We start from the raw sequence: 57,671 nt of genomic DNA, 5'->3' as shown, positions 1-57,671 counted from the left end.
CGATTAATCGTCAATTGTGTAGGGGGTGACGATCACCCTTTCGTGTGCTTTTCACCAAAGACCTCAAGGCTCCCCGGAGCGACGCCGACAAAGGATGCGTGAGTACCCTTGCGCACACCATGATGACCGCCGCCCGCTCCGTCGACTCCGGCCTCGGCGCCCCGGGCGATCTCGACCGTTACCCGTACGCGGAGGCGCCCGTCGCCGATCGCGTCGGCCCGCCCTCCTGGGAAGGGGTGGAGACGGACCTCGGCCGGGTCGGCCGCCGCAGCGCGGGCAGCCGCGGCCGCGGACTGCACGGCCAACTCGTCCAGCAGCTGGGGCAGATGATCGTCTCCGGCGACCTCGGCGCCGACCGGCCGCTCGTCCCGGAGGAGATCGGGCAGCGCTTCGAGGTGTCCCGCACCGTCGTGCGCGAGTCGCTGCGCGTGCTGGAGGCGAAGGGCCTGGTCAGCGCCCGCCCCAACGTCGGCACCCGGGTCCGCCCGGTCAGCGACTGGAACCTGCTGGACCCCGACATCATCGAGTGGCGCGCCTTCGGCCCCCAGCGTGACGACCAGCGCCGCGAGCTGAACGAGCTGCGCTGGACCATCGAGCCCCTGGCCGCCCGGCTCGCCGCCGGACACGGCCGGGAGGACGTGCAGCAGCGGCTCGCCGACATGGTCGAGATCATGAACCACGCCTATGCCCAGGGTGACGGGATCACCTTCTCCCGCGCCGACACCGAGTTCCACTCCCTGCTCATCCAGCTCGCGGGCAACCGCATGCTGGAGCACCTCTCCGGCATCGTCGGCGCGGCGCTCCACGTCTCCGGCGGGCCTGTCACCGCCTGTGACCGACCAGGTGAGAGCTGCCTCGCGCACCACGCCCGGATCGTCGACGCCCTCGCCGCCGGCGACGCCCACGGCGCCGAGACGGCCATGCGGCAGCTGCTCATGGTCCATCCTGAGGTGGAGCGCGTGGTGCCGGCTCCGCGCGAGCACTGACGCGCGGGCCGTGGCCGGAAGTACGGAGCCGTACGCATCGCGTGTCGCCCGACCCGCGCGGAACCCGGGGATCATGGCGGATCCCCGGGGCCGTGGCGGTGTCCGTGGCGCTAATGGGCTACTCACCACCGTTCTGGGCGATTCGTCGCACCTGGGGTGTGACTCGGGCCACGCGGATTGGGCGTAACACTCCTCGGAGCCGTGCGATGACCTAAGAGGTGACAGCCGAGGAAGGAATACAGCCGCCGCATGAGGCGCTGTGCAGTTCCCCGGTCCAGCCCGCGCCGTCGGCACATTCCCCGTCGACGGTCGTCGGCTCCGGCCCGATCATGGGCCGGGCCGGAAGCCGTTTCCATCGTTCCGAGAGGTTGTTCGTGTCGGCCAGCACATCCCGTACGCTCCCGCCGGAGATCGCCGAGTCCGAGTCTGTGATGGCGCTCATCGAGCGGGGAAAGGCTGATGGGCAGATCGCCGGCGATGACGTGCGTCGGGCCTTCGAGGCTGACCAGATTCCGCCAACCCAGTGGAAGAATGTTCTGCGCAGCCTCAACCAGATCCTCGAGGAAGAGGGTGTGACGCTGATGGTCAGTGCAGCGGAGTCGCCGAAGCGCGCCCGCAAGAGCGTCGCAGCGAAGAGCCCGGCCAAGCGCACCGCCACCAAGACCGTCACCGCCAAGACGACCGTGACGAAGCCCGCCACGGCCGCCGCGGCGGCTCCGGCGGCAGAGAGCGCGGACCCGGCCGACGAGGCCGGAACGCCGGCCAAGAAGGCGGCCGCGAAGAAGACCGCCGTGAAGAAGACGGCGGCGAAGAAGACCGTCGCCAAGAAGACGGCGGCCAAGAAGACCACCGCCAAGAAGGACGCCGACGAGGTCATCGAGGGCGAGGAGCTCCTCGAGGACGTCGCACCCGGCAAGGGTGAGGACGAAGAGGCCGAGGGCGAGAACAAGGGCTTCGTCCTGTCCGACGAGGACGAGGACGACGCTCCGGCGCAGCAGGTCGCCGTCGCCGGCGCCACCGCCGACCCGGTCAAGGACTACCTCAAGCAGATCGGCAAGGTCCCGCTGCTCAACGCCGAGCAGGAGGTCGAGCTCGCCAAGCGCATCGAGGCCGGTCTGTTCGCCGAGGATAAGCTGGCCAACTCCGACAAGCTGGCGCCCAAGCTCAAGCGCGAGCTGGAGATCATCGCCGAGGACGGCCGCCGCGCCAAGAACCACCTCCTGGAGGCCAACCTCCGCCTGGTGGTCTCGCTGGCCAAGCGGTACACCGGCCGCGGCATGCTCTTCCTGGACCTGATCCAGGAGGGCAACCTCGGTCTGATCCGCGCGGTCGAGAAGTTCGACTACACCAAGGGCTACAAGTTCTCCACGTACGCCACCTGGTGGATCCGTCAGGCGATCACCCGCGCCATGGCCGACCAGGCCCGCACCATCCGTATCCCGGTGCACATGGTCGAGGTCATCAACAAGCTCGCGCGTGTGCAGCGCCAGATGCTCCAGGACCTGGGCCGCGAGCCCACCCCGGAGGAGTTGGCCAAGGAGCTCGACATGACCCCGGAGAAGGTCATCGAGGTCCAGAAGTACGGCCGTGAGCCGATCTCCCTCCACACCCCGCTGGGTGAGGACGGCGACAGCGAGTTCGGTGACCTGATCGAGGACTCCGAGGCGGTCGTCCCGGCCGACGCGGTCAGCTTCACGCTCCTCCAGGAGCAGTTGCACTCCGTCCTCGACACGCTCTCCGAGCGTGAGGCCGGCGTGGTCTCCATGCGCTTCGGTCTCACCGACGGCCAGCCGAAGACGCTGGACGAGATCGGCAAGGTCTACGGCGTGACGCGTGAGCGCATCCGCCAGATCGAGTCGAAGACGATGTCGAAGCTGCGCCACCCGTCGCGTTCGCAGGTCCTGCGCGACTACCTCGACTAGTCACCGCCTGCCGTCATCGCCTCGCCCGCGAGGCATGGCGGTGTGCCGCGAGCATACGAAGGGTCCGGTTCCCGAGAGGGGCCGGGCCCTTCGGCGCGTTCGGGGGTGCGAGGGCGGTACGGGTGAACGACCCTGGGTGAACGGACATCACCGGAGTGTCAGGAGGCTCTATGCGTCGCCCCATCGCCCTCGCAGCGGCCGCTGCCCTGGGCCTGCTCCCGGCCGGGGCAGGGCCGCTCGCCCTCGCCACGCCGGCGGCGGCCGACAGCATCGTCGTCGGCGGGCAACCCGCACGGATCGCGGACGCGCCATGGGTCGTGGCGCTCTCCAGCCGTGACCGGTTCGGGGGTACGCGCGCGGGACAGTTCTGCGGGGGAGTCGTGGTGGGACCCACGCGGGTGCTCACGGCGGCCCACTGCGTCGGCAGGGACCTCCTGGGCGCCGAGCCGGGGGAGATCGCCGACCTCAAGGTGATCGCCGGCCGCAGCGCCCTGCGGGGCCAGGGCGGACAGGAGATCCGGATCTCCCGGACCTGGGTCGATCCCGGCTACGACCCCAGGACCAACGCCGGTGACCTCGCCGTGCTGACGCTGGCGACCGCGCTGCCGGCGTCGTACGTGATCAGGACGGCCCGCCCGGGGGACAGGGCCGAGGCCCCGGGAACGCGGGCGGAGGTGTACGGCTGGGGCGACGTCAGCGGCAACGGGACCTATGCCTCCGCCCTGCGCTCGGCGCCCGTCGAGGTGCTGTCGGACGAGGCCTGCGAACGGGCCTATCCCCGCGGGACGTCCGGTGCGGCCTACCGAGGGGACGTCATGCTCTGCGCGGGCGATCCGCGCGGCGGGAAGGACGCCTGCCAGGGCGACAGCGGCGGGCCGCTCGTGGCCGACGGGCGGCTCATCGGCCTGGTGTCGTGGGGCAGTGGCTGTGCGCAGGCGGAGTACCCGGGCGTGTACACCCGCGTCTCGGCGGTGCTGCCGAGCCGCTTCTGACCGACGGTGGCGGTGCGTACGGGAACGATCGCCGAGCGTGCCCGTACGGCCGCCGGGCGCCGGAGCGGAGTCCGGCGGCAGATGAGAACGGGCGGCCACCCCCCTTGTTCGCGGGGGTGGCCGCCCGTCGTCCGGTCAGCGACCGGCCCTTGGCTCGTCGGGGATGCGAGGTGTCAGTGGTCCTCGTCTACTGCCTTGGCCGGCACGTCGGTGAGCCGGTCCGTCTCATCCTGTATTTCCGCGGCGATCTTCTTGAGTTCCGGCTCGAACTTACGCCCGTGGTGCGCGCAGAAGAGCAAGTCACCGCCGCTGACCAGGACGACACGCAGGTACGCCTGGGCGCCGCAGCGGTCGCAGCGGTCAGCGGCCGTCAGGGGGCTCGCGGGGGTCAGAACAGTAGTCACGTCGCCTCTTCTCTAGCTCGACGAGCTGTCGTACCAGGGTCAACATCCAACCAGGCCGAAAACGTTCCCGCTCGTGCCTTTTCCTTGAAACTTTTTCCCAAGGTGGCTGTCTGCTGCCGGTTGGCGGCGAATGAGCCGTATTGCGTCGCTCTACGGATTTCGCGTTGCTTGGGTCGGTTCGTCCTCCCGGCTGGCTTGCCGGTTGTTCATGAGGACGTGCCCGGAGCCTAAATGGTTCATGCCTGGAAGGGAACGTGATGTTCACGTCACCCCATCGAGGGATCGAACACCCATACGACTCTGGACTAGCATGAGGAATCCGGAGGGTGGCGTGACAACGGCTCTACCAGGCATCGGTACCCTCTGACCGGTGACCGAAGCCGGGCCTTACCCCACCGGGCCAGTTTTCAAATTCAGCGAGGAGCGAACCGCGTGACCGCCGAAACGTCCGTGCCGTCCAGTGCGCTGCTGACCGCAGACCGTGACGGTTCCAACTACACCGCGCGGCACCTGCTCGTACTCGAAGGGCTCGAAGCGGTTCGCAAGCGCCCCGGTATGTACATCGGGTCCACCGACAGCCGCGGGCTGATGCACTGCCTCTGGGAGATCATCGACAACTCCGTCGACGAGGCCCTCGGCGGATACTGCGACCACATCGACGTCATCCTCCACGACGACGGCTCCGTCGAGGTGCGCGACAACGGCCGGGGCATCCCGGTCGACGTCGAGCCCAAGACCGGACTGTCCGGTGTCGAGGTCGTCATGACCAAGCTCCACGCCGGCGGAAAGTTCGGCGGTGGCTCGTACGCGGCCTCCGGCGGTCTCCACGGCGTCGGCGCCTCCGTGGTGAACGCCCTGTCGGCCCGCCTCGACGTCGAGGTCGACCGGAACGGCGCCACGCACTCGATCAGCTTCCGCCGGGGCGTCCCCGGGATCTTCACCGAGCAGGGCCCCGACAGCCCGTTCGACCCGGCCAACGGACTGCTCAAGGGCAAGCGTGTGCCGAAGACCCGCACCGGCACCCGGGTGCGGTACTGGGCCGACCGCCAGATCTTCCTCAAGGACGCCAAGCTCTCCCTGGACCACCTCCACCAGCGTGCCCGCCAGACGGCCTTCCTCGTACCCGGTCTGACCATCGTCGTCCGCGACGAGCGGGACCTGGAGGGGGTCGGCAAGAGCGAGGAGACCTTCCGCTTCGACGGCGGCATCAGTGAGTTCTGCGAGTTCCTCGCCCAGGACAAGGCCGTCTGCGACGTGCAGCGGCTGAGCGGCCAGGGCACCTTCAAGGAGACCGTCCCGGTCCTGGACGACCGCGGGCACATGACCCCGACCGAGGTCACCCGCGAGCTGGGCGTCGACGTGGCCCTGCGCTGGGGCACCGGCTACGACACGACGGTCAAGTCCTTCGTCAACATCATCGCCACCCCCAAGGGCGGCACCCACGTCGCCGGCTTCGAGCAGGCCATCACCAAGACGGTCAACGAGGTGCTGCGCTCCACCAAGATGCTGCGCGTCGCCGAGGACGACATCGTCAAGGACGACGCCCTGGAGGGGCTCACGGCCGTCGTCACGGTCCGCCTCGCGGAGCCGCAGTTCGAGGGCCAGACCAAGGAGGTGCTCGGCACCTCCGCGGCCCGCCGGATCGTCGCCAACGTGGTCGCGAAGGAGCTGAAGGCCTTTCTGACGTCCACCAAGCGCGACGACAAGGCCCAGGCCCGGGCGGTCCTGGAGAAGGCCGTGGCGGCCGCCAGGACCCGTATCGCGGCCCGCCAGCACAAGGAGGCACAGCGCAGGAAGACCGCCCTGGAGACCTCCTCGCTGCCGGCCAAGCTCGCCGACTGCCGCAGCGACGACGTCGAGCGCAGCGAGCTCTTCATCGTCGAGGGAGACTCCGCGCTCGGCACCGCCAAACTCGCCCGCAACAGCGAGTTCCAGGCGCTGCTGCCGATCCGCGGCAAGATTCTCAACGTCCAGAAGTCCTCCGTCTCGGACATGCTCAAGAACGCCGAGTGCGGCGCGATCATCCAGGTCATAGGAGCGGGCTCGGGCCGCACCTTCGACATCGACGCGGCCCGCTACGGCAAGATCGTGCTCCTCGTCGACGCCGACGTCGACGGCGCGCACATCCGGTGCCTGCTGCTGACGCTCTTCCAGCGCTACATGCGGCCGATGGTCGAGGCCGGACGCGTCTTCGCCGCCGTGCCGCCGCTGCACCGCATCGAACTGGTCCAGCCCAAGAAGGGCCAGGACAAGTACGTCTACACGTACTCGGACAACGAGCTGCGCGAGACCCTGCTGGAGTACCAGCGCAAGGGCATCCGCTACAAGGACGCCATCCAGCGCTACAAGGGCCTCGGCGAGATGGACGCCGACCAGCTGGCGGAGACCACGATGGACCCGCGCCACCGCACCCTGCGCCGGATCAACATCGGCGACCTGGACTCCTCCGAGCAGGTCTTCGACCTGCTCATGGGCAACGACGTGGCTCCCCGCAAGGAGTTCATCACCAGCTCGGCGGCGACCCTGGACCGCTCGCGCATCGACGCCTGACCTCCCGTCCCGGGGCCGCCTTTCCTCGCGTGAGGGTGGCGGCCCTGAGGAGCGCTCCGACACGCCGACCGGCGATTCCATCACCTGATGGGGTGAAGTGGGGGAGGAGAAGAGTCCTGGATCTTCCCGCTCTGTCCATCCTTGTGCACGCGGCCGAAACGGTTCGCTGACAAGGAGAGTTCACCGGTGGAGAAGCAGGAAGGACCGGTCGCCCCCACGGGGCGGTCCGGCGGTCCGGCGGTCCGGATCGACGACCCCTGGTACGACGCCCTGGCCTCCGGCTGGGGCGAGGCCGCCGACACGGACGCGGCTGCCGGCGAGGACGCGCATACGGCCGCGGAGGCGGCTGGGGCCGTAACCCCGCAGCGGCCGGCGCACAGTGCGGCGGACATCTATCTGCAGGTCCAGCGCAGTCCGGCGTTCCAGGAAGTACGCGGCAGCTACCGCCGGTTCGTGATCCCGGCGACCCTCGCCTTCCTCCTCTGGTACCTCGCCTATGTCGTGGCGGCGACCGTCGCACCGGGACTGATGGCCAGACCCGTCGTCGGAGCGGTCAACGTGGCGATGGTCGCGGGACTCGGCCAGTTCCTCAGCACCTTCCTGCTGACCTGGGCCTACGCCCGGCACGCCCGGTTGCGCAGGGACCGGGCGGCGCTGGAACTGCGGTGGGACACGCAGGAGATGACGCGGGGGGTCCAGCGGTGACCGGCAACCACCAGACCCTGGCGCTGCTGCTGTTCAGCGCCTTCATCGCGGTGACGCTCGCGATCACCACCTGGGTGAGCCGCAGCCGGCACGGCTCCGCCGAGGAGTTCTACGCCGGCGGGCGGCTGTTCTCCCCCATGGAGAACGGTTTCGCCATCGCCGGTGACTACATGTCCGCCGCCTCCTTCCTCGGCATCTCCGGTCTCATCGCCCTCTTCGGCTACGACGGCATGCTGTACTCCGTCGGCTTCCTGGTCGCCTGGCTGGTCGTCCTGCTCCTGGTCGCCGAACTGGTCCGCAACTGCGGCCGGTTCACCCTCGCCGACGTCGTCGCCGCCCGGATGACCGAGCGCCCGGTCCGGATCGCCGCCGGAACCTCCTCCGTCACCGTCTCCGTGCTCTATCTGGTGGCCCAGATGGTCGGGGCGGGCAGCCTCGTCGCCCTGCTCCTCGGCGGTACGAGCGAAGCCGCCCGCTCCTGGACGGTCATCGGCGTCGGCGCCCTGATGGTGATCTACGTATCCCTGGGCGGCATGCGCGCCACCACCTGGATCCAGATCGTCAAGGCCGTACTGCTCATGGCCGGCACGATCACCCTCACCGTGCTGGTCCTCCTCCGCTTCCACGGGAACTTCGACCAGCTGCTCACCACCGCCGCCGAACGCAGCGGCCACGGCCGGGACTTCCTCGCGCCTGGGCTGCGCTACGGCGGGGACTGGACCGCCCGCCTGGACTTCATCAGCCTCGGCATCGCCCTCGTCCTCGGCACCGCCGGCCTGCCCCACATCCTGTCCCGCTTCTACACCGTGCCCACCGCGCGGGCCGCCCGCCGCTCCGTCGTGTGGGCCATCGGTCTGATCGGCAGCTTCTATCTGATGACGATCGTCCTCGGCTTCGGAGCGGCCGCCATCATCGGCCCCGACGACGTCCGCGCCTCCAACGCCGCGGGCAACACCGCCGTACCACTGCTCGCGCTCGACCTCGGCGGCGGAGCGGGCTCCACGGGAGGCACCGTCCTCTTCGCGATCGTCGCCGCCGTCGCCTTCGCGACGATCCTGGCCGTCGTCGCCGGGATCACGCTCGCCTCCTCCGCCTCCGTCGCCCACGACCTGTACGCCTCACTGCGCCGTCGCAACGGGCGCGCGTACAGCGAGGTGGCCGTGGCACGGTTCGCCGCCGCCGGGATCGGCGCGGCGGCGATCGGGCTCGGGCTGCTGGCCCGCGACCTGAACGTGGCGTTCCTGGTCGGGCTCGCCTTCGCCGTCGCCGCCTCCGCCAACCTCCCGGTGCTCCTCTACTCGCTGTTCTGGCGGAACTTCACCACCCGGGGCGCCGTCTGGTCGGTGTACGGGGGGCTCGTGCCGGCGGTCCTGCTCGTCGTCCTCTCCCCGGTCGTCTCCGGCAGCCCGGACGCGCTCTTCCCCGGCGTCGACTTCCACCTCTTCCCGCTGCAGAACCCCGGAGTGGTCTCCATCCCGCTGGGCTTCCTGGCCGGCTGGATCGGGACCGTCACCTCGCACGAGCCGCCGGACCCGGCGAAACACGCCGAGACGGAGGTCCGGGCGCTGACCGGCGCCGGGGCGGTGTGACGTGAGGCTCAGCCCGCCGAACCGGCCCACACGTACCGGTGCTCGGGGCGGCCGGTCTCGCCGTACCGCAGGGAGAGCCGTACGCGTCCCGTCCGCTCCAGCAGCTTGAGATACCGCTGGGCCGTCTGCCGGCTCACCCCCGCCCGCTCGGCGATCTCCTGCGTCGACAGAGCGCCGTCGGCGGCGAGCAGCACCTGGCGCACCAGCTCGGCGGTGGTGGGGGAGTGGCCCTTGGGCAGGACGGGATCCGCCCCACCGACCGACAGCGCGCCGAAGATCCGGTCCACCTCCGCCTGTTCCGCCTCGCCACCGCCGTCGAGGGTGTGGCGCAGCGCCGCGTACGCCTCCAGCTTCGTACGCAGCCCGGCGAAGGTGAACGGCTTGACCAGGTACTGGAGCGCCCCGTGCCGCATCGCCGCCTGGACGGTCGCCACGTCACGGGCGGCCGTCACCATGATCACATCGGTCTGGTGGCCCAGCCGGCGCAGTTCCCGCACGACCGCGAGGCCGTTCTCGTCCGGCAGGTAGTGGTCCAGAAGGATCAGGTCGACCGGCACCTCGGCCAGGCGGGAGAGGGCCTCCCCGGTCGAGTGCGCGGTGGCGACGACCCGGAAGCCGGGCACCTTGGCCACATAGGCCGCGTTGATCCGTGCGACCCGTACGTCGTCGTCGACGACGAGCACGTCGATCATCGCCGGTCACCCGTCGCCAGGGAGCGCTCCGGCTCGCTCAGCGCCTCCGGGAGTACGACGGTGAACTCGGCGCCTCCGTCGGGGCCCTCGCCGACCCGGGCGCTGCCTCCCTGACGCTCGGCGAGCCTGCGGACCAGCGCGAGACCGAGGCCGCGCTTGCCGTGGGACGGCAGCTCCTTCGTGCTCCAGCCCTCCGTGAAGATCAGCTCACGCCGGTCCTCCGGGACGCCGGGGCCGCTGTCCGCCACGCGCAGGACGACGGTGCGGTCCTCCGTGCGCAGGGCGACCTCGACACGGGCGCAGGCGGTGCCGGCCGCGGCGTCCAGGGCGTTGTCGACGAGGTTGCCGACGACGGTGACCAGTTCGCGCGGGTCGACCAGGCGGTCGGGGAGCAGTGAGTCGTGCGCGATCCGCAGCGAGACGCCCCGCTCGGCGGCGACCGTGGCCTTGCCGACGAGGAGGGCGGCGAGCAGCGGGTCGTGGATCTTCTCCGTGACCTGCTCGGCGGTGGCGCGGTGGACGCCGACGACCTCGGTGACGAACTCGACCGCCTCCTCGTGCATCTCCAGCTCCAGGAGACCGAGGAGGGTGTGCAGACGGTTGGCGTGCTCGTGGTCCTGGGCCCGCAGCGCGTCGATCAGGCCGCGCGTCGAGTCCAGCTCGCGGCCGAGCCGCTCCAACTCGGTGCGGTCGCGCAGGGTGGCGACGGCGCCGCCGTCGTCGGTCGGCATCCGGTTGGCGATCAGGACCCGGTGCCCGCGGACGGTCACCAGGTCCTCGCCGGTCACGCGACCGGCCAGCACGTCGGCGGTGCGCCCGGAGCCGAGCACGTCCTCCAGCGGGCGGCCGGTGGCCTCGGGGCCGATCCCGAGGAGGCGCTGGGCCTCGTCGTTCATCAGCCGTATCCGGCCGGTGCGGTCGAGGGCGACGACGCCCTCGCGAATGCCGTGGAGCATGGCCTCGCGCTCGGCGAGCAGCGCGGAGATGTCGGAGAAGGCGAGGTCATGGGTCTGCCGCTGGAGCCTGCGGGAGATGAGGTACGCCGCGAGGGCTCCGGCCGCCAGGGCGCCGCCCGCGTACGCGAGGAGCCCGGGGATCGCCCCGAGCAGCCGGTCATGGACGCTGTCGTACTCGATGCCGACCGACACGGCGCCGACGATGGTCCCGTCGGCGCCCCTCAGGGGCGCCTTGCCGCGGGCGGAGCGGCCGAGGGTGCCGCTGTCGATCTCCATCACCTCGCGGCCGGCCAGGGCCGAGCTGGGGTCGGTGGAGACGATCCTGCCGATCTGCGCGGGATCGGTGTGCGACCAGCGCACGCCCCGGGTGTCCATGACGACGACGTACTCGGCGCCGGTGGATCGCCGGATCCGCTCGGCCTCCGTCTGCACAGGGCCGGACGCGGAGGGCGATGAGTCCCGCAGCGCGGCGGCGACCTGCGGGGACGCGGTGGTCTCGGCGATGGCGAGGGCACGGCGCATCGCCTGGTCGTCGAGCTGGGCGCTGAGCGGGGCGAGGAAGAGGCCGGTGGCGAGCACGGTCACGCCGGTGGCGATGGCCAGCTGCATGAGGAGGACCTGCGAGAAGACCCGCTGCGGCCAGCCGATCCGCCGACGGCGCACGGGGGGCCGCGCGGAGGTGGTCGGTGCGGGGCTCATGCGGGAACGGTACGGGGAGGGGCGGCGCGACCGGAAATTCCGACCGGAGGCGGGGGCCGCACCAGCCCTGGGGCGTCCGTCCATCCGCGCGGCCGCCCTCCCGGCCGCGCGGCTCGCCCCGCCGCGGGGTGCCTATTCTGGGGGTTTCGTCAGAGCGTCGAGACACCGGAAGGGTTCCCCTTGAGCACGCAGCAGACGCAGCAGATCCCCGTCATCGTCCTCTCCGGTTTCCTGGGATCGGGCAAGACGACCCTGCTCAACCATCTGCTCCGCAGCGCCCGAGGAACCCGCATCGGGGTCATGGTCAACGACTTCGGGGACATCGGGATCGATGCCATGACCGTCGCCGGGCAGGTCGGCTCCACCGTGTCGCTCGGCAACGGCTGCCTGTGCTGCGCCGTCGACGCGAGCGAACTGGACGAGTACCTGGAGGTCCTCACCAGGCCCTCCGCGCGGCTCGATGTGATCGTCATCGAGGCGAGCGGTCTCGCCGAACCGCAGGAGCTCGTGCGGATGGTGCTCGCCAGCGAGAACGAGCGGATCGTGTACGGCGGGCTCGTGCAGGTCGTCGACGCCGCCGAGTTCTCCGCCACGCGGGCCCGGCACCCCGAGACCGACCGGCACCTCGCCCTGGCCGACCTGGTCGTCGTCAACAAGACCGACCGGGTGGCGGAGCGGGAGCTGGAGGCCGTCCACGACACCGTCGCCGGGCTGGCCGGGCGCGCCGCGGTGATCCGCGCCGCGCACGGGCGGATCGACCCCGAGGTCCTCTTCGACCGGGTCGTGCCCGAGGACGAGATCGAGGGACAGATGTCCATCGAGGATCTGCTGTACGCGGACGAGGACACGGCGGCCCACCCGCACGCCGCCTACGAGACGCTCTCCCTCTCCACCGGGACCGCGCTGCACCCGCGCCGCCTGATGGACTTCCTCGACTCCCGCCCCCACGGCCTCTACCGCATGAAGGGCTTCGTCGACTTCGGCGAGGCCGACCCGGTCAACCGCTACGGCGTCCACGCGGTCGGCCGGTTCCTGCACTTCTACCCCGAGCCCTGGCCGGAGGGCGAGGAGCGCCGGACCCGACTCGTCCTCATCGGCTCCGGCATCGACGCCGAAGCGCTGCGCAAGGAGCTCGCCGCCTGCGAGCTCACCGGCCCGCAGGACACCCCCGACGAACACAGCATGTGGGGCGTCCTGCGGTACGTACCGCGGAACGAGACCGAAGAGCGGCCGGTCGGCTAGGCCTCGTTCGGATCATGCCGGGCTCGCGGGCCCCGGCCGGACGAAAGACCCTAGCTCGCCGGGCCCGCCAGGGCCGCGATCGGCTTCGCCAGGGGCGTGCCCGAGCCGTCCCGGCGCGGGTCGATCTCGGGGAGGTCCACCGGCGTGCCGTTCTGCTGGGCCGCGCGCGCCGGGGCGGCGCCCGCCCAGGCGAGGATGAGCACGTCCTCGCCCTTCAGGAACCGGTGGCAGCGCACACCACCCGTCGCGCGCCCCTTGCGGGGGTACTGGTCGAACGGCGTCAGCTTCGCCGACGTGGCCGCCGAGCCGTCCAGCGTGCCCGTCGAGCCCGCGACCGTGAACACCACCGCGTCCGAGGCCGGGTCCACCGCCGTGAACGAGATCACCTCGGCGCCCGCCGTGAGCTTGACGCCCGCCATGCCGCCCGCAGGGCGCCCCTGGGGACGTACCTGCGAGGCCTGGTAGCGCAGCAGCTGGGCGTCGGAGGTGATGAAGACCAGGTCCTCCTCGCCCGTGCGCAGCTCGGTCGCGCCGACGATCCGGTCACCCTCCTTGAGGGTGATGACCTCCAGCTCCTCCTTGTTCGCCGGATAGTCCGGCACCACGCGCTTCACCACGCCCTGGAGCGTGCCGATCGCCAGACCCGGCGAGGACTCGTCGAGCGTGGTCAGACAGACCACCGTCTCGTCGTCCCGCAGGGTCAGGAACTCCGCCAGCGGCGCCCCGCCCGCGAGGTTCGGAGCGGCGGCGGTGTCCGGCAGCTGCGGCAGGTCGATCACCGCCAGCCGCAGCAGCCGCCCGGCCGACGTCACCACGCCGACGTCACCGCGCTGGGTCGCCGGGACCGCCGAGACGATCACATCGTGCTTGACGCGCCTGCCTTCCTCGGCGCCCGGGAGCTCCGCCGTCGCCGTGCGGGCCAGCAGACCGGTCGAGGAGAGCAGCACCCGGCACGGGTCGTCCGCGACCTCCAGGGACGCGGCCGCGACCGGCGCGCCCGCCGACTCCAGCAGGACCGTACGCCGGTCGGTGCCGAACTTCTTCGCCACCGCGGCGAGTTCGGAGGAGACCAGCTTGCGCAGCTCGGAGTCGGACTCCAGGATCCCGGTCAGCTCGTCGATCTCGCCGTTGAGCCGGTCACGCTCGGACTCCAGCTCGATCCGGTCGAACTTGGTGAGCCGGCGCAGCGGGGTGTCCAGGATGTACTGCGTCTGGATCTCGCTCAGCGAGAAGTGCTCGATCAGGCGCTCCTTGGCCTGCGCGGAGTTCTCGCTGGAGCGGATGAGACGGATGACCTCGTCGATGTCGAGGAGCGCGACGAGCAGACCCTCGACCAGGTGCAGCCGGTCGCGCTTCTTGCTCCGGCGGAACTCGGAGCGGCGGCGCACGACGGTGAAGCGGTGGTCGAGGTAGACCTCGAGCAGCTCCTTGAGGCCCAGCGTGAGCGGCTGGCCGTCGACCAGCGCCACGTTGTTGATGCCGAAGGACTCCTCCATCGGCGTCAGCTTGTAGAGCTGCTCCAGGACCGCCTCGGGCACGAAGCCGTTCTTGACCTCGATGACCAGGCGCAGGCCGTGGCTGCGGTCGGTGAGGTCCTTGACGTCGGCGATGCCCTGGAGCTTCTTGGAGCCGACCAGATCCTTGATCTTGGAGATGACCTTCTCCGGGCCGACCGTGAAGGGCAGCTCGGTGACGACGATGCCCTTGCGGCGGGCCGTCACGTTCTCCACCGTCGCCGTGGCGCGGATCTTGAACGTGCCGCGGCCGTTCTCGTACGCGTCCTTGATGCCGGACAGGCCGACGATCCGGCCGCCGGTCGGCAGGTCGGGGCCGGGCACGAACCGCATCAGCGCGTCGAGATCGGCGTTCGGGTGCCGGATCAGGTGCCGGGCGGCCGCGATCACCTCGCCCAGATTGTGCGGCGGCATGTTGGTCGCCATGCCGACCGCGATGCCGGAGGCTCCGTTGACCAGCAGATTGGGGTACGCCGCCGGCAGTGCGACCGGCTCCCGCTCCTGGCCGTCGTAGTTCGGCGAGAAGTCGACCGTGTCCTCGTCGATCGACTCGGTCATCAGCAGCGCGGCCGGGGCCATCCGGGACTCGGTGTACCGCATGGCGGCCGGCGGGTCGTCGTTGCCGAGGGAGCCGAAGTTGCCGTGGCCGTCCACGAGCGGGACCCGCATCGAGAACGGCTGCGCCATGCGCACCATCGCGTCGTAGATCGACGCGTCGCCGTGGGGGTGCAGCTTGCCCATGACCTCGCCGACGACACGGGCGCACTTCACATAGCCGCGGTCGGGACGCAGCCCCATCTCGTTCATCTGGTAGACGATGCGGCGCTGCACCGGCTTCATGCCGTCGCGGGCGTCCGGCAGCGCGCGGGAGTAGATCACCGAGTACGCGTACTCGAGGAAGGAGCCCTGCATCTCGTCGACGACGTCGATGTCGAGGATTCGCTCCTCGAACGCGTCGTCCGGCGGCGGTGTCTTCGTGCTGCGGCGGGCCATCGCGGCTGCGGCTCCTTCACCAACAAGGTTGATCTGACGCGGACCATTGTGGACCGTCCCACCGACAACGCCGACCGCGACCCGGGGCTGGGCCTCGCCGCGGGCCCTTCGTCGGCCGTACGCGACCCCCGCGACCCGGAAGAGGGAAGCGGCGAACCTGCGGGAACTTCGCCAGGTGTCGGTGCGCTTGCATACAGTGGCAGGACTTTTCCATATCGCGATCGAAGGGACGTACATGCCCATGGGTCACACGGCCACGGCCGAGGCCGGCTCCGGCGGCCTGACAGCGACCGAGCACCGGCTGGCCAACGGCCTGCGCGTGGTGCTCTCCGAGGACCACCTGACCCCGGTCGCCGCGGTCTGCCTCTGGTACGACGTCGGCTCGCGCCACGAGGTGGCGGGCCGCACCGGTCTCGCGCACCTCTTCGAGCACCTGATGTTCCAGGGCTCGAAGCAGGTCCACGGAAACGGCCACTTCGAGCTGGTCCAGGGCGCGGGCGGCTCGCTCAACGGCACGACGAGCTTCGAGCGCACCAACTACTTCGAGACGATGCCGACGCACCAGCTGGAGCTCGCGCTCTGGCTGGAGGCGGACCGGATGGGCTCGCTCCTCGCCGCTCTGGACGACGAGTCCATGGAGAACCAGCGCGACGTCGTCAAGAACGAGCGCCGCCAGCGGTACGACAACGTGCCCTACGGCACGGCCTTCGAGAAGCTGACCGCCCTCGCCTACCCCGAGGGCCACCCGTACCACCACACGCCGATCGGCTCCATGGCGGACCTGGACGCGGCCACGCTGGAGGACGCGCGGAGCTTCTTCCGGACGTACTACGCGCCGAACAACGCGGTGCTGTCGGTCGTCGGCGACATCGACCCGGAGCAGACGCTCGCCTGGATCGAGAAGTACTTCGGCTCCATCCCGTCGCACGACGGCAAGCGGCCCCCGCGCGACGGCACGCTGCCCGACACCATCGGCGAGCAGCTGCGCGAGGTCGTGGAGGAGGAGGTCCCGGCCCGCGCGCTGATGGCCGCCTACCGCCTTCCGCACGACGGCACGCGCGAGTGCGACGCCGCCGACCTCGCGCTGACCGTGCTCGGCGGCGGCGAGTCCTCCCGGCTGCACAACCGTCTGGTCCGCCGCGACCGCACGGCCGTCGCGGCCGGCTTCGGCCTGCTGCGCCTGGCCGGCGCGCCCTCGCTGGGCTGGCTGGACGTGAAGACGTCGGGCGGCGTCGAGGTCCCCGAGATCGAGGCCGCCGTCGACGAGGAGCTGGCCCGCTTCGCCGCCGAGGGCCCGACGCCCGAGGAGATGGAGCGCGCCCAGGCGCAGTTGGAGCGCGAGTGGCTGGACCGGCTCGGCACGGTCGCCGGCCGCGCCGACGAACTGTGCCGGTACGCGGTGCTCTTCGGTGACCCGCAGCTCGCCCTGACGGCCGTGAACCGCGTCCTGGACGTCACCGCCGACGAGGTGCGCGAGGTCGCCGCGGCCCGGCTGCGTCCCGACAACCGCGCGGTGCTCGTCTACGAGCCGGTCACCGCCGAGCACAGCGACAGCGACAGCGAGAGCGACGAGGAAGAGGGAGCGGACCAGTGAGCGACGCTGCCGCGTCTTTGACGAGCATGGAGTTCCACCCGCAGCCGAAGCCGGGCGTCGCCCGCCCCTGGGCCTTCCCGGCCCCGGAGCGCGGTGCGCTGGACAACGGCCTGACGGTGCTGCGCTGTCACCGCCCCGGGCAGAAGGTGGTGGCGGTCGAGCTCTTCCTCGACGCCCCGCTGGACGCCGAGCCGGAGGGTCTCGACGGCGTCGCGACCATCATGGCGCGGGCCTTCTCCGAAGGGACGGACAAGCACTCGGCGGAGGAGTTCGCCGCGGAGCTGGAGCGCTGCGGTGCCACGCTCGACGCGCACGCCGACCACCCGGGCGTACGGGTCTCCCTGGAGGTCCCGGTCTCCCGGCTGCCCAAGGCGCTCGGTCTGCTCTCCGAGGCCCTGATCGCCCCGGCGTTCGTCGACACCGAGATCGAGCGGCTGGTGCGCAACCGGCTGGACGAGATCCCGCACGAGACGGCGAACCCCGCCCGCAGGGCGGCCAAGCAGCTCTCCAAGGAGCTCTTCCCGGCCGGCTCGCGCATGTCCCGGCCGCGCCAGGGCACCGAGGAGACGGTCGCCGCGATCGACGCCGCAGCGGTTCGCGCCTTCCGCGACGCGCATGTGCGGCCCGGCACGGCCACCGCCGTGGTCGTCGGCGACCTGACCGACGTCGACCTGGACAAGGTCCTCGCCGAGACCCTCGGCGCCTGGACGGGCGACACGGCGGAGCCGCGCCGCATGCCGCCGATCACGGCCGACGACACCGGCCGCGTGGTCATCGTGGACCGTCCCGGCGCGGTCCAGACGCAGCTCCTGATCGGCCGCGTCGGCCCCGACCGGCACGACCGGGTCTGGCCTGCCCAGGTCCTCGGCACGTACTGCCTCGGCGGCACCCTCACCTCCCGCCTGGACCGTGTCCTGCGCGAAGAGAAGGGCTACACCTACGGCGTGCGGGCCTTCGGCCAGGTGCTCCGCTCCGACAGCGAGGGCAACGGCGCCGCGATGCTCGCCATCAGCGGTTCCGTCGACACCCCCAACACCGGCCCGGCACTTGACGACCTGTGGAAGGTGCTGCGCACGCTCGCCGCCGAGGGTCTGACGGACGCGGAGCGCGATGTCGCGGTGCAGAACCTGGTGGGCGTGGCGCCGCTGAAGTACGAGACGGCCGCCTCCGTCGCCGGAACGCTCGCCGACCAGGTCGAGCAGCACCTTCCGGACGATTTCCAGGCGCAGTTGTACGCGCGGCTGGCCGAGACCGGCACGGTGGAGGCGACGGCGGCCGTCGTCAACGCCTTCCCGGTGGACCGCCTGGTCACCGTGCTCGTGGGGGACGCGGCGCAGATCGAGGAGCCCGTGCGCGCGCTCGGCATCGGCGAAGTGACCGTCGTCACCGGCTGATCGAGGCGCTCCCGCGCCGCTGCGAGGACCCCGACGTCACCGTACGTCGGGGTCCTCGCCTTTGCCGGGCCTTTGTCCGTATTGCGGGAGAGGGTGCCCCTCTGCCCTGTGGCATGTCTTACAAAAAGGCGGGTCTGTTTGCTGATTGAAAGACAGTCCGCTTAGCGTCGGTCCGGCTGTTCGTCAGTAGCACCCGCCGCATCCGCGGCACCGGGCAGTCATCGCCGAGTCCCCGTCAGGCGCGAGCCTGGGGAGCCGGGGACCCACACGAAGTCCCTGGGGTGAATCGGACGCCTTCGCCAGAGCGCGGAGGGGCCCGTAGGAGACCTTCCTGCTCCGAACCCGTCAGCTAACCCGGTAGGCGAGAAGGAAGGAAAGGATCAGCCACTTCATGGCGTTCACCCGTGCCACCGGGAAGCATCGTGGTCCGAGCCGTCTGGCGCGCCGCAGCGCGGGCATCGCCGGCGTCGCCACCCTCGCCACCACCGGCGTCCTCGGAACCCTCGCCTCCCCGGCGCTCGCCGCCGACACGGACCCCCGCTCGCTCGAGGACACCGGCCTGAACCAGGCCGTCGTCTCCGAGTCCCTGGCGGACCAGATCGACGTCCAGGCCGCCGTCCAGGAGCGGGAGGCCGTCGAGGCCCTCGCCAAGGCGAAGGCTGAGGCCCGCGCGCAGGCCGAGGCGAAGCGCAAGGCCGAGGCCCGTGCCAAGGAGGTCCGCGAGGCCAAGGAGCGCGCCGCCCGCGAGGCCGAGCGCAAGCGCCTGAACTCCTTCCAGCTCCCCATCGCGGGTTCGTACGTCACCACCGGCTACAAGACCGGCGGCTCCCTCTGGTCCTCCGGCAGCCACTCCGGAGTCGACTTCCACGCCGCCTACGGCAGCAAGGTCGTCTCCGTGGGCGCCGGCACCGTCGTCGAGGCCGGCTGGGGCGGCGCGTACGGCAACAACGTCGTCATCCGGATGAACGACGGCACGTACACCCAGTACGGGCACCTGGCGGACATCACCGTCTCGGTCGGCCAGACCGTCACCCCGGGCGAGCGGATCGGCATCTCCGGCTCGACCGGCAACTCCACCGGCCCGCACCTGCACTTCGAGGCCCGCACCAGCGCCGAGTACGGCTCCGACATCAACCCGGTCGCGTACCTGCGCGCCCGCGGCGTGAACGTCTGACCCGACCGCGCCGGGCAGTCCCGCCCGTCCACGTCAGAAAAGCCCCGGCTCGTACTGAGCCGGGGCTTTTCTCGGCCAAAAGATATCCATGGATCCACCGGAGCCATCGGAATTACCGCCGCGCTGCAATAGAGTCACCGAACAGTCGTCCGTCATCGAACAGCCGGCGAGGAACCGGCGGACGGACGTCAATCGGATGGGTTTCGCGCGGATTGAGGCGGAGGTCGGACATGCGCATCCCCGCGCACTCGGTATGCACGGCGATCCGGGACGACATCGTCTCCGGTGTCTTCGAGCGCGGCGGCCGGCTGACCGAGGAGCAGCTCGCCCGCCGCTACGGAGTCTCCCGCGTCCCGGTCCGCGAGGCGCTGCGGACCCTGGAGTCGGAGGGGTTCGTGATCACCCGTCGGCACGCGGGGGCCCATGTCGCCGAACTCACCGAGCAGGAGGCGGCCGACCTGCTGGACGTACGGTCGCTCCTTGAGCCGCTCGGCGCCGCCCGCGCCGCACAGCGCCGCACCGAGGCCCATCTCAAGGTGCTGCGCGGCCTGGTCAGGCTGGGGCAGGAGCGGGCCAGACGCGGCCAGGGCGAGGATCTGCGCTCGCTCGGCGGCTGGTTCCACGAGACGCTCGCGCAGGCGTCCGGCAGCCCGGCGCTCACAGCGCTGCTCACCCAGCTCCGGCACAAGATCGCCTGGATGTACGTGGTCGAGCCGGCCGCCCAGCCCGTGGAGGCATGGGCCGAGCACGGGGCGATCGTCGACGCCGTGGCGCGCGGCGACGCCGAGCGGGCCCGTGCGCTCACCGCCCTGCACGCGGAGCGGTCGCTGGCCCTGCACCGGCTCAAGCGCTCCGAGCGAGGGCGTGTGAGGGTTTCGCAACATGTCGTAAACACCGCGAGCATCCGGAATTAACGACGGGGCCGTATACAAAGAGAAGGAATTCTCCGGCTGTATTCGTGCTGCCTTAAATGCCGCGACGGAAATCGCGTCGTCCGGAATTTGCGTTCCCCTGACATTCCCGGTCGGAGCGACCGCGCGGAAAACGAAGAAGCCGCGCCCGCCGTCGTTCCGGCGGGCGCGGCTCCTTCGCGAGATGTCGTCAGACGGTCTCGGGCAGCTCGTCGAGACCCTCGGCAACCAGCTTGGCGAGACGGTCCAGTGCGGCCTCGGCGCCCTCGGCGTCCGAAGCGAGCACGATCTCCTCGCCGCCCTGCGCGCCCAGACCGAGCACCGCGAGCATCGACGCGGCGTTCACCGGGTTGCCGTCGGCCTTGGCGATCGTCACGGGGACGCCGGAGGCCGTGGCGGCACGGACGAAGATGGAGGCGGGGCGGGCGTGCAGGCCCTCGGCCCAGCCGACGTTGACGCGGCGCTCAGCCATGGTGTTGCCCTTCAAGTCTCAAGCGGGTTGTCTAGACCAGTCTCTCACGGGTGGCCGCATGCTCGTACCGACCTCCGGCCCGGACACGGCGGCCCTTCGGCCTTCCTACCTTGCCCGTACCCCGCACGGCACGCACGCCGTGCACGACCGGTGCCGGTGTCGTACCCCGGCCGTACGCTTGGCCCATGCAGAGCGCGTCGGAACAGCCTGAACACGCATACCCCGACCACTGGGAAGCGGACGTCGTCCTCCGTGACGGCGGCACCGCGCGCATCAGGCCCATCACCGTCGACGACGCCGACCGGCTGGTCAGTTTCTACGAGCAGGTCTCGGACGAGTCGAAGTACTACCGCTTCTTCGCGCCCTACCCGCGTCTCTCCGCCAAGGACGTCCACCGCTTCACCCATCACGACTTCGTGGACCGGGTGGGACTCGCGGCGACCGTCGGCGGGGAGTTCATCGCCACCGTACGCTACGACCGCATCAACGCCCAGGGCCTCCCCGCGAGCGCCCCGGCCGACGAGGCCGAGGTCGCCTTCCTGGTCCAGGACGCGCACCAGGGCAGAGGCGTCGCCTCCGCGCTCCTCGAACACATCGCGGCGGTGGCGAGGGAGCGGGACATCAGGCGGTTCGCGGCGGAGGTGCTGCCCGCCAACACCAAGATGATCAAGGTGTTCACGGACGCCGGGTACACCCAGAAGCGCAGCTTCGAGGACGGTTCCGTACGGCTCCACCTCGACCTGGAGCCCACCGACCGCTCGCTCGCCGTCCAGCGGGCGCGGGAACAGCGCGCCGAGGCCCGCTCCGTGCAGCGCCTGCTCGCCCCCGGCTCGGTCGCCGTCGTCGGAGCCGGGCGCACCCCGGGCGGCGTCGGCCGGACCGTGCTGCGCAACCTCCTGGAGTCCGGGTACACCGGACGTACGTACGCGGTGAACCGGGCCCTCGGCGAGGGGACGGCCTCGCTCGACGGCGTGCCGGCCTTCCGCTCCGTCGGGGACATCGGCGAGCCGGTGGACCTGGCGATCCTGGCCGTCCCCGCCGAGCGGGTGCCGGAGGCGGTCGCCGACTGCGGCGAGCACGGGGTGCGGGGCCTGGTCGTCCTCTCCGCCGGTTACGCCGAGAGCGGCCCGGAGGGACGGGAACGCCAGCGGGAACTGGTACGGCAGGCCCGCTCGTACGGCATGCGGATCATCGGACCCAACGCGTTCGGGATCATCAACACCTCGGCCGGTGTCCGGCTGAACGCCTCCCTCGCCCCGCAGATGCCGACGTCCGGGCGGATCGGGCTGTTCACCCAGTCCGGGGCGATCGGCATCGCGCTCCTCGCCGGACTCCACCGGCGGGGCGCGGGGCTCTCCTCCTTCATCTCGGCGGGCAACCGCGCGGACGTCTCCGGCAACGACCTCCTCCAGCACTGGTACGACGACCCCGAGACGGACGTCGTCCTGCTCTATCTGGAGTCGATCGGGAACCCCCGCAAGTTCACCCGGCTGGCGCGGCGCACGGCGGCGGTCAAGCCGGTCGTGGTGGTCAAGGGGGCCCGCCACAGCGGGAGCGCGCCCCCCGGCCACCGGGTTCCCGTCACCCGCATCCCGCACGCCACGGTCTCCGCGCTGCTCCGGCAGGCCGGAGTCATCCGGGTCGACACGGTCACCGAACTGGTCGACGCGGGCCTGCTTCTCGCCGCCCAGCCGCTGCCGACCGGGCCCCGGGTGGGGATCCTCGGCAACTCCGAGTCGCTCGGGCTGCTGACCTACGACGCCTGTCTGACGGAAGGGCTGCGTCCGCTGCGGCCGCTCGACCTCACGACGGCGGCGAGCCCGGCGGACTTCCGCGAGGCGCTGGCGGCGGCGCTCGCGGACGACACCAGTGACGCGGTCGTCGTGACGGCGATCCCCTGGGTCGGCGAGAACGGCACCGTCGAGTCCGGCGACGGCGAGGTCCTCGCGGCCTACCTCCGCGAGGCCGTCGCCTCCGCCCCGGCCCCGGCGAAGCCGGTGGTGGTGGTCCACGTCGAGATGGGGGGCCTTGCTGAAGCCCTCTCGGCGGCGACGAGCACCCGCCCGTCACCCGCCCCCCGGACGACCGCCCCCGCCGTTCCGGGCCCGTCGACACCCTCGACGACGGTCGGCCCCGGTGCTCCACCGCACCCGGCGACGGTCGGCCCCGGTGCTCCGTCGCATCCAACGACGGTCGGCCCCGGCACCTTGCCGTCCTCGCCCCCGCCCTCGCCCGGCAGTGGCAACATCCCCGCCTACCCCGCCGCCGAGCGGGCCGTGCGGGCGCTGGCGGAGGCCGTGCGGTACGGGCAGTGGCGGCGGCAGGCCGCCGAGCCCGGGCGGGTGCCGGAGTACGAGGACATCGACGAAGCGGGGGCCGCCGCACAGATCGAGCGGCTGCTCGGGCCGGACGCGGACGCCCGGGGCGTGACCCTCGACGCCGAGGCGGCCGGCGAACTGCTCGCGCGGTACGGCATCACGGTCCTCCCGACCCTCCCCGCGCCCACCCCCGACGCCGCCGTCGCGGCCGCCGCCCGCCTCGGCTATCCCGTGGCCCTGAAGACGACCGCGCCCCATCTGCGCCACCGCCCGGACCTCGGCGGCGTACGGCTCGATCTCGCCACCGAGGGGCAACTCCGTACCGCCTACGCCGAATTGACCGACTCGCTCGGCAAGCCCGAGGAGCTCCACCCGGTCGTCCAGACGATGGTGCCGCGCGGAGTCGACACCGTCGTGCGGTCCGCCATCGATCCGGCTGTCGGCGCCGTCCTCTCCTTCGGACTCGCCGGAGCCGCCTCCGAGCTGCTCGGCGACATGTCCCACCGGCTGGTCCCGGCCACCGACCGGGACGCCGCCGAGCTCGTACGGTCCATCCGCACCGCCCCCCTCCTCTTCGGCTGGCGCGGCTCCGACCCCGTCGACACCCCCGCCCTCCAGGAGCTGCTGCTGCGCGTCTCCCGGCTCGTCGACGACCACCCCGAGGTCGTCGCGGTCACCCTGGAGCCGGTGGTCGTGGCCGCGCGCGGCCTCTCCGTGCTCGGCGCCATGGTCCGCCTCGCCCCGCCCCCGCCCCGTACGGACCTCGGCCCGCGCAGCCTGCCGAGCTACTGACCGCACCGCCAGGCCCGCCCCGAGCGGCCCGGAGCGCCCCTTCCAACGGATTAGGATGGAGTCCATGGCGAAGACCGGTACGACGACCCAGGGGCTGCGCGCGGCGATCGAGCGCAGCGGCTATTACCCGGCCCTCGTGGCCGAGGCGGTGGAGGCCGCCGTCGGTGGCGAGGCGATCGCGTCGTACCTGGTGCACCAGGAGACCACGTTCGACTCGAACGAGGTCCGCCGCCATGTCACCGTCCTCGTCCTGACGGCCAACCGCTTCATCGTCAGCCACACCGACGAACAGGCCGCCGACACCAGTTCTCCGACGCCGTACGCCACGACGTCCACCGAGTCGGTCAAGCTGGACCGGATCTCCTCGGTCGTCGTCAGCCGCGTCGTCGCGAACCCGGAGTCGTACACCCCCGGCACGCTGCCCCGCGAGGTCGTCCTCACCATCGGCTGGGGCGCCGTCTCGCGCATCGACCTGGAGCCCGCCGCCTGCGGCGACCCCAACTGCGACGCCGACCACGGCTACACCGGCAACGCCACCGCCGACGACCTCAGCCTGCGCGTCAGCGACGCCGGTGACGGGCCGGACACGGTCCGCCAGACCCTCGCCTTCGCCCAGTCGCTCTCCGAAGCCACCGCGGCGACCCGCTGATGGTCCAGCCCACCACGACCGCCTCCGGCTGGCCGGACGAGCCGGTCCCCGCGTCCTCGGCCTGGGGACACCCGCACGTCGCCGCGCTCGCGCCCGGCTCCGCGCCCGTCCCCGAGTACGGCTCCGGCTCGCTCGCCGACCTCCTCCCCACCCTCGTCGCCGGGCAGGGCGCACCCGGCTTCGACGCCCGGATCGCCGAACTCACCCCCGCGGACCGGAACTGCGTCTTCCTGATCGACGGCCTCGGCTGGGAGCAGATCAAGGAGCACCCCGACGAGGCGCCGTACCTCACCTCGCTACTCGCCACCTCGCGCGGCGGCACCGGACGCCCCCTGACCGCCGGATTCCCCGCCACCACCGCGGCCTCGCTCGCCTCGGTCGGCACCGGACGGTTCCCCGGTGAGCACGGACTGCCCGGTTACACCGTCCGCGACCCCGACACCGGCGAGCTGATGAACCAGCTCCGCTGGAAGCCGTGGACGCCGCCCCACGTCTGGCAGCCGTACCCCACGGTCTTCCAGCTCGCCCACGAAGCCGGGATCCACACCGCCCAGGTCTCCTCCCCGATCTTCCAGGACACGCCGCTCACCAAGATCGCCTTGAGCGGCGGAACGTTTCACGGCCGGCTCTCCGGCGAGGAACGCATGGACTTCTCCGCCGAGCAGCTCGCCGCCGGCGACCGCTCGCTGGTCTACACGTACTACAGCGAGCTGGACGGCGCCGGACACCGCTTCGGCATCGACTCCGACGCCTGGCGCGGTCAGCTGATGTTCGTCGACCGGCTCGTCCAGCGTCTCGCCGAGCAGCTGCCGCCCCGCTCCGCGCTGTACGTCACCGCGGACCACGGCATGGTCGACATCCCCTTCGACGAGCAGTCCCGGATCGACTTCGACGAGGACTGGGAGCTGCGCGCCGGTGTCGCCCTGCTCGGCGGCGAGGGCCGCGCCCGCCACGTCTACGCCGTCCCGGGGGCCGAGAACGACGTCCTGACCTGCTGGCGGGAGGTGCTCGGTGAGCAGTTCTGGGTGGCGGGCCGGGACGAGGCCATCGCGCTCGGCTGGTTCGGCGACTCGGTCGACGAGCGGGTCTACGGCAGGATCGGCGATGTCGTCGCCGCCGCCCGTGACGACGTGATCGTCACCGCCTCCGTCAACGAACCGCACGAGTCGGCGATGGTCGGTGTGCACGGGTCCATGACGCCCGCGGAGCAGTTCGTCCCGCTCCTCGAAGTCCGTTCCTGAACCGCCGCTGCCGCACCGCCGTTCCCGAGCCACCGCTCCCGCCACCCCCTCAGCCCGAAAGGCCGCAACCTCCCATGCCCGAGCTCGTGTTCTTCTCCGGAACGATGGACTGTGGGAAGTCGACTCTGGCGCTTCAGATCGAGCACAATCGATCGGCGCGCGGGCTACAGGGGTTGATCTTCACGCGCGACGACCGTGCGGGTGAGGGAAAGCTCTCGTCGCGCCTGGGACTGGTGACGGATGCGGTGGAGGCGGGTCCGGGTCTGGATCTGTACGGGTATGTGGTGGACCAGCTGTCGCGGGGCGGCAAGGTCGACTACGTGATCGTGGACGAGGCCCAGTTCCTGGCTCCGGACCAGATCGATCAGCTGGCCCGGATCGTCGACGACCTGAACCTGGACGTCTTCGCGTTCGGTATCACCACCGACTTCCGTACCAAGCTCTTCCCTGGTTCCCAGCGTCTGATCGAGCTCGCCGACCGCGTGGAGACCCTCCAGGTCGAGGCGATGTGCTGGTGCGGCGCGCGCGCCACGCACAACGCCCGTACGGTGGGCGGCGAGATGGTCGTGGAGGGCGAGCAGGTGGTCATCGGGGACGTGAACCGGCCGGCCGAGGAGATCGGCTACGAGGTCCTGTGCCGCCGCCACCACCGTCGCCACATGACCAGCGCCACGGCCCGGGCCGGCGCGCTGTCCCCCGACGTACTGCCGGTGACCCCGGCCTGAGCCGCCCGGCGGCCGCCCCACCGAACGACGCGTCGGCCCCTCACCCCGTCCGGGGTGAGGGGCCGACACCGTTCCGTGGATCGGAGGTCAGGAACGCTGGTCGTCGCCGGTGGCCCGCTCGGCCTGCTTCTCCTTGATCCGCACCGTCTCCTTGCGGACCTCGGCCTGGACGGCGCGCTCCTTCTGGAGCCACTCGGGGTTCTCCGTCTTCAGCGCCTCGATCTGCTCCGTGGTGAGGGGCTCGGTCACTCCGCCGCGGGCGAGGCCCGAGATGGAGACGCCCAGCTTCGCGGCGACCACCGGGCGGGGGTGCGGGCCGTCGCGCCGCAGGTCCCGCAGCCACTCGGGCGGATCGGTCTGCAGCGCACTCAGCTCGGCACGGGAGACGACACCCTCCTGGAACTCGGCGGGGGTGGCCTCGAGGTACACACCCAGCTTCTTCGCCGCCGTGGCGGGCTTCATCGTCTGGGGGCTCTGGTGCGACTTCATGAGGTCAAGGGTATCGAGCATGTGCGCTACCTCCGACCACGACCGGTAACCTGGCGGAGTGACAGGCTCGGAAGAAACCCCATCGTTCCGGCTCGCGTACGTCCCGGGGGTGTCGCCCGGCAAGTGGGTGCGGATCTGGAACGAGCGCCTGCCCGACATCCCGCTGGACCTCGTTCCCGTGGCCGCCGCCGAAGCCCCCGGCATCCTGCGGAGCGGCGGCGCCGACGCCGGGTTCGTACGGCTGCCGATCGACCGGACGGACCTCAGCGCGATCCCGCTCTACACCGAGACGACGGTCGTCGTGGTCCCCAAGGACCACCTCGTGGCCGCCGCCGACGAAGTGTCCGCCGAGGACCTCGCCGACGACATCCTGCTGCACCCCCTGGACGACACCCTGGACTGGGAGCGTCCGCCGGGACGGCCGGCGATCGAGCGTCCGGCCACCACGGAGGACGCCGTCGAGCTGGTGGCGGCGGGCGTCGGACTGCTCGTCGTACCGCAGTCGATCGCGCGTCTGCACCACCGCAAGGACCTCACGTACCGGACGGTGACGGACGTCCCCGAGTCGCGGGTCGCGCTGTCCTGGCGGGAGGACGCGACCACCGACCGGGTCGAGGACTTCATCGGCATCGTCCGGGGCCGGACCGTCAACAGCACGCGCGGCCGGGCCGGAGCCACGGCCGATCCGAAGGGCAAGCGCGCCGAGAAAGCCGAGCCGACCGGCAAGACAGCCGGTAAGCCGACCGGCAGGACGGCCGGGAAGAACACCCGGGCCCGCTCCGGCGGCCCCACGGCCGCCAAGCGCGGCAAGCCCCGCCGCCGGTCGTAAGGGGACAGCGGTACGCGGTACTCCTGTACGGCGAAGACCGGCGCGGCACCACGAGTTCACCTCGGGTGTACCCGGGCACCGCCTGCTGATCGGCTTCGGGTCGCCCGGCTCGGCGGTAATGGCGGTCGGTCCGTGACCTGAACCGGACCCTCCGCACATCCGCGCGCCGCGCGACACACCCCCGGAGGACGCGTGCCCCCTGCTGCCGAGACCGTGACAGCCGCGAACGAGGGCGCACGGAGCCAGGGCGAGGAGCCCGGCCGGGGGGACGAGGCCGCCGGGAAGCGGCCCGGCGGCCGGGCGCGGCGGTGGACACGAGCGGCCCGGCACAGCGTCCGTCTGCGGGCGGCGACCGGCGCGGCCCTGCTGACCTGCCTCGTCTTCTGCCTCGGCGGAGCCCTGGCCGGCAGCCATCCGTTCGGCCCCACCACCCGCAACACCGTCGACCTCGGCCAGCAGTACCTGCCGTACCACGCGTACTGGCGCAAGCTCCTGCTCGGCGACACCGACGGTGACCTGTTCCTGAACTGGAACTCCGGCTTCGGCTCGAACTTCCTCGGCGACTACGGCACCTATCTGTCCAGCCCGTTCGATCTCATGGTCGTCCTCTTTCCGGCGGACCGCGTCGAACTGGCCCTCTACGTCATCACCGCCGCCAAGATCAGCGCCGCCGGTGCGGCGATGGCGGTGCTGCTGCTGAAGCTGCGCCCCGGCCCGTGGCCGGTGGCCGCCGTGCTGGGAACGGCGTACGCGCTCTGCGGCTGGACCCTCAACTTCGCCGCCACCGTGCCGATGTGGCTGGACGGGCTGCTGGCGTTCCCGCTGCTGTGTCTGGTCGGCGAATGGGCCCGCGCCGGGCGCCACGCGGTACTCGGCCCGCTCGTCGTCGCCCTGGCCTGGTTCGCCAACTTCTACACCGCCTACATGGCGACCGTCGGCGCGGCCGTCGTCCTCACCGTCCGGCTGTTCACCGCGGACGACACCGGACGCCGGCGCCTGGCCGGTCTGCTGCGCGCCGCCCGTGGCGTGGCCGTGGGCATCGGCCTCGCGGCGCCGCTCGTCCTGGTGATCTTCATGGCCACCCGGGTCGCGGACCCGACCCCCGAGGTCACCTTCACCGCCGTGCCCTGGACGGAGGTGTTCGCCCGGCTGCTGCCGGCCACGGCGAGTGTGGCGTCCCCGGCCCTCTTCATCGGCACCCCCGCCCTGGCGCTGGCGCTGACGCTGCCCTTCAACAGCGCGGTGGCCCCGAGGGTCCGTATCGGCTGGACGGCGGCGATCTGCCTGGTCGCGCTCTCGATGCAGTGGGGGCCCACCCATCTGCTGTGGCACGCGGGCGCCTCGCCCAACGGCATTCCGTACCGTCAGAGCTTCGTGCTGTGCGCGCTGTTGCTGATCGCGGCCTGGCTCTCCACGGCCCGGGGACTGCCCCGGCCGCCCGCACTCCTGGGCGCCGGAGCGCTTCTCGCCGCGATGGTGTCCGCGTCCCGGGACAGCGTCGTCATCGACCGCTGGAGCCATCCGGTGTTCGGCGCCGCTCTCGCCGTCGGCGCGCTCGCCGCGGCGGGCGTTCTGGCCGCCCGCCGCTACGGCACCGGTGCCCGTGCCCTGCCCGCCCTGGCCGTCGTGCTCCTGGTCCTGGCCCAGGCCGGCGAGACCGCGATCACGGGTGGCCGGATCGAGCGGCAGCAGCTGAGCAAGGTCTCCTGGGCCCCGCGGCTCGGCCCCTGGCACGCGGACATGGCACGGGCGACCGAGGCGGCGGACGCCTGGCCGCGGTACCGCACGGACCCCGGCGAGGTGCCGGGCGGCAACGACGTCCTCCTCGTCGGCGGACAGGGCGCCGACCACTACAGCAGCCTCACGGCGGACATCACCTCCCGTACGCTCTCCTCCCTCGGCTTCGGCTTCTACGCCAAGGGGCGCCATCCGGTCAGCCTGGACAACCCCGTCACCGACGCGATCTTCTCCATCGGCACCCGGATGCGCTCCACGCCCTCGGCGCCCCCGCGCACCGACAGGCCGCCCCGGGCCACGATCAGCTCCACCGACACTCCCGTACCGCCCCTGGTCACCGTCCGCGAGGACATCCGCCTCCATGAGCGCGGGGCCGCCTTCACCGACTCCGCCTTCGCCAACCAGGAGTCGCTGCTCGGCGCCGACGTGTACGAGGAGCCGGCCCTGCGGCGGACGGACGGCGCCGACGGCGAGGCCACGCTCACGGCCGTCTGCCCCGCCGGTTCACAACTCTGGTTCTGGGCCCCGCGCTACCACGGCACGGCGGCGTCGGCGGGACAGCCGCCCGTGGACTTCGCCGGCAAGCTGCCGTCCGTCCTCGCCCCCATGCGGCCGCTCGGCACCGTACCGGCGTCCGGGACGGTACGGATCGACCTGCGCGCCACCGCCCCCGCCGAACCGGTCCTGCCGCCGGAGCCGGTCGGCTGCCTCGTCCGGGAGCGGCTCGACGCGGCCGTGCGGCAGCTGACGGCGACCGGGGCGACCGAGGTGCGCGCCTCCGGCCACTCCCTCTCCGCCGAACTTCCGGCCGGCAGCACCGGAACCGCCGTCGTCGCCGTGCCGCGCGTCTCCGGCTGGCGCTGCGCGGCGGGGGACGCGGAGCCCACGCCCGCCCGGCGCCATCTGGGCCTGCTGGCCGTTCCGCTCGACGGCACGGCCACGTCGATCCACTGCGTCTTCCGGCCGCCCGGGCTCCGCGCCGGCGGCGCGATCGGTGCCGTCGCGCTGCTCTGCCTGGCGGCCATCGGATTCCGGCACCGGTTTCCGCGCAGGACGGAAAGAGTTCACCCGGAGTGCACACCCGGCTCGGCCGGGCGGAATTGAGCGCCGATACGCTGCCGACCGATCGTCCTCGTACGGTGCGCAATCCCCGTATGACCGAGGTGAATTGTTCCCGTGTTCCCGTATCCCGTGTGTGAGTCTTGGGGTTCCGTGTGCCGAAACTGTCCGTCATCGTGCCGTTCCACAATGTCGGGATCTATGCCCCCGACACCATGCGCAGCCTCGCGAAGAACGCGGACCCGGATTTCGAGTTCCTGCTGATCGACGACTGCTCCACGGACGACACGCCGTACGTTCTCGACCGCTGGAAGAACCGGATCCCGAATGCCACCGTGATCCGTCACGAGACCAATCGGGGTGTGGCGCAGGCCCGTAACACCGGCCTCGACGCGGCGACCGGCGACCATGTGACCTTCCTCGACGGCGACGACTGGTACGCCCCCGGTCATCTGCGCGCCATGGTCCGCGGCATCGAGGCGCTGGGCTGCGACTTCGCCCGCACCGACCATGTCCAGTCGACCGGCAGGTCGCGCAGCGTCCGCTACGCCCCGGCCAAGCGGCGGGACACGGTGATGGACCCGCGCGACGGAATCGCCCCGGCGAACATGATCACGATGGTGGACTATCCGTTCGTCCCGTTCGGCATCTACGCCGGTCATCTTTTCCGCGACGGCGCCTCCCGTTTCGAGACGACGTTGCGCACCGCCGAGGACCGGCTCTGGATCTGGCGTCTCCATCTGAGAGCGACGTCCTATGCGGCGCTCAGTATCCACGGAGTCTTCTACCGCCGTGGTGTCACCACGTCCCTGACCCAGATCACCGACAACCGCCAACTGGACTTCATTCCGTCGTACGACCTGCTGCTCGAAGAGGTGTCCGCCGACGCCGAGGCCGACCGCTTTCTCCCGAAAGCCGTCCGCACCTACTGCGCCATGATCGCCTTTCATATGGGAAAGGCCGACCAGTACGAACCCGCGGTCGCCAAGCGCCTCCGGCACGATGTGACGGACGCCCTGCGCCGTATGCCGCAAGGGGTGCTCGACGAGACCCTGGCGACGATGGACACCGCACGCGGCACGCTGCTCCGCGGCCTGCGCGCCACCGGAAGGACCGCCTGACCCATGGACCCGCGCACCCGCCAGCCCGTGCAGATCTTCCAGGTGTCGACGTTGTACGGAGCCGCCACCGTGGCCGCCGCCCTCGACGCCGGCCTGTTCGGCGCCCGCGAGGACGCCCGCAGGCTCCTGCTGGTCTCGAACAACGCCGAGATCCCGGAGACCGCCCTGCGGCTGGAGGACATGACCGGCTACGACCGGATCGCCGCCCGCTTCGACTCCGCGATCGACTGGAACGACGCCATCCGCCCCCACCACCCCGGCACCTGGGCTCCCCGTCCGGAGGAGGCACCGCTGTGGCAGCGGGTGTTCCGCACGGCCTGGGGCCTGGGCGACGGACCGGTCGAGCTCGTCGTCGAATCCATCCAGGTCAACCCGGCCAAGGCGCTCGCCACCGTCTTCGCCGAGAGCTCCGTCGAGGTCTACGCCGACGGCCTGATGAGCTACGGCCCGACCCGCGACGAGCTGCCGCAGTCGATCGGCTGCCGCGTCCGGCGCCTGCTCCACCTCGACCTCGTGCCCGGCCTGCGCCCGCTGCTGCTCGCCGAGACCGGCGTCGAGCCCGAACTGGTGCCGGACGACGCCTTCCGCGGGGTGCTCACCGAGATCGCCGAAGCCGCCGACGGCGACCGGCTGGTGGCGGAGGCGGTCGAGGCCGCCCCGACCGCCCTGCTGCTCGGCCAGTACCTCGCCGTCCTCGGCATCCTCACCGCCGACGAGGAGGAGGAGCTGCACGTCCGCATGGTGCGCGGCGCCGCGGCGGCCGGGCACCGTTCGGTGGTCTTCAAACCGCACCCGACCGCACCCGCCCGCTACTCCCTGGCCCTGCGGGAGGCCGCCGAGGCGGAGGGGGTGCGGCTCACCGTCCTCGACGGTCCGCTGCTCGCCGAGACCTTCTACGAGCGCTGCCGCCCCCGGCTCGTCGTCGGCTGCTTCTCCACGGCGATGCTCACCGCCGCCGTGTACTACGGCGTCCCCGTCGCCCGTGTGGGCACCGGGACGATCCTGGAGCGGCTCACACCGTACGAGAACAGCAACCGGGTGCCGTTGACCGTCGTGGACCACCTCGTGCCCGACCTGGAGACCGGCGCCGACCCCGCCGTACCCGGCCCGACCCCCGAGACGCTCGCCCCGCTCGTCAGGGCCGTGGGGTACTGCATGCAGCCGAAGCTCCACCCCTCGCTACGGGAGGAGACCGCCGCGCTGCTCGCCGACGGCCTGGGCGAGCAGAGCACCGGCCGCTACTTCGACCGGGACCGGCTCGGCCGGCTGGGACTGCCCGGCGGTGACGCACCGCGGGCCGCCTCCCGGCTCCGCCGCCTGGGGCGCGCCCGGGGCTGACCAGCGGGAGTCGGGGAGGCTTCTGGGGGCGCTGCTCTCAGCCGCCCGCCGCTGAGTGGACGATCGTGAAGACGGCGCCCTCCGGGTCCGCCACCAGGGCGAGGCGGCCCATGGCGTCGTCCCACGGCGGCCGCAGGAGGCGCCCGCCCAGCTCGGTGACCAGCCCGGCGGCCGCGTCGGTGTCGCCGATCTCGAAGTACGTCATCCAGTGCGCGCCCCGGTCGCGGGGGAGGCCGGTGCCGACGCCGTGCAAGGAGGCGACCGGGCGTCCGTCCAGACGGAGGGTCAGAAAGTCGAAGTCGGCGGAGACGACCGGCTCGACGTCGTAGCGGAAGACCGTCCGGTAGAACTTGCCGACCGTCGACGTCTCGTACGTCAGAAGCTCGTTCCACACCGGGGTGCCGGGCGTGCCGGGGGCGGCCGTGCCGTGGTGCCGCTCGGCCTGCCAGACCCCGAAGACGGCGCCCGAGGGGTCCGAGCAGATCGCCATCCGGTCCGCCTCGCCCGCGTCGAGCGGGCCGACCGCGACCGTGCCGCCGCAGCAGCGGATGGTCTCCGCCGCCTCGTCGGCGTCGTCCGTCGCCAGATAGGTGGTCCAGGCGACCGGCAGATGCCGGTCGGGCGGCAGCTGGCCGATGCCCGCCACCTCCCTGCCGTCGAGCAGCGCACGCACGTACGGGCCGAGCTGCTGCGGGCCGGGTACGAACTCCCAGCCGAAGAGGGCGTTGTAGAACTCCTGCGTCGCGTCAAGCCCGTGCACCATCAAGCTCACCCAACAGGGTGTACCGGGTGTACGCCGAGTCGCCTCCGTCATCGTCACTCTCTCCTCGGACCATCGTCGTGGCCGTACGGGGGGGACAGGGCGTACGCACGAGGTCGTACGGGGCCGCCGGGGCCCGTTGAACAGGGCCGTAGCCCTTCCGTACCCGGCGTCCGTCCGCCGTACTCGCGTCTCGTCGGCGCGCCCCGTGCCGATGCTCGCACCACCGGGCGCGCGGTGCGTCGCGGCCGCGCCGCTTTTGGCGCGAATCCGCAGGAGGTTGCCCGGTTCGTCGCTTCCCTTTCCGCCGCAGTCCATCCGCCGTCCGCCGTTCATCCCTGTCTCGGCGTGGGCTGCGCGAGGATGGCACCCATGAAGCCCATCATCTCCGCGAGCGAACTCCTGAACGAGTCGGTCGGACCCCGGCCTCCTGTCCTCCTCGACGTCCGCTGGCAGCTGGGCGGCCCGCCCGGGCTGCCGGAGTACGAGGCCGGGCACATCCCCGGCGCGGTCTATGTCGACCTGGACACGGAACTCGCGGGCCCGCCCGGCGCGGGCGGCAGGCATCCGCTGCCGGACATGACGGTCTTCGGCGCGGCGATGCGCCGGGCCGGCGTCTCGGCGGACACCCCGGTCGTCGTCTACGACGGCGGACTCGGCTGGGGCGCGGCCCGCGCCTGGTGGCTGCTGCGCTGGACCGGCCACACGGACGTCCGGGTGCTGGACGGGGGGCTCGCCGCGTGGACGGGGGAGCTGTCGAAGGAGACCCCCCGGCCGCGGCCGGGTGACTTCACGCCGGCGCCGGGGGCGCGCGGGCTGCTCGACGCGGACGGCGCGGCGGCGCTGGCCCGCTCGGGGCTGCTGCTCGACGCTCGGGCGGCGGAGCGCTACCGGGGTGACGTGGAGCCGATCGACCCGGTGGGCGGACACATCCCGGGGGCGGTCTCGGCCCCGACGACGGAGAACGTGGCCGAGGACGGCCGTTTCCTCCCGGCGCAGGCGCTGGCCGCCCGCTTCTCGGCCCTCGGCGCCGCCGAGGGCACCGACGTCGCGGTCTACTGCGGGTCGGGCGTCTCCGGCGCCCATGAGGTCCTCGCCCTGGAGATCGCGGGCATTCCGGCGGCGCTGTACGCGGGCTCCTGGTCGGAGTGGTCCGCCGATCCCGCCCGGCCGGTGGCCAAGGGCCCGGACCCGCGGTAGCCCGGGCCCCTGACGCCTTGCCGAGGGGCGGAAACGCCCCACGGCCCCGGAGCTGCCGCACACGCGCGAGGCCCCCGCCGGGGTCGGCGGGGGCCTCGCGGACAGCAGCCGTCGTCGTACGACCGTCGTCAGTCCTGCTTCTTCCGGCGGGTGCCGAAGACGATCTCGTCCCAGCTCGGCACCGCCGCCCGCCGACCAGGACGGACGCCGTCCGCCTCGGCCTGGCGGTCCGTGGTGCCGGTGAGGCGGTCGCGGTGTCCCGAGACCGCGCGCGGCATCAGGACGTCGGCGTAGGCCGAGCCCGCGCCCGCCGAGGCGGCCGGGGCCGGGGGCTCCTCCGCCTCGGGTTCCTCTGCGGTCTCCGGGTCCGCGGGCTCCGGCACGACCATGTCGCCCCGGAAGTTCGGCACCGCCTCCAGGAGGCTCGTCAGGGAGTCCCGCTCCTCCTCCGGCTCGGGGCCGGGCAGCGCGGCGGCGGGCCGTTCCGGCTGGCGGTCCAACTGACGGTCCAGGGCGCGGTCCAGCGGCCTGTCCCGCGGCAGCCGGGCGATCCGAGGCACGAACGGGAAGCTCGGCTCGGGCGCCGCGGCGATGGTGTCGTCCGTCTCGCCGATCAGCGCGCGTGCCTCGTCGTCGACCGCCTGGACGAGCCGCCTGGGCGGGTCGTACGTCCAACTGGCCGTGTGCACCTCGCCCGCCACGCGGTAGACGAGCAGCACCTCCCATGTGCCGTCGTCACGGCGCCAGGAGTCCCACTGCACGGTGTCCTTCTCGGCGCCGCGCAGCAGCAGACGTTCCTGCACCGCCTCGCCGAGCTGCGGTCCGGTGTTCTCGCCGGGCCGGCGTACGGGCGTCTTGCGGGCCCGCTCCGCCATGAACGCCCGCTCCGCGAGCACCGGTCCCTCGAAGCGCCGCACGCGGTCGACCGGAATCCCGGCGAGCTGGGCGACTTCCTCGGCCGACGCACCGGCACGTATCCGCGCCTGGATGTCCCGGGGGCGGAGGTGGCTCTCCACCTCGATCTCGATCTGACCGAGCCGCGCCCGGTCGTTGCGTACGGCGGCGCGCAGCCGCTCGTCGATCGGAAGCGTGTACTCCGTGCTGTCAGCAGCCTTCAGCACCAGTCGTGTGCCGTCGTTGGAGACGGCCACGACACGCAGTTCGGGCATGGGGACCTCCCGGGTGGTGCCTGCCGACGTCACGTGCGTCGCTGCTTCCGCTAGTCGAGTGTGGCCTGCCCGGGTGCAGCCTGCCACAACCTTGCCGAGTTGCCCGGCGTGTCGGGCATGGACCCTGGAACGCCGTTATGGCACGGTTACCTCTTTACAACGCAGAGTGACCAGCGGTCACGCTGTGTTGCGGGTCCCCGTGCGGTGCCACGACGCCGCCGGTTCGAGTGCCGCCTTCGGCTCCCTCCCGTTGACCCCGAGCGCCCATGCGGGAGCCCGGACCCAGGGCTCGCCACAGTACTCCATTCGGGCCACCTGGGTGGACCGGCGCGCCGCCCAACTTCTCCGGCGGTACGGGAGTTGAGTGTTCGCGAACATCACCCTCACGTGTCGCTCTTCACAGAATCGCCAGAAGCGGAACTAATACCTTCGCCCATTTGTCCCTTCTGGGTGCATGGTTGAACGGATGAGCAGGCGAGGGCCCGGTATGGATCAGGCGAAGGCCGGCAGGGACGGCAAGGGCGGCGAGAACGGCGGGGGAGAGACGGCGAAGCGGCTCGATCTGAGCGTGGCTCAAGTCTCGGGCAGCGCCATCGCGGCGGTCGTGGCGGCCAAACTCGCCTCCACCCTCGGTGTGTACGGCACGATCCTGGGCGCCGGTGTGATCAGTGTCATCGCGACCTGTGGCGGTTCGGTCTTCCAGCACCTCTTCAAGCGGACGGGTGAACAGATACGGGTGGTCGCCGTCCAGGCCGAGCCGGTGAAGGCGTCACCCCGGCCCGCCCGCCGCGCCGCGCCCGATCGCACCCGGGTGCCTCCGGCCGCCGGTGAGCCCGCCGCGCCGCCGAACGACGGGGAGTTCGGCCTCCCGACGACCCACGGCACCCGCGTCCGGGGCTGGAAGCGCTCCGCCGTCGCCGCCGGGGTCGTCTTCCTCGTCTCCATGGGCGGTATCACCGGCTACGAACTGATCTCCGATCAGGACCTCAGCGGCACCCGGGGAACGACCACCTTCGGCTCGGTGGTCGGGCGCGGGGCGCAGGGCTCCTCCCCGGGCGCCCCGGCCACCGGCCGGACGCCCGGCGCGGAGTCCGGTACGGAGTCCGGTACGGAGCGGCGGCGGAACCAGGAGCCAGAGCAGGAGGAGGGCCAGGACTCTGAACAGGGCGGCGGCGGCCGGCCCCCGGAGGCCGGGCGGAGCACCCCGGACCCTGCCCCGACCCCCTCGGAGCCGACCGGTGGCGGTCCGGCCCCGACCCCTACGCCCACACCGTCCACGGCGACGCCCACCCCGGCCCCGACGGGGAGCCCGTCCGGCGGCGCCCCCGTCCCGGGCGCGCCGCCGCCGACGACGGCCGGGTGAAGGTCCGTCAGTCGCCCAGGACCCGCCGCAGATAGTCGTTGGCGAACAGCCGGTCCGGGTCAAGCCGGTCACGCAGGGCCGTGAACTCGGCGAAGCGCGGGTAGACCTCGGAGAGGTACGCCGCGTCCCGGGTGTGCACCTTGCCCCAGTGCGGCCGGCCGCCGTGCGCCGTCATGATGCGCTCCACCGCGGTGAAGTACCCGCGGTGCGGCGTTCCCTTGTAGAGGTGGGCCGCGATGTACACCGTCTCCCGGTCCGAGGCGGTGGAGAGCGCGATGTCGTCGGCCGGAGCCGTCCGTACCTCCACCGGGAAGCTCACCTTCAGCGGGGAGCGTTCGACCATCGCCTTCACCTCGCGCAGCGCCGCGACCCCCGCCTCGCGCGGCAGGGCGTACTCCATCTCCACGAAGCGCACCCGGCGCGGGGAGGTGAAGACCTTGTACGGGATGTCGGTGTACGTACGGGCCGACAGAGCGCGGCTGGCGACCTTGGCGAGCGACGGGATGACCGGAGGCACCGCGCGGCCCAGCGCGCACGCCAGCTGGAACACGCCGTTGGACAGGAGCTCGTCCTCGATCCAGGCGCTGACCGCTCCGGGCGGGGCGGCCGGGCCCGCGCTGCGGTTGTTGCGCTTGGTGCTGCAGTTGTCGGTGTGCGGGAACCAGTAGAACTCGAAGTGCTCGTTCTCCGCGTGCAGCGCGTCGAACTCCGAGGTCACCTTGTCGAAGGTCATCGGCTCCTCGCGCGCGGTGAGCAGGAAGACCGGCTCCACGGCGAAGGTGATCGCGGTGATCACGCCGAGCGCGCCGAGCCCGATCCGGGCGGCGGCGAAGACGTCCGGGTTCTCCTTCTCGGAACAGGTCATCAGCCGTCCGTCGGCCGTCACCAGTTCGAGCCCCCTGATCTGCGCGGCGATCGAGGCGGAGTCGCGGCCCGTGCCGTGCGTACCGGTGGACGTCGCCCCCGCCACCGTCTGCTCCATGATGTCGCCCATGTTCGTGAGCGAGAGGCCCTCCCGGGCCAGCGCCACGTTCAGCCGCTTGAGCGGAGTGCCCGACTCCACGGTGACGGTCATCGCCGCGCGGTCGATCCGCCGGATCCCGGCCAGCAGATGCGGGCGCACGAGCAGGCCGTCCGTCGCGGCGATCGAGGTGAAGGAGTGGCCGGTGCCGACCGTCTTCACCCGCAGGCCGTCCTCCGCCGCCCTGCGGATCGCCTCGGCGAGCTCCTCGGCCGAGGCGGGGCTCACCTCCCGTACGGGACGGGAGGTGACGTTCCCCGCCCAGTTACGCCACGGGCCGTTCGCCGTCCCGCTGCTCCCCGACCGCTGTGACCGTCCTGTCGCCGTCCTGTTCACGCTGCCCCTCCCCAGTCGGCACCGGCCTGCGCAGCCGGCGGTACCCCAGGAGACCCACCACGACCGCGAGCGCGCCCGAGACCACGGGCACCACGTACGCCGCCTCCGCCCCCGACGCGTCGACCACCCAGCCGGCGGCCGAGGAGCCGAGCGCCACACCGATCGCGAGCCCGGTACCGGTCCAGGTCATGCCCTCGGTCAGCTTGGTGCGCGGTACGTGCGCTTCGACGAGGGCCATGGTGGTCACCATCGTCGGCGCGATGGACAGGCCCGCGACAAAGAGCGCCACGGCCAGCAACGGCAGGTTCCCGGCCAGTAGGAGGGGGATCATACTCACGGCCATCGCGCAGACGCCCAGCAGCCACCTGCGGGACGGCTCGCTCTTGAGGTGGAGCAGCCCGAAGACCGCGCCTGCCAGGCAGGAACCGAGCGCGTAGACGGCGAGGACGAGACTGGCGGCGGCCTTGTGCCCCTGCTCCTCGGCGAAGGCCACGGTCACCACGTCGACCGAACCGAAGACGGCTCCGGTGGCGACGAACGCGAGGGCGAGGACCTGCAGGCCGGGGGAGCGGAGCGCGGAGCCGCTGCTGTGCTCCTCGCGGGGGTGCGGCCGGGGCTCGGTGGCGCGCTGCGAGGTCAGCCAGAAGACACCGATGGCCAGGAAGACGGCGGCGAACAGCGGGCCGGCCTCCGGGAACCAGACGGTCGACAGACCGATGGAGACGATGGGGCCGAAGATGAAGCAGACCTCGTCGACGATCGACTCCCACGAGTACGCGGTGTGCAGCTCGCGCGCCGAACCGTGGTAGATCTGCGCCCACCGTGCCCGGGTCATGGCGCCGACGCTCGGCACACAGCCGATGACGGCCGTGAAGACGAACAGGGTCCAGTCGGGGGCGTCCTGCTGGACACAGAGCAGGAGCCCGGCGGCCGCCACCAGGGAGACGACCGTCACCGGGCGCAGGACCCGGCGCTGGCCGTGGCGGTCGACCATCCGGGAGACCTGGGGGCCCAGCACCGCCGCTGACATCGCCAGCGTCGCCGAGAGCGCGCCGGCCAGGCCGTACCTCCCGGTGACCTGGGAGATCATCGTGACGATGCCGATGCCCATCATGGACAGCGGCATCCGGCCGAGGAATCCGGCCACCGAGAACGCCTTGGTACCGGGGGCCGCGAAGATCGCGCGGTAGGGACTGGGCAAGTGGATCTCCGGCATCACTCGGCACACGCCGTCACCCGGCATGTGTAGTTAACAGCTAAAGCCTACGGTGTTGAAGTGGATGGGCGGGCACCATTTTCCGGCCGGGCCGCGCCATCGGCTGTCACCGGCGGGTGGGAGGATCGGTGCCATGTCCGATCAGCACGATCCCGCCCCGTACGACGCCCTGCTGCTGCTCTCCTTCGGCGGCCCCGAAGGCCCGGACGACGTGGTCCCCTTCCTGGAGAACGTGACCCGCGGCCGAGGCATCCCGAAGGAACGGCTGAAGGAGGTCGGGCAGCACTACTTCCTCTTCGGCGGCGTCAGCCCGATCAACGACCAGAACCGCGCCCTGCTCGACGCCCTGCGCGCCGACTTCGAGGGGGCCGGCCTCGACCTGCCGGTCTACTGGGGAAACCGCAACTGGGCGCCGTACCTCACCGACACCCTGCGGGAGATGATCACCGACGGACGGCGGCACATCGCCGTCCTCGCCACGAGTGCGTACGCCTCGTACTCCGGCTGCCGCCAGTACCGCGAGAACCTCGCCGACGCGCTCGCCACGCTGGAGGCGGAAGGGCTGCCGCTGCCCCGCGTCGACAAGCTCCGGCACTACTTCAACCACCCCGGCTTCATCGGCCCCATGGTCGAGGGCGTGCTCGCCTCCCTGTCCGAGCTGGACGAGTCGGTGCGCGCCGGTGCCCACCTCGCCTTCACCACGCACTCCATCCCGGAATCGGCCGCGGACACCTCCGGCCCCGTCGAGGAGCACGGGGGCGGCGGAGCCTATGTGAAGCAGCATCTGGACGTGGCCCGGGTGATCGTCGAGGCCGTCCGCGAGGAGACCGGCGTCTCGTACCCCTGGCAGCTCGTCTACCAGTCCCGCAGCGGCGCCCCGCACATCCCGTGGCTGGAGCCGGACATCTGCGACCACCTGGAGAAGCTCCACGGCTCCGGCGTCCCGGCCGCCGTGATGGTCCCGATCGGTTTCGTCTCGGACCACATGGAGGTCCTGTACGACCTCGACACCGAGGCCACCGCCAAGGCCGCGGAGCTGGGCCTGCCGGTGCGCCGCTCGGCGACCGTGGGCGCGGACCCGCGGTTCGCCGCGGCCGTGCGGGACCTCGTCCTGGAGCGTGCCGCGCGCGAGCGCGGGGCACGGGTCGAACGCTGCGCCCTGGGAGCCCTCGGCCCGTCCCACGACATCTGCCCGATCGGCTGCTGCCCGGCCCGGGCCGAGCGGTCGGCGGCGGCCGGTGCCGACAGTCCGTACGCGTAAGGAGCGCCTGTGACCGAGCCCGTGAAACCCCTGCCGACCGGCCCCTCGACGACCGACCCGCTGCTCGGCGAGCTGCTCGGTCTCGCCCTGGAGGCCGCCCGGCGGGCCGGCGCGCTGCTGCGCGACGGACGGCCGGACGACCTGGCCGTCGCCCGGACCAAGTCCAGCCCGATCGACGTGGTCACCGAGATGGACATCGCCGCCGAGAAGCTGATCACCGGCTTCCTCGGCGAGCACCGCCCGGACGACGGCTTCCTCGGCGAGGAGGGCGCCGCCAGCCCCGGCTCCAGCGGTGTCCGCTGGGTGATCGACCCGCTCGACGGCACCGTGAACTACCTCTACGGGCTGCCGACCTGGGCCGTCTCCATCGCCGCCGAACGGGACGGCGAGACCGTCGTCGGCGTGGTCGAGGCGCCGATGCGCCGCGAGACGTACCGGGCGGTCCTCGGCGGCGGGGCGTACGCCGGCGACCGCCGGCTCGTGTGCCGCCCCGCGGCCCCGCTGGAGCAGTCGCTGATCTCCACCGGCTTCGCCTACGTCCAGACGGTCCGCGCCCACCAGGCCGACGTGGCCCAGCGCCTCATCCCGCGGGTCCGCGACATCCGCCGCGGCGGCTCGGCCGCGATCGACCTCTGCGACGTGGCCGCGGGCCGCCTCGACGCCTACTACGAACGCGGCCTCAACCCCTGGGACCTTGCGGCGGGGGACCTGATCGCCCGCGAGGCGGGCGCCAGGACCGGTGGACGCCCCGGTGAGCCCCCGACGGGCGAGCTGGCGGTGGCGGGCTCCCCAGGTGTCTTCGAGCCCCTCCAGAGCCTCCTGGAGGAGTTCGGCGCCTGGCACGACTAGGTCGTGTCGCGGGAGGGGATCCCGGGACGCGCAGGGGCCCCGGTGTCGATGACACCGGGGCCCCTGCGCGTCCGCGGGTCAGGCGGTGACGGCGCCGACCTGCACGCCGTGTTCGGCGGCCAGGCGGTGCAGGTCGTCGAGCTCGGCCTGCTCGACGTCCGCGAGGAAGTCGTCGCCCGTCTCGCGTGCCCGTGTGAGGTCGGTCTGCGCGCTCCTTATGCGCTGCAGCAGTCCTGCGGTGAAAGCGTCCATGGTGCGCCCCCTCGTCATGGGTCGGTGGCACGGGGGTGTGCCGAGGGTGGATGGATCACACGCTGCTACCTCTGGGGGACAGAGCGGTCAGTGGCGTGCCACATACAGGGCGTGATCGCGGGTGTGCAGAACGTCCTCCCCCGAGCGTTCCTCAGAGAAACCTCAACTGGCCCGTGACTCAGGTGAATTCTTCGCGCACCACCCGGCCGCCCTACCGGTGCGCCCCTGAGCGCCCCCACCGGGCCGCGGTCGGCCGGGACGCCCGGAACCCCCCCGCCGAGAGCCGGCCGCACCCCGCCTTACAGCCGGTTTACGCGCGTACCGGGCAGGATGGACACGCACAGTCAGTGCTCAGGAACCGCTCCGACCCCATCGAGGGCCGGAGCTCGCGGGAAGGAATTGCGACGTGCGCGTACTCGTCGTCGAGGACGAGCAGCTGCTCGCCGATGCTGTGGCCACCGGACTGCGCCGGGAGGCCATGGCCGTCGACGTCGTGTACGACGGTGCCGCCGCGCTGGAGCGCATCGGGGTGAACGACTACGACGTGGTCGTCCTCGACCGCGACCTCCCGCTCGTCCACGGCGACGACGTCTGCCGCAAGATCGTCGAGCTCGGCATGCCCACCCGCGTCCTGATGCTCACCGCGTCCGGTGACGTCAGCGACCGCGTCGAGGGGCTGGAGCTCGGCGCCGACGACTACCTCCCCAAGCCCTTCGCCTTCACCGAGCTCACCGCGCGCGTGCGGGCCCTCGGCCGGCGCACCACCGTGCCGCTGCCGCCCGTCCTGGAGCGCGCCGGCATCAAGCTCGACCCCAACCGCCGTGAGGTCTTCCGCGACGGCAAGGAGGTCCAGCTGGCGCCGAAGGAGTTCGCCGTCCTGGAGGTCCTGATGCGCAGCGAGGGCGCGGTCGTCTCGGCCGAGCAGCTCCTGGAGAAGGCCTGGGACGAGAACACCGACCCGTTCACCAACGTCGTACGGGTCACGGTGATGACCCTGCGCCGCAAGCTCGGCGAACCCCCGGTCATCGTCACGGTCCCCGGCTCCGGCTACCGGATCTGACCGGTGGCCGCGACTCCGGCGCCCCTGCAGACGCCTCCGAAACCGACCTGGGACCCCCGCGACCCCGTCAGACCCCTGCTGCGACCGACCATCCGGATACGGCTCACGCTGCTCTACGGCGGGATGTTCCTGATCGCCGGCATCCTGCTGCTGTCGATCATCTACCTCTTCACCACCCAGGCCCTGAGCCTCAGCGCCTCCGAACTGCCCTTCAAGATCGTCAAGGGCGACGTGCTGCCCACCACCTCGTGGTGCGACCTGCCGGAGGCGGGCACGGGCGACCAGTTCAACCAGGCCGTCACGGCCTGTATGAAGCACCAGCGGGACCTGGCTCTGGACGACCTCCTGCGCCGCTCCCTGTTCGCTCTGCTCGGCCTGAGCATCATCGCCTTCGCCTTCGGCTACGCCATGGCGGGCCGGGTCCTCTCCCCGCTCGGCCGGATCACCCGGACCGCCCGCCAGGTGGCCGGATCCGACCTCGCCCGGCGGATCGAGCTGGACGGCCCCGACGACGAGCTGAAGGAGCTGGCGGACACCTTCGACGAGATGCTGGAACGGCTGGAGCGCGCCTTCACCGCACAGCAGCGGTTCGTCGCCAACGCCTCGCACGAACTGCGCACCCCGCTGGCGATCAACCGCACCCTCCTGGAGGTCCACCTCTCGGATCCCGGAGCCCCGGTGGAGCTCCAGCAGCTCGGCAAGACCCTGCTCGCCACCAACGAGCGCAGCGAGCAGCTGGTCGAGGGCCTGCTGCTGCTCGCCCGCAGCGACAACCAGATCGTCGAGCGCAAGCCCGTCGACCTCGCCGAGGTCGCGTCGCGCGCCATCGACCAGGTGCACGCGGAGGCCGAGGCCAAGGGCGTGGAGATCCGCGGGGAGCGTGCGCCGGCCGTCGTCCAGGGCAACGGCGTCCTGCTGGAGCGGATCGCCCTGAACCTGGTCCAGAACGCCGTGCGGTACAACCTCCCGGAGGGAGGCTGGGTGGAGGTGACCACCGAGACCGAGCACGGCCAGGCGGTCCTGGTGGTCTCGAACACGGGACCCGTGGTCCCGGCGTACGAGATCGACAACCTCTTCGAGCCGTTCAGACGGCTGCGGCAGGAACGCACCGGGAGCGACAAGGGGGTCGGGCTCGGCCTGTCGATCGCCCGCTCGGTGGCGCGCGCCCACGGCGGGCGTATCATCGCGGAGCCCCGGGAGGGCGGTGGTCTCGTGATGCGTGTCACTCTCCCGATCTGACACACTTCGAGTACCCGCCGGGTTCCGTTCGCTTTGCGCGGAATTTCCGGGGTCCGTTCCTGAGACGCCCCTGTGTGATCGATCACAGGAAACCACACAGGCCTCTCTACTCTCCGTGATCGGGAATTCCATCGGAAAACCAGGAAAAGTCCGGGTTTCCGGGGGCCTTGATGACGGGAAGTACACGGGGTGGCGCCCGTGAAGGACGGCCGAGGGACCGTGTACGGTCCCGTTCGCCACCCAAAGCCGATCACTCGTGAGAGGGCGGGCTGGGTGTCGATTGAGTAACAGACCTTGATGTGAGGCAAAATCTCCGCCTCGGGTCGGGCACAAGCCCGGCCTCTCACGCGTTACGTGCGCTGGAGACACCGCAACCACCCAGAGGGGGAGAGCGACATGGCAACGGATTACGACACCCCACGCAAGACCGACGACGACGTCGACTCGGACAGCCTTGAGGAACTGAAGGCCCGCCGGAACGACAAGTCGACCTCGACGGTCGACGTCGACGAGTTCGAGGCCGCAGAGGGCCTGGAACTGCCCGGCGCGGACCTCTCGAACGAGGAGCTCGCCGTCCGGGTCCTGCCCAAGCAGGCCGACGAGTTCACCTGCATGAGCTGCTTCCTCGTGCACCACCGCAGCCAGCTGGCTCGGGAGAAGAACGGTCAGCCGATCTGTCGCGACTGCGACTGAGATCGGACGGCCGTGGCAGGCGACACACCGTCCCGGAAGCGACGCTTCCGGCTTCATGGGAAGCCGGAGGCCGATCAGGGCGGCCCCGGCCCGGCAGAGGGTGCCCAGCAGGCCCCCGACGCCGAGCACACCGCCCACCTGCCCTCCTTCGGCGCGCGTGACGACGGGCGAGGCCCCTCGGCCTCGCTCGAAGCTGCCCCGACCTCGCGGTCGGCACCGACGGAGCGGCAGGAGGCGCGCCACGGGCGCCTCGACGCCGTCAAGCGCGTGGCCAACCCGGCGCGCGTCCAGCTCGACCGTATGAAACTCGACCGCGCGCGGATCGACGCCGTCAAACGCGGCGTGAAGCGTGGCGGCCGGAGCGCCAAGGCCGGGATCGGCTACCTCGCCGACCGGGTCATCGAGCTCGCCCCGCGCGTTCCGGTACGGGACCTGGCGACTCTGCGCCGCCAATTCCCGGGCCTCGGCCCCGAACAGATCGCCGACAGACTCGTCGCGGGCGCGGCCAACGCGAGCTCGACCGTCGGCGCGGGCGTCGGCGCCGCCGCGATGCTCCCCGTGCCCCCCGCCATGCCGGCCGAACTGGCCGCCGAGATCACCGGGGTCGCGGCGATCGAGCTGAAGCTCATCGCGGAACTGCACGAGGTGTACGGCCTGCGGCCGCCCGGCACGCTCACCCAGCGTTCGACGGCCTATCTGACCTCCTGGACGGAGGAGCGGGGCATCGACCCCACCAAGCCGACCACCCTCAACGCCGCGCTCGGGGGCCAGCTCAAGCGCGAACTGCGCCAGCGGATCATGAAGCGCATGGTGCGCAATCTGCCCAACCTGATGCCGTTCATGGTCGGCGCCGCCGTCGGCGCGGTGATGAACCGACGCGACACCAAGAAGCTCGCCGAACACGTCCGCGAGGACCTGCGGCGACGCCAGGTCCCCTGGGACGCCCTGGAGGGACTGCCCCCGCTGGAACAGCCCGACAACCCCAAGGAGATCGGCTTCTAGGCCGAGGTGCCGCCCGGCGCCGGCGCGTCCCGCGCCTCGGAGTCCTCGCTGTGCGCCCTCGCGGCCTCCAGGGCCGCCACCAGACCTTGCGGGTCACGGCTGGACAGATAGACGTACGGCGTCGGGTCCGCCGGGTCGGTGACCTCGACCCGGACCGCCCCCGGGACGTAGCTGCGCAGCAGCATGAAGGCGCGCGGATCGGCCTTGAACGTGCGCCACGCGCGCGCCTCCTCCGCGTCGAGCGCCTCCGGCGTCCCCAGCGCCGACACCGGGATCCGCGCGTCGCCCGCGACCAGGGAACCGGCGACGACCCGGATGCGGGCGGAGCCGTAGGAGGAGACGGCGACGGCGGCCAGCGCGCCCGCCCCGATCACTCCGCACAGCGTCGGGACCGTGCCCAGCGGAAACATGACCAGACCGCCGGAGAGGCCCAGCAGGGCCGCGATCACCCACCAGGAGCGGGGAGCGGTCAGACGCTCGTCGAAACGCGGCGCGGAGGACGGTACGGAAGGCTGCATGCCTCCAAGCTTGGCACGGCGCGACCCGCCCCTACCCGCGCGGGTAAGGTCTGCGGCTGTGACTGCAACATCTGCCGCCCTCACCCCGCCGGCCGACGCCATACCGCCGGTACGCCACCCCGACGCGCCGGCCCCCGGCGAGCTGCTCGGCGCGCACTACGAGCACTGCTTCGGGTGCGGCGGCGGACAGCCCCACGGTCTGCACCTGGAGGCACGGGCCGGCGAGGGCGTGACCGTCACCGCCGAGTTCACCGTGACCCCCGACCACCAGGGCGCCCCCGGCCTCGCGCACGGCGGCGTCCTCGCCACCGCGCTCGACGAGACCCTCGGCTCCCTCAACTGGCTGCTGCGGGTCATCGCCGTCACCGGCCGCCTGGAGACCGACTTCGCGCGGCCCGTCCCCGTCGGCACGGTGCTGCACCTCCAGGCCGAGGTCACCGCCGTGCACGGGCGCAAGATCTACTCGACCGCGACCGGCCGGATCGGCGGGCCCGAGGGCCCCGTCGCCGTCCGCGCCGACGCCCTCTTCATCGAGGTCAAGGTCGACCACTTCATCGACAACGGCCGGCCGGAGGAGATCCAGGCGGCCATGTCCGACCCCGACCAGGTCCGGCGCGCCCGCGCCTTCGAGGTGAACCCCTGATGCGCAACCCTGTCGACGTACTCATCCGGCGCGTGGATCCGGACGTACCCATTCCGACCTACGGCCACCCCGGTGACGCGGGGGTCGATCTGGTGACCACCGAGGCGGCCGTCCTGGCGCCCGGCGAGCGGATCGTGCTCCCCACCGGTATCTCCATCGCCCTGCCCGACGGCTACGCCGCCTTCGTGCACCCCCGCTCCGGTCTGGCCGCCCGGCTGGGTATCGCGCTGGTGAATGCCCCGGGGACGGTGGATGCCGGGTACCGTGGAGAGATCAAGGTGATCGTGGTCAATCTGGACCCCCGCGAGAGCGTGCGGTTCGAGCGGTTCGACCGGATTGCCCAACTTGTCGTCCAGCAGGTCGAGAAGGTGCGCTTCCACGAGGTGGCGGAGCTTCCCGGCTCCGCGCGGGCCGAGGGGGGCTTCGGTTCCACCGGCGGTCACGCCGCCGTGGACGGCACAACGGGTGGGAATCGATACGCTTCGGTCGTATCCGACCGGGAAGGACAGTGACGTGTTCGGACGTCGCAAGAAGAGTGGTTCCGCTGACGGCGTGGCGGACGCAGCGGGCGAGGCCGAGCAGGTCGTCGACGAGGTCGAACCCCGTGACGGCGAGGACGCGGCGGGCCGGCCGCGTCGGGTGAATCTTCCGCCCGCGCCCCGCCCCGACGGGCCGTGGGACATCTCCGAGGTCTCCCGCCCCGAGGACGGCCGGGTGGACCTGGGCGGCATCTTCGTGCCCGGCGTCGAAGGCATGGAGCTGCGCGTGGAGGTGGCGGGCGACGCGATCGTCGCGGCCACCGTCGTCCTGCGGGACAGCGCCGTGCAGCTGCAGGCGTTCGCGGCGCCGAAGAAGGAAGGCATCTGGGGCGAGGTCCGCGAGGAGATCGCCTCCGGCATCACCCAGCAGGGCGGTGTCATCGACGAGGTCGAGGGCCCCCTCGGCTGGGAGCTGCGGGCGCAGGTCCCGGTGCAGCTGCCGGACGGCACCGGAGGCGTGCAGCTGGTGCGCTTCGTGGGCGTCGACGGGCCCCGCTGGTTCCTGCGCGGAGTGATCTCCGGGCAGGGCGCGGTGCAGCCCGAGGCGGCCGGTCTCCTGGAGCAGATCTTCCGGGACACCGTGGTCGTCCGGGGCGACGGGCCGATGGCTCCGCGCGACCCCATCGTCCTCAAGCTGCCGAACGACGCCCAGATGGTGCCCGAGGGCATCCAGCAGGAGGACCAGGAGGGCTCGCGCTTCTCCGGCGGCATGGGCCAGCTCCAGCGCGGACCGGAGATCACCGAGGTCCGCTGAATCACGGCAGGGCCGGTGGGCCGTGTCCCGTACACCAGGTACGGGGACACGGCCCACCGGCCGTCGGTGCGTCAGAATGCCGTCAATACGGTCCCAGGGCGGTGTCACCCGTACAGAACGTCCGTTTCGCTGGACGTAAGGTCGAGCCATGGGTGGACGCGGCAAGCTACGGATCTACCTCGGTGCGGCTCCCGGCGTCGGCAAGACGTACGCCATGCTCTCCGAGGCGCACCGCCGCGTCGAACGCGGTACCGACTGCGTCGTCGCCTTCGTCGAGCACCACGACCGTCCTCGTACGGAGGCGATGCTGCACGGCCTGGAGCAGGTCCCGCGCCGCTCCCTCGTCCACCGGGACGCCGTCTTCACCGAGATGGACGTGGACGCCGTCCTCGCCAGGCGGCCCGCCGTCGCCCTCGTCGACGAGCTCGCGCACACGAACGTCCCCGGCTCCCGCAACGGCAAGCGCCGGCAGGACGTCGAAGAGCTGCTCGCCGCCGGGATCGACGTCATATCGACCGTCAACATCCAGCACCTGGAGTCGCTCGGGGACGTCGTCGAGACGATCACCGGGGTGCGGCAGCGCGAGACCGTCCCCGACGAGGTCGTCCGCCGCGCCGATCAGATCGAGCTGGTCGACATGTCGCCCGAGGCGCTGCGCCGCAGGATGGCCCACGGCAACATCTACAAACCGGACCGGATCGACGCCTCCCTGTCCCACTACTTCCGGCCCGGCAACCTGACCGCGCTGCGGGAACTGGCGCTGCTGTGGACCGCCGACCGGGTCGACGAGTACCTCCGGCACTACCGGGGCGAGCACAACATCCGCTCCACCTGGCAGGCCCGCGAACGGATCGTCGTCGGCCTCACCGGCGGCCCCGAGGGACGCACCCTCATCCGGCGCGCCACCCGGCTGGCGGAGAAGGGCGCGGGCGGCGAGGTGCTCGCCGTCTACATCGCCCGCAGCGACGGGCTCACGGCAGCCTCCCCCGAGGAGCTGGCGCTCCAGCGGACCCTGGTCGAAGACCTCGGCGGAACGTTCCACCACGTCATAGGCGACGACATCCCCTCCGGACTGCTGGAGTTCGCGCGGGGCGTCAACGCCACCCAGATCGTCCTGGGCTCCAGCCGCCGCAAGACCTGGCAGTACGTGTTCGGCCCCGGCGTCGGCCAGACCGTCGCCCGCGAGTCGGGCCCGGACCTCGACGTCCACATCGTCACCCACGAAGAGGCCGCCAAGGGACGCGGTCTCCCCGTCGCCCGCGGCGCCCGCCTCGGCCGCTCCCGGATCATCTGGGGCTGGCTCGTCGGCGTCGGCGGTCCCGCGCTGCTGGCCCTGCTCCTCACCCATGCCGACGCCGACCTCGGTCTGGCCAACGACATGCTGCTGTTCCTGGCGCTCACGGTCGCCTCCGCCCTGCTCGGCGGGGTGTTCCCGGCACTCGCCTCCGCCACCTTCGGCTCCTTCCTCCTCAACTGGTTCTTCACGTCGCCCCTTTACCACCTCACCGTCGCCGACCCCAAGAACATCGTCGCGATCGCGGTCTTCTTCGGCGTCGGCATGTCGGTGGCGTCGGTGGTCGACCTCGCGGCCCGCCGCACCCACCAGGCCGCACGGCTGCGCGCCGAGTCCGAGGTGCTGTCCTATCTCGCCGGCGGCGTGCTGCGCGGGGAGTCGGGTCTGGACGCCCTGCTCGAACGCGTCAGGGAGACCTTCTCCATGGACTCGGTGGCCCTCCTGGAACGGGAGAGCGACATCGGGCCCTGGCGGCGCGCGGCGAGCGTCGGCACGGGTCCCGCCGCCCGCCCCGAGGACGCGGACGTGGACATGCCCGTCGGCGAACACCTCGCGCTCGCCCTGATCGGACGCGCCCTGCCCGCCGAGGACCGGCGCGTACTCGGCGCGTTCGCCGCGCAGGCCGCGGTGGTGCTGGACCGGCAGCGGCTCGTCGGGGAGGCCGAGGAGGCCCGCAGACTGGCCGAGGGCAACAAGATCCGCACCTCCCTGCTCGCCGCGGTCAGCCACGATCTGCGCACCCCGCTCGCCGCCATCAAGGCAGCCGTCTCCTCACTCCGCTCCGACGACGTCGAATGGTCCGAGGAGGACCGGGCGGAACTCCTCGCCGGCATCGAGGAGGGCTCCGACCGCCTCGACCACCTCGTCGGGAACCTCCTCGACATGTCCCGGCTCCAGACCGGCACCGTCACCCCGCTGCTCCGCGCCGTCGACCTGGACGAGGTCGTCCCCATGGCGCTCGGCGGCGTCCCCGACGGCAGCGTCGGGCTGGACATTCCCGAGACCCTGCCGATGGTCGAGGTCGACAAGGGGCTCCTGGAACGCGCCGTCGCCAACATCGTCGAGAACGCGGTCAAGTACAGCCCGCCCGGCGTGCCGGTCACCGCCGCCGGCAGCGCGCTGGGCGACCGGGTGGAGCTGCGGGTCGTCGACCGAGGCCCAGGGGTGCCCGACGAGAGCAAGGACGGCATCTTCGAGCCGTTCCAGCGCTTCGGCGACGCCCCGCGCGGCTCCGGTGTCGGCCTCGGGCTCGCCGTCGCCCGGGGCTTCGTCGAGGCCATGGGCGGCACCCTCACCGCCGAGGACACGCCCGGCGGCGGGCTCACCATGACGCTCACCCTCAAGGCCGTGACGGAGCGGCTTCCGCCGCCCCCGCCCACCGCCGGCCCGCCGGCGCGGGTCGTCTCCTGACGGAAGCCCTCTCCCGTCCGGACGACGGCCGGAGAGACCCCCGGAGACACGCAGAGAGACCCCAGAGACACACGCCGAGAGACCTCCAGAGACACACGCAGAGAGAAGGATGCCTTCGATGACCCGGGTTCTCGTCGTCGACGACGAGCCGCAGATCGTCCGCGCGCTGGTGATCAACCTCAAGGCGCGGAAGTACGAGGTGGACGCGGCGGCCGACGGCGCCACCGCCCTCCGGCTCGCCGCCGAGCGCCATCCCGACGTGGTCGTCCTCGACCTCGGGCTGCCGGACATCGACGGCGTCGAGGTCATCAGGGGGCTGCGCGGCTGGACGCGGGTGCCGATCCTGGTGCTCTCGGCGCGGCAGACCTCGGACGAGAAGGTCGAGGCGCTGGACGCGGGCGCCGACGACTACGTCACCAAGCCCTTCGGCATGGACGAGCTCCTGGCCCGGTTGCGTGCCGCCGTCCGCAGGGCCGAGCCGGTCGGCGGCGACGGCGGGGTCGTGGTCGTCGAGACCGAGACCTTCACGGTCGACCTCGCCGCCAAGAAGGTGCACCGGGGCGGGAAGGACGTCCGCCTCACGCCCACCGAGTGGCACCTCCTCGAAGTGCTCGTCCGCAACAGCGGGCGCCTGGTCAGCCAGAAGCAGCTCCTCCAGGAGGTGTGGGGCCCGTCGTACGGCACCGAGACGAACTATCTGCGGGTCTACATGGCGCAGCTGCGGCGCAAGCTGGAGGCCGACCCCTCGCACCCGCGGCACTTCGTCACGGAGCCGGGCATGGGCTACCGCTTCGAGCACTGATCCGACCACGGGCACGTGCAGCGGCCCGGTCGCGGATCCGCCCCCGGGTCCCGTGACCGGGCCGGACGCTTCCCGGGCTCCGTCCGGGGCGGTTCGGCCGTCGGTGGGGGCCGGTAGGCTTTCGGTATGAGTGCTGCACCGCGTACAGGGAAGCCGGCCGGGCGCTTCCGCCGGATGCTCGACCGGCTGTCCACCTCGCAGGAGGAGCTGGAGTCCGTCGAGCTCCAGGAGGACGCCGAGGCCTCGGGGTGCACGCGTATCTGCGACTGCTCCGACCGCCAGATAGTCAAGGTGACTGGTACGTTGCGCACGGTCACCCTGCGCCCGCGGGCCGGTGTGCCGGCCCTCGAGGCCGAGCTGTTCGACGGCACCGCCCCGCTGGACGTGGTGTGGCTGGGCCGGCGGTCCATCGTGGGCATCGAGCCGGGCCGCAAGCTGATCGCCTCCGGACGGGTCTCCATGAGCCACGGCCGGCGGGTCCTCTTCAACCCCAAATACGAGCTCCGACCGCTCGGACAGGAGTAGCCGGTGACGTCCCTCGACAAGCCGACGAAGGATCAGGAACCCCAGGCCCAGGCCCCGAAGGAGGTCACCGAGGCGGCGCTCTTCGAGGCGTTCGGCGGCGTTCGGGGCATGGTCGAGACGGTCGTGCCGGGACTGCTCTTCGTCACGATCTTCACGATCAACAAGGACCTCCACCTCTCCGCGATCGCCGCGCTCGCGGTCTCCCTGGTCCTGGTCGCCGTCCGGCTGATCCGCCGGGACACCGTCAAGCACGCCTTCAGCGGCGTCTTCGGCGTGGCCTTCGGCGTGGTCTTCGCGATGATGACCGGCAACGCCAAGGACTTCTACCTCCCGGGCATGCTGTACACCCTCGGCCTCGCCCTCGCGTACATCATCACCACCCTCGCCGGCGTGCCGCTGATCGGCCTGATCCTGGGCCCGGTGTTCAAGGAGAACCTCTCCTGGCGGACCCGTAACCCCGGCCGCAAGAAGGCGTACGCCAAGGCGAGCTGGGCGTGGGGCCTGATCCTGCTCGGCAAGTGCGCGATCCTCTTCCCGCTGTACTGGTGGGCGGACACGACGCAGTTCGGCTGGGTTCTGGTCGCGCTGAAGATCCCACCCTTCCTGCTCGCGGTGTACCTGACCTGGGTCTTCCTGTCCAAGGCCCCGCCGCCGATCGATGTCTTCGCCGAGATGGAGGCGGAGGAGGAGGCCGAGAGGGCCCGCAAGGCGGCAGCGGCGCAGCGCCCGGAGGCGTAGCCGCTCGGCACGCACACGCGGGTCGCACGCACGCGTCGTTCGCCGGGCCGGTGCGGTCCGCACCGCTCGTACGTACGCGGAAGGGCCCGGGACCTGTCGAGGTCCCGGGCCCTTCTCCGTACGTACGCGACCGAGGCCGTACCGGCGTACCGGACCTACCGCTTCCGCGCCGGCCTCACCGGCGTGGCCGTCGTCAGCCCGTGGCAGGCTCGTCGCGGCGGACCGACAGCAGATCCTCCAGCTGCTCCTCGCGCGCCTGGGCGGCCACGAAGAGGAGCTCGTCGCCCGCCTCCAGGGTCTCCTCCGCGCTCGGGGTGAGCACCCGCGAGCCGCGGATGATCGTCACCAGGGAGGTGTCCTGCGGCCAGGCCACATCGCCCACCGGCGTCCCCGAGATCGCCGACTCCGGCGGCAGGGTCAGCTCCACGAGGTTGGCGTCGCCGTGGCTGAAGCGCAGCAGCCGCACCAGGTCGCCGACGCTCACCGCCTCCTCCACCAGGGCCGACATCAGACGCGGCGTCGACACGGCGACGTCCACGCCCCACGACTCGTTGAAGAGCCACTCGTTCTTCGGGTTGTTCACCCGGGCGACCACGCGCGGCACGCCGTACTCGGTCTTCGCGAGCAGCGACACGACCAGGTTCACCTTGTCGTCACCGGTCGCCGCGATCACCACGTTGCAGCGCTGCAGCGCCGCCTCGTCCAGCGACGTGATCTCACAGGCGTCGGCGAGCAGCCACTCCGCCTGCGGCACCCGCTCCACCGAGATGGCGGTCGGCGCCTTGTCGATGAGCAGTACCTCGTGGCCGTTCTCCAGGAGCTCGCCCGCGATGGACCGGCCCACCGCACCCGCGCCCGCAATAGCGACACGCATCAGTGACCGCCCTCCTCAGGCCCCTCGGCGAAGGCCGCCTCGACCTTCGCGATCTCGTCCGTACGCATCATCACGTGCACGAGGTCGCCCTCCTGCAGCACCGTCTGCGAGGACGGGATGACCGCCTCGCCCAGCCGCGTGAGGAACGCCACGCGCACGCCCGTCTCGTCCTGCAGCCTGCTGACCTTGTGGCCGATCCAGGCCGGGGAGGTGTGCACCTCGGCGAGCTGCACGCCGCCGCTCGGGTCCGTCCACAGCGGCTCCGCGCCGGAGGGGAGCAGCCGCCGCAGCATCTGGTCGGCGGTCCAGCGGACGGTCGCGACGGTCGGGATGCCGAGCCGCTGGTAGACCTCGGCGCGGCGGGGGTCGTAGATCCGTGCCGCCACGTTCTCGATGCCGAACATCTCGCGCGCCACCCGCGCCGCGATGATGTTGGAGTTGTCGCCGCTGCTCACCGCGGCGAAGGCACCCGCCTCCTCGATCCCCGCCTCGCGCAGCGTGTCCTGGTCGAAGCCGACGCCGGTCACCCGGCGCCCGCCGAAACCGGAGCCGAGACGACGGAAAGCCGTCGGGTCCTGGTCCACGACGGCGACGGTGTGCCCCTGCTGCTCCAGGGTCTGCGCGAGAGCGGCTCCCACTCGCCCGCAGCCCATGATGACGATGTGCACGTCCCCTTACCCCGCACTCCTGATCGCCTTGCCGACCTGCGAAAACACCCTGCTCACAACTTTCCTCACCCGACTTGCCCGGGTTGGGGCGGACAGCGCCCTGCCGTGCTGCCCGGTCCGAGCTTATGCGTCAACCATGGCCAGGACCGCATCCGAGGTGGTACCCACGGAGATTCCGTGCGGATCGTGGGGTGCCAGGTGGGCGTGGCGCTTTTCGAACGCTTACGATCCTCTGCGTGTCCAAACTGACCGACGTGCCCAAACGGATCCTGATCGGGCGGGCCCTGCGCAGCGACAGGCTCGGGGAAACCCTCCTTCCGAAGCGCATCGCACTCCCCGTCTTCGCCTCCGACCCGCTGTCCTCGGTGGCGTACGCACCGGGTGAGGTGCTGCTCGTCCTGTCGATCGCGGGCCTGTCGGCGTACCACTTCAGTCCGTGGATCGCGCTGGCCGTCGTGGTCCTGATGTTCACGGTCGTCGCCTCCTACCGGCAGAACGTGCACGCCTACCCCAGCGGCGGCGGTGACTACGAGGTCGCCAACACCAACCTCGGCCCGAAGGCCGGACTGACCGTCGCCAGCGCCCTGCTCGTCGACTACGTCCTGACCGTCGCCGTCTCCATCTCCTCCGGCATCGAGAACCTCGGCTCGGCCATCCCGTTCGTCGTCGAGCACAAGGTCGCCTGCGCGGTCGGCGTCATCGTGCTGCTGACCCTGATGAACCTGCGCGGCGTGAAGGAGTCCGGCAGCCTCTTCGCCATCCCGACGTACGTCTTCGTCGCCGGCGTCTTCATCATGATCGCCTGGGGCGCGTACCAGGGCATCGTCCTCGACGAGACCATGAGGGCCCCCACGGCCGACTTCGAGATCAAGCCCGAGCAGGAGGGTCTGGCCGGCTTCGCCCTGCTCTTCCTCCTGCTGCGCGCCTTCTCCTCCGGCTGCGCCGCGCTCACCGGTGTCGAGGCGATCTCCAACGGCGTCCCCGCCTTCCGCAAGCCGAAGTCGAAGAACGCGGCCACCACGCTCGCCCTGATGGGCGGCCTGGCCGTCACCATGTTCTGCGGCATCATCTTCCTGGCGATGGCCACCAACGTACGGATGGCCGAGCACCCCGCCATCGACCTGCTGCGCAACGGCGTCCCGGTCGGCGAGGACTACGTCCAGGACCCGGTGATCTCGCAGGTCGCGGCCGCCGTCTTCGGCGACGGCACCTTCTTCTTCGTGGTCCTCGCCGCGGCCACGGCGCTCGTCCTCTTCCTGGCCGCCAACACCGCGTACAACGGGTTCCCGCTCCTCGGCTCGATCCTCGCCCAGGACCGGTACCTGCCGCGGCAGCTGCACACCCGCGGCGACCGGCTCGCCTTCTCCAACGGCATCGTGCTCCTCGCCGGCGCCGCCGCGCTGCTGGTGTGGGTCTACGGAGCCGACTCGACGAAGCTGATCCAGCTGTACATCGTCGGCGTCTTCGTCTCCTTCACCCTCAGCCAGATCGGCATGGTCCGGCACTGGAACCGGCACCTGAGGACGGAGAGGGACCCGGTCCAGCGCCGCCGCATGATCCGCTCCCGCGCGATCAACGCCTTCGGCGCCTTCTTCACCGGCCTCGTCCTCGTCGTCGTCCTCGCCACCAAGTTCACCCACGGCGCCTGGGTCGCGCTGCTCGGCATGGTGATCTTCTACGGCACGATGACCGCGATCCGCAGGCACTACGACTCCGTGGCGGAGGAGATCGCGGCCGCCGAGGAGCGTCCCGACGAGTACGTACGCCCGTCGCGGGTCCGTTCCGTCGTCCTGGTCTCCAAGCTGCACAAGCCGACGCTGCGCGCCCTCGCCTACGCCAAGCTGCTGCACGCCAACGAGCTGGAGGCGCTGAGCGTCAACGTCGACCCGGCCGAGACGAAGGCGCTCAAGGCCGAGTGGGAGCGGCGGGGCATCAACGTGCCGCTGAAGATCCTGGACTCGCCGTACCGGGAGATCACCCGGCCGGTCATCGAGTACGTGAAGAACATCCGCCGGGAGAGCCCGCGGGACGCCGTCTCCGTCTACATCCCCGAGTACGTCGTCGGCCACTGGTACGAGCACTTCCTCCACAACCAGAGCGCCCTGCGGCTGAAGGGCCGCCTGCTCTTCACCCCCGGCGTGATGGTGACGTCCGTCCCCTACCAGCTGCGGTCGTCCGAGGTCGCCAAGAAGCGGGAGCGCAAGCGGCAGGACTGGAACGCGCCGGGTTCGGTGCGCCGGGGCCCGGTCGAGAAACGGCCGAAGGAACCGGCCGGCAAGGACACGTAGACTGGTGGGGGGGCGCGCGCGCGCCCCCCCCCACCCGAAAACGCGACGAGACCCCCGCACCCCCAAACAACAAAAACCTCAAAGGGCGAGGGCGGTGAAAGACAACGAGG

The 57,671-nt window shown here is 71.6% G+C and carries 49 protein-coding genes and 1 riboswitch; of the genes, 35 read left to right on the top strand and 14 right to left on the bottom strand.

The genetic code is table 11. The features are described from left to right. Nucleotides 1-98 precede the first annotated feature (98 nt). The 3 genes from ACWDX6_RS11830 to ACWDX6_RS11820 all read left to right on the top strand — a co-directional run bounded on the left by ACWDX6_RS11830 (nt 99) and on the right by ACWDX6_RS11820 (nt 3,900). Entirely contained in the window at nt 99-986 is an 888-nt protein-coding gene (locus tag ACWDX6_RS11830) for a FadR/GntR family transcriptional regulator (protein ID WP_451484777.1), read from the top strand. Nucleotides 987-1,360: 374 nt separating this feature from the next. After that, complete coding sequence (locus ACWDX6_RS11825; RefSeq protein ID WP_403294925.1) at nt 1,361-2,908, top strand: RNA polymerase sigma factor; 1,548 nt, start codon at nt 1,361-1,363, stop codon at nt 2,906-2,908. 170 nt (nt 2,909-3,078) lie between these two features. Continuing rightward, nucleotides 3,079-3,900 carry a S1 family serine peptidase gene (locus ACWDX6_RS11820; RefSeq protein WP_451484776.1) on the top strand — a complete coding sequence of 274 codons (822 nt, stop codon included), beginning with the start codon at nt 3,079-3,081 and terminating at the stop codon, nt 3,898-3,900. Between the two features lie 173 nt (nt 3,901-4,073). Here the strand turns inward: ACWDX6_RS11820 and ACWDX6_RS11815 are convergent, their stop codons facing one another. After that, on the bottom strand, nt 4,074-4,304 hold the full coding sequence (locus ACWDX6_RS11815; RefSeq protein WP_403294923.1) for a DUF7455 domain-containing protein: 231 nt from the start codon (nt 4,302-4,304) through the stop codon (nt 4,074-4,076). Nucleotides 4,305-4,736: 432 nt separating this feature from the next. Here ACWDX6_RS11815 and ACWDX6_RS11810 point away from each other — a divergent pair, with 432 nt between their 5' ends. The 3 genes from ACWDX6_RS11810 (at nt 4,737) to ACWDX6_RS11800 (ending at nt 9,148) form a co-directional block, all read left to right on the top strand. Further along, nucleotides 4,737-6,854: a DNA gyrase/topoisomerase IV subunit B gene (locus ACWDX6_RS11810; protein ID WP_451484775.1), complete on the top strand. Its 2,118-nt coding sequence runs from the start codon at nt 4,737-4,739 to the stop codon at nt 6,852-6,854. 186 nt (nt 6,855-7,040) lie between these two features. Beyond that, nucleotides 7,041-7,559 (top strand): DUF485 domain-containing protein, encoded by a 519-nt coding sequence (locus tag ACWDX6_RS11805; protein ID WP_451484774.1) that lies wholly within the window; start codon nt 7,041-7,043, stop codon nt 7,557-7,559. Next, nucleotides 7,556-9,148 carry a solute symporter family protein gene (locus ACWDX6_RS11800; RefSeq protein WP_451484773.1) on the top strand — a complete coding sequence of 531 codons (1,593 nt, stop codon included), beginning with the start codon at nt 7,556-7,558 and terminating at the stop codon, nt 9,146-9,148. Before ACWDX6_RS11805 ends, ACWDX6_RS11800 begins: the two co-directional genes overlap by 4 nt. 8 nt (nt 9,149-9,156) lie before the next feature. Here the strand turns inward: ACWDX6_RS11800 and ACWDX6_RS11795 are convergent, their stop codons facing one another. Together ACWDX6_RS11795 and ACWDX6_RS11790 are read right to left on the bottom strand one after the other, a co-directional pair. Further along, a complete protein-coding gene (locus ACWDX6_RS11795; protein WP_451484772.1) occupies nt 9,157-9,840 on the bottom strand; it encodes a DUF7342 family protein in 684 nt (227 codons plus the stop codon). Then, complete coding sequence (locus tag ACWDX6_RS11790) at nt 9,837-11,495, bottom strand: ATP-binding protein (protein ID WP_451484771.1); 1,659 nt, start codon at nt 11,493-11,495, stop codon at nt 9,837-9,839. The genes ACWDX6_RS11795 and ACWDX6_RS11790 overlap by 4 nt, the downstream gene beginning before the upstream one ends. Nucleotides 11,496-11,675: 180 nt before the next feature. Here ACWDX6_RS11790 and ACWDX6_RS11785 point away from each other — a divergent pair, with 180 nt between their 5' ends. Continuing rightward, nucleotides 11,676-12,737: a CobW family GTP-binding protein gene (locus tag ACWDX6_RS11785; protein ID WP_451484770.1), complete on the top strand. Its 1,062-nt coding sequence runs from the start codon at nt 11,676-11,678 to the stop codon at nt 12,735-12,737. Between the two features lie 50 nt (nt 12,738-12,787). Here ACWDX6_RS11785 and ACWDX6_RS11780 read toward each other — a convergent pair whose 3' ends face one another. Continuing rightward, nucleotides 12,788-15,244: a DNA gyrase/topoisomerase IV subunit A gene (locus ACWDX6_RS11780; RefSeq protein WP_451484769.1), complete on the bottom strand. Its 2,457-nt coding sequence runs from the start codon at nt 15,242-15,244 to the stop codon at nt 12,788-12,790. A gap of 235 nt (nt 15,245-15,479) precedes the next feature. Here ACWDX6_RS11780 and ACWDX6_RS11775 point away from each other — a divergent pair, with 235 nt between their 5' ends. From ACWDX6_RS11775 to ACWDX6_RS11760, 4 genes are all read left to right on the top strand, one after another. After that, nucleotides 15,480-16,838: a M16 family metallopeptidase gene (locus ACWDX6_RS11775; protein WP_451484768.1), complete on the top strand. Its 1,359-nt coding sequence runs from the start codon at nt 15,480-15,482 to the stop codon at nt 16,836-16,838. A gap of 26 nt (nt 16,839-16,864) precedes the next feature. Beyond that, nucleotides 16,865-18,232: a M16 family metallopeptidase gene (locus ACWDX6_RS11770; protein WP_451484842.1), complete on the top strand. Its 1,368-nt coding sequence runs from the start codon at nt 16,865-16,867 to the stop codon at nt 18,230-18,232. 212 nt (nt 18,233-18,444) lie between these two features. Beyond that, nucleotides 18,445-18,610: riboswitch (cyclic di-AMP (ydaO/yuaA leader) on the top strand. A 13-nt stretch (nt 18,611-18,623) separates the two neighbouring features. Next, entirely contained in the window at nt 18,624-19,406 is a 783-nt protein-coding gene (locus tag ACWDX6_RS11765; protein ID WP_451484767.1) for a M23 family metallopeptidase, read from the top strand. 230 nt (nt 19,407-19,636) lie between these two features. Further along, nucleotides 19,637-20,320: a GntR family transcriptional regulator gene (locus ACWDX6_RS11760; RefSeq protein WP_451484766.1), complete on the top strand. Its 684-nt coding sequence runs from the start codon at nt 19,637-19,639 to the stop codon at nt 20,318-20,320. Nucleotides 20,321-20,507: 187 nt separating this feature from the next. On the opposite strand, the gene ACWDX6_RS11755 is transcribed toward ACWDX6_RS11760, so the two are convergent. After that, on the bottom strand, nt 20,508-20,789 hold the full coding sequence (locus tag ACWDX6_RS11755; RefSeq protein ID WP_215067828.1) for an HPr family phosphocarrier protein: 282 nt from the start codon (nt 20,787-20,789) through the stop codon (nt 20,508-20,510). Nucleotides 20,790-20,974: 185 nt separating this feature from the next. On the opposite strand from ACWDX6_RS11755, the gene ACWDX6_RS11750 reads away from it, so the two are divergent. The 4 genes from ACWDX6_RS11750 to ACWDX6_RS11735 all read left to right on the top strand — a co-directional run bounded on the left by ACWDX6_RS11750 (nt 20,975) and on the right by ACWDX6_RS11735 (nt 26,514). Then, nucleotides 20,975-23,899 (top strand): GNAT family N-acetyltransferase, encoded by a 2,925-nt coding sequence (locus ACWDX6_RS11750; protein WP_451484765.1) that lies wholly within the window; start codon nt 20,975-20,977, stop codon nt 23,897-23,899. A gap of 64 nt (nt 23,900-23,963) precedes the next feature. Next, a complete protein-coding gene (locus ACWDX6_RS11745; RefSeq protein ID WP_158991310.1) occupies nt 23,964-24,548 on the top strand; it encodes a DUF5998 family protein in 585 nt (194 codons plus the stop codon). Then, a complete protein-coding gene (locus tag ACWDX6_RS11740; protein ID WP_451484764.1) occupies nt 24,548-25,789 on the top strand; it encodes an alkaline phosphatase family protein in 1,242 nt (413 codons plus the stop codon). The genes ACWDX6_RS11745 and ACWDX6_RS11740 overlap by 1 nt, the downstream gene beginning before the upstream one ends. A 74-nt stretch (nt 25,790-25,863) precedes the next feature. Beyond that, nucleotides 25,864-26,514: a thymidine kinase gene (locus ACWDX6_RS11735; protein ID WP_451484763.1), complete on the top strand. Its 651-nt coding sequence runs from the start codon at nt 25,864-25,866 to the stop codon at nt 26,512-26,514. A gap of 87 nt (nt 26,515-26,601) precedes the next feature. On the opposite strand, the gene ACWDX6_RS11730 is transcribed toward ACWDX6_RS11735, so the two are convergent. Then, nucleotides 26,602-27,003: a DUF5997 family protein gene (locus tag ACWDX6_RS11730; RefSeq protein WP_451484762.1), complete on the bottom strand. Its 402-nt coding sequence runs from the start codon at nt 27,001-27,003 to the stop codon at nt 26,602-26,604. A 58-nt stretch (nt 27,004-27,061) separates the two neighbouring features. On the opposite strand from ACWDX6_RS11730, the gene ACWDX6_RS11725 reads away from it, so the two are divergent. From ACWDX6_RS11725 to ACWDX6_RS11710, 4 genes are all read left to right on the top strand, one after another. Continuing rightward, entirely contained in the window at nt 27,062-27,832 is a 771-nt protein-coding gene (locus ACWDX6_RS11725) for a LysR family substrate-binding domain-containing protein (RefSeq protein ID WP_451484761.1), read from the top strand. Between the two features lie 192 nt (nt 27,833-28,024). Then, complete coding sequence (locus tag ACWDX6_RS11720; RefSeq protein ID WP_451484760.1) at nt 28,025-30,673, top strand: YfhO family protein; 2,649 nt, start codon at nt 28,025-28,027, stop codon at nt 30,671-30,673. A gap of 110 nt (nt 30,674-30,783) precedes the next feature. Then, nucleotides 30,784-31,749, top strand: coding sequence for a glycosyltransferase family 2 protein (locus ACWDX6_RS11715; protein WP_451484759.1), 966 nt, complete (start codon nt 30,784-30,786; stop codon nt 31,747-31,749). 3 nt (nt 31,750-31,752) lie between these two features. After that, entirely contained in the window at nt 31,753-33,087 is a 1,335-nt protein-coding gene (locus ACWDX6_RS11710; protein ID WP_451484758.1) for a polysialyltransferase family glycosyltransferase, read from the top strand. A gap of 37 nt (nt 33,088-33,124) precedes the next feature. Here ACWDX6_RS11710 and ACWDX6_RS11705 read toward each other — a convergent pair whose 3' ends face one another. Beyond that, the gene (locus ACWDX6_RS11705) at nt 33,125-33,901 is read right to left on the bottom strand and encodes a VOC family protein (protein WP_451484757.1); all 777 of its coding nucleotides are present in this window, start codon (nt 33,899-33,901) and stop codon (nt 33,125-33,127) included. A gap of 318 nt (nt 33,902-34,219) precedes the next feature. Here ACWDX6_RS11705 and ACWDX6_RS11700 point away from each other — a divergent pair, with 318 nt between their 5' ends. Next, nucleotides 34,220-35,047, top strand: coding sequence for a sulfurtransferase (locus tag ACWDX6_RS11700; RefSeq protein ID WP_451484756.1), 828 nt, complete (start codon nt 34,220-34,222; stop codon nt 35,045-35,047). A gap of 128 nt (nt 35,048-35,175) precedes the next feature. On the opposite strand, the gene sepH is transcribed toward ACWDX6_RS11700, so the two are convergent. Continuing rightward, nucleotides 35,176-36,249 carry a septation protein SepH gene (gene sepH, locus ACWDX6_RS11695; protein ID WP_403294889.1) on the bottom strand — a complete coding sequence of 358 codons (1,074 nt, stop codon included), beginning with the start codon at nt 36,247-36,249 and terminating at the stop codon, nt 35,176-35,178. A gap of 433 nt (nt 36,250-36,682) precedes the next feature. On the opposite strand from sepH, the gene ACWDX6_RS11690 reads away from it, so the two are divergent. Then, entirely contained in the window at nt 36,683-37,579 is an 897-nt protein-coding gene (locus tag ACWDX6_RS11690; protein WP_451484755.1) for a hypothetical protein, read from the top strand. A gap of 7 nt (nt 37,580-37,586) precedes the next feature. Here the strand turns inward: ACWDX6_RS11690 and ACWDX6_RS11685 are convergent, their stop codons facing one another. Both ACWDX6_RS11685 and ACWDX6_RS11680 read right to left on the bottom strand, forming a co-directional pair. Further along, on the bottom strand, nt 37,587-38,936 hold the full coding sequence (locus tag ACWDX6_RS11685; RefSeq protein WP_451484754.1) for a D-arabinono-1,4-lactone oxidase: 1,350 nt from the start codon (nt 38,934-38,936) through the stop codon (nt 37,587-37,589). Continuing rightward, nucleotides 38,866-40,137: an MFS transporter gene (locus ACWDX6_RS11680; protein WP_451484753.1), complete on the bottom strand. Its 1,272-nt coding sequence runs from the start codon at nt 40,135-40,137 to the stop codon at nt 38,866-38,868. The genes ACWDX6_RS11685 and ACWDX6_RS11680 overlap by 71 nt, the downstream gene beginning before the upstream one ends. 148 nt (nt 40,138-40,285) lie before the next feature. On the opposite strand from ACWDX6_RS11680, the gene ACWDX6_RS11675 reads away from it, so the two are divergent. After that, nucleotides 40,286-41,413 carry a ferrochelatase gene (locus ACWDX6_RS11675; RefSeq protein ID WP_451484752.1) on the top strand — a complete coding sequence of 376 codons (1,128 nt, stop codon included), beginning with the start codon at nt 40,286-40,288 and terminating at the stop codon, nt 41,411-41,413. A 9-nt stretch (nt 41,414-41,422) separates the two neighbouring features. Next, complete coding sequence (locus ACWDX6_RS11670; protein ID WP_451484751.1) at nt 41,423-42,262, top strand: inositol monophosphatase family protein; 840 nt, start codon at nt 41,423-41,425, stop codon at nt 42,260-42,262. Nucleotides 42,263-42,340: 78 nt separating this feature from the next. Here the strand turns inward: ACWDX6_RS11670 and ACWDX6_RS11665 are convergent, their stop codons facing one another. Continuing rightward, nucleotides 42,341-42,514, bottom strand: coding sequence for a hypothetical protein (locus tag ACWDX6_RS11665; RefSeq protein ID WP_403294883.1), 174 nt, complete (start codon nt 42,512-42,514; stop codon nt 42,341-42,343). A gap of 406 nt (nt 42,515-42,920) precedes the next feature. Between ACWDX6_RS11665 and ACWDX6_RS11660 the strand changes: the two genes are divergently transcribed. The 4 genes from ACWDX6_RS11660 (at nt 42,921) to ACWDX6_RS11645 (ending at nt 46,508) form a co-directional block, all read left to right on the top strand. Next, nucleotides 42,921-43,574: a response regulator transcription factor gene (locus ACWDX6_RS11660; protein WP_132914883.1), complete on the top strand. Its 654-nt coding sequence runs from the start codon at nt 42,921-42,923 to the stop codon at nt 43,572-43,574. A gap of 3 nt (nt 43,575-43,577) precedes the next feature. After that, nucleotides 43,578-44,813 carry a sensor histidine kinase gene (locus ACWDX6_RS11655; RefSeq protein WP_451484750.1) on the top strand — a complete coding sequence of 412 codons (1,236 nt, stop codon included), beginning with the start codon at nt 43,578-43,580 and terminating at the stop codon, nt 44,811-44,813. A 396-nt stretch (nt 44,814-45,209) separates the two neighbouring features. Further along, nucleotides 45,210-45,506, top strand: coding sequence for a DUF4193 domain-containing protein (locus ACWDX6_RS11650; protein WP_003955561.1), 297 nt, complete (start codon nt 45,210-45,212; stop codon nt 45,504-45,506). 12 nt (nt 45,507-45,518) lie between these two features. Further along, on the top strand, nt 45,519-46,508 hold the full coding sequence (locus ACWDX6_RS11645) for a hypothetical protein (protein WP_451484749.1): 990 nt from the start codon (nt 45,519-45,521) through the stop codon (nt 46,506-46,508). Here the strand turns inward: ACWDX6_RS11645 and ACWDX6_RS11640 are convergent. Further along, nucleotides 46,505-47,026 carry a DUF3093 domain-containing protein gene (locus ACWDX6_RS11640; RefSeq protein ID WP_451484748.1) on the bottom strand — a complete coding sequence of 174 codons (522 nt, stop codon included), beginning with the start codon at nt 47,024-47,026 and terminating at the stop codon, nt 46,505-46,507. The two genes, ACWDX6_RS11645 and ACWDX6_RS11640, sit on opposite strands and share 4 nt — an antisense overlap. Nucleotides 47,027-47,084: 58 nt before the next feature. Here ACWDX6_RS11640 and ACWDX6_RS11635 point away from each other — a divergent pair, with 58 nt between their 5' ends. The 7 genes from ACWDX6_RS11635 (at nt 47,085) to ACWDX6_RS11605 (ending at nt 53,731) form a co-directional block, all read left to right on the top strand. Continuing rightward, entirely contained in the window at nt 47,085-47,669 is a 585-nt protein-coding gene (locus ACWDX6_RS11635; RefSeq protein WP_451484747.1) for a PaaI family thioesterase, read from the top strand. After that, the gene (gene dut / locus ACWDX6_RS11630; protein ID WP_451484746.1) at nt 47,669-48,181 is read left to right on the top strand and encodes a dUTP diphosphatase; all 513 of its coding nucleotides are present in this window, start codon (nt 47,669-47,671) and stop codon (nt 48,179-48,181) included. The genes ACWDX6_RS11635 and dut overlap by 1 nt, the downstream gene beginning before the upstream one ends. A 1-nt stretch (nt 48,182) precedes the next feature. Continuing rightward, nucleotides 48,183-48,962, top strand: coding sequence for a DUF3710 domain-containing protein (locus ACWDX6_RS11625; protein ID WP_451484745.1), 780 nt, complete (start codon nt 48,183-48,185; stop codon nt 48,960-48,962). Nucleotides 48,963-49,110: 148 nt separating this feature from the next. Next, nucleotides 49,111-51,666 carry an ATP-binding protein gene (locus tag ACWDX6_RS11620; RefSeq protein ID WP_451484744.1) on the top strand — a complete coding sequence of 852 codons (2,556 nt, stop codon included), beginning with the start codon at nt 49,111-49,113 and terminating at the stop codon, nt 51,664-51,666. 118 nt (nt 51,667-51,784) lie between these two features. Continuing rightward, a complete protein-coding gene (locus tag ACWDX6_RS11615; RefSeq protein WP_451484743.1) occupies nt 51,785-52,468 on the top strand; it encodes a response regulator in 684 nt (227 codons plus the stop codon). A gap of 126 nt (nt 52,469-52,594) precedes the next feature. Then, nucleotides 52,595-52,993, top strand: a complete 399-nt coding sequence (locus ACWDX6_RS11610) for an OB-fold nucleic acid binding domain-containing protein (RefSeq protein WP_451484742.1) — start codon at nt 52,595-52,597, stop codon at nt 52,991-52,993. A 3-nt stretch (nt 52,994-52,996) separates the two neighbouring features. Then, entirely contained in the window at nt 52,997-53,731 is a 735-nt protein-coding gene (locus ACWDX6_RS11605) for a DUF3159 domain-containing protein (protein WP_451484741.1), read from the top strand. Nucleotides 53,732-53,924: 193 nt separating this feature from the next. Here ACWDX6_RS11605 and ACWDX6_RS11600 read toward each other — a convergent pair whose 3' ends face one another. Together ACWDX6_RS11600 and ACWDX6_RS11595 are read right to left on the bottom strand one after the other, a co-directional pair. Next, nucleotides 53,925-54,605, bottom strand: coding sequence for a potassium channel family protein (locus ACWDX6_RS11600; RefSeq protein ID WP_451484740.1), 681 nt, complete (start codon nt 54,603-54,605; stop codon nt 53,925-53,927). Next, nucleotides 54,605-55,273, bottom strand: coding sequence for a potassium channel family protein (locus ACWDX6_RS11595; RefSeq protein WP_365713899.1), 669 nt, complete (start codon nt 55,271-55,273; stop codon nt 54,605-54,607). The genes ACWDX6_RS11600 and ACWDX6_RS11595 overlap by 1 nt, the downstream gene beginning before the upstream one ends. Before the next feature lie 236 nt (nt 55,274-55,509). On the opposite strand from ACWDX6_RS11595, the gene ACWDX6_RS11590 reads away from it, so the two are divergent. Then, on the top strand, nt 55,510-57,561 hold the full coding sequence (locus ACWDX6_RS11590) for an APC family permease (protein WP_451484739.1): 2,052 nt from the start codon (nt 55,510-55,512) through the stop codon (nt 57,559-57,561). Nucleotides 57,562-57,671 lie beyond the last annotated feature (110 nt).

The organism is Streptomyces sp. NPDC003027, from assembly GCF_053591435.1.
The sequence above is the reverse complement of the archived record's forward strand: the minus strand, read 5'-3'. Positions and strand labels throughout refer to the sequence as shown.

What these genes read in the sequence shown, in the direction of transcription:
- ACWDX6_RS11795 (WP_451484772.1), bottom strand. Translation starts at nt 9,840, where the DNA reads ATGATCGACGTGCTCGTCGTCGACGACGACGTACGGGTCGCACGGATC.
- ACWDX6_RS11640 (WP_451484748.1), bottom strand. Translation starts at nt 47,026, where the DNA reads ATGCAGCCTTCCGTACCGTCCTCCGCGCCGCGTTTCGACGAGCGTCTG.
- ACWDX6_RS11600 (WP_451484740.1), bottom strand. Translation starts at nt 54,605, where the DNA reads ATGCGTGTCGCTATTGCGGGCGCGGGTGCGGTGGGCCGGTCCATCGCG.
- ACWDX6_RS11775 (WP_451484768.1), top strand. Translation starts at nt 15,480, where the DNA reads ATGCCCATGGGTCACACGGCCACGGCCGAGGCCGGCTCCGGCGGCCTG.
- ACWDX6_RS11620 (WP_451484744.1), top strand. Translation starts at nt 49,111, where the DNA reads ATGGGTGGACGCGGCAAGCTACGGATCTACCTCGGTGCGGCTCCCGGC.
- ACWDX6_RS11755 (WP_215067828.1), bottom strand. Translation starts at nt 20,789, where the DNA reads ATGGCTGAGCGCCGCGTCAACGTCGGCTGGGCCGAGGGCCTGCACGCC.
- ACWDX6_RS11610 (WP_451484742.1), top strand. Translation starts at nt 52,595, where the DNA reads ATGAGTGCTGCACCGCGTACAGGGAAGCCGGCCGGGCGCTTCCGCCGG.
- ACWDX6_RS11650 (WP_003955561.1), top strand. Translation starts at nt 45,210, where the DNA reads ATGGCAACGGATTACGACACCCCACGCAAGACCGACGACGACGTCGAC.
- ACWDX6_RS11675 (WP_451484752.1), top strand. Translation starts at nt 40,286, where the DNA reads ATGTCCGATCAGCACGATCCCGCCCCGTACGACGCCCTGCTGCTGCTC.
- ACWDX6_RS11745 (WP_158991310.1), top strand. Translation starts at nt 23,964, where the DNA reads ATGGCGAAGACCGGTACGACGACCCAGGGGCTGCGCGCGGCGATCGAG.
- ACWDX6_RS11735 (WP_451484763.1), top strand. Translation starts at nt 25,864, where the DNA reads ATGCCCGAGCTCGTGTTCTTCTCCGGAACGATGGACTGTGGGAAGTCG.
- ACWDX6_RS11740 (WP_451484764.1), top strand. Translation starts at nt 24,548, where the DNA reads ATGGTCCAGCCCACCACGACCGCCTCCGGCTGGCCGGACGAGCCGGTC.
- ACWDX6_RS11730 (WP_451484762.1), bottom strand. Translation starts at nt 27,003, where the DNA reads ATGAAGTCGCACCAGAGCCCCCAGACGATGAAGCCCGCCACGGCGGCG.
- ACWDX6_RS11705 (WP_451484757.1), bottom strand. Translation starts at nt 33,901, where the DNA reads ATGACGGAGGCGACTCGGCGTACACCCGGTACACCCTGTTGGGTGAGC.
- ACWDX6_RS11770 (WP_451484842.1), top strand. Translation starts at nt 16,865, where the DNA reads ATGGAGTTCCACCCGCAGCCGAAGCCGGGCGTCGCCCGCCCCTGGGCC.
- ACWDX6_RS11765 (WP_451484767.1), top strand. Translation starts at nt 18,624, where the DNA reads ATGGCGTTCACCCGTGCCACCGGGAAGCATCGTGGTCCGAGCCGTCTG.
- ACWDX6_RS11665 (WP_403294883.1), bottom strand. Translation starts at nt 42,514, where the DNA reads ATGGACGCTTTCACCGCAGGACTGCTGCAGCGCATAAGGAGCGCGCAG.
- ACWDX6_RS11710 (WP_451484758.1), top strand. Translation starts at nt 31,753, where the DNA reads ATGGACCCGCGCACCCGCCAGCCCGTGCAGATCTTCCAGGTGTCGACG.
- ACWDX6_RS11780 (WP_451484769.1), bottom strand. Translation starts at nt 15,244, where the DNA reads ATGGCCCGCCGCAGCACGAAGACACCGCCGCCGGACGACGCGTTCGAG.
- ACWDX6_RS11690 (WP_451484755.1), top strand. Translation starts at nt 36,683, where the DNA reads ATGAGCAGGCGAGGGCCCGGTATGGATCAGGCGAAGGCCGGCAGGGAC.
- ACWDX6_RS11820 (WP_451484776.1), top strand. Translation starts at nt 3,079, where the DNA reads ATGCGTCGCCCCATCGCCCTCGCAGCGGCCGCTGCCCTGGGCCTGCTC.
- dut (WP_451484746.1), top strand. Translation starts at nt 47,669, where the DNA reads ATGCGCAACCCTGTCGACGTACTCATCCGGCGCGTGGATCCGGACGTA.
- ACWDX6_RS11760 (WP_451484766.1), top strand. Translation starts at nt 19,637, where the DNA reads ATGCGCATCCCCGCGCACTCGGTATGCACGGCGATCCGGGACGACATC.
- ACWDX6_RS11790 (WP_451484771.1), bottom strand. Translation starts at nt 11,495, where the DNA reads ATGAGCCCCGCACCGACCACCTCCGCGCGGCCCCCCGTGCGCCGTCGG.
- ACWDX6_RS11615 (WP_451484743.1), top strand. Translation starts at nt 51,785, where the DNA reads ATGACCCGGGTTCTCGTCGTCGACGACGAGCCGCAGATCGTCCGCGCG.
- ACWDX6_RS11700 (WP_451484756.1), top strand. Translation starts at nt 34,220, where the DNA reads ATGAAGCCCATCATCTCCGCGAGCGAACTCCTGAACGAGTCGGTCGGA.
- ACWDX6_RS11750 (WP_451484765.1), top strand. Translation starts at nt 20,975, where the DNA reads ATGCAGAGCGCGTCGGAACAGCCTGAACACGCATACCCCGACCACTGG.